Origin of the sequence: Citrobacter sp. Cpo071 (assembly GCF_030332765.1) — a bacterium.
In the GTDB taxonomy this organism is placed as follows: Bacteria; Pseudomonadota; Gammaproteobacteria; order Enterobacterales; family Enterobacteriaceae; genus Citrobacter; species Citrobacter portucalensis.
In genome coordinates this window covers 1-57,671 of record NZ_JAOWHE010000077.1, presented here as the reverse complement: position 1 = coordinate 57,671, position 57,671 = coordinate 1, and the positions used below count along the sequence as shown (strand labels likewise).

Sequence of the window (57,671 nt, the reverse complement as noted above, 5' to 3'; positions counted from 1 at the left end):
TTAAACGTGGTAAATAATACAGCCGCCAGTAACGCAATCCAGGCGATACTCAATACAGGGTGGCGACTAACAAATTGCATAATTTCTTGCATGGGGGGTAACAACTCCCGACTCAGTGATTAAAAAAACCAGGAAAGGAGTATACCTGCGCGTTGGCGCAAATACAGCCAGAGCGTGCATTGGATTGCATTTTTGCGGGGCGCTACGGAAAAAAAAACCTAAAACCGCGCCCTCTGTGGCGCGCTCTGGTCGATTATTTGATCTTCCGGGGCTACTTTATCGATTCAGCTGTAGTAAAATTACGCAATTATTTTTTATCTATTAAGTGTGAGGTTGTCGCAATGTCGGTTTCTAAAAAACCTATGGTACTGGTGATTCTGGATGGCTATGGCTATCGCGAAGACAGCCAGGATAACGCCATCTTTAATGCCAAAACCCCGGTAATGGATGCCCTGTGGGCAAAACGTCCGCATACCCTGATTGATGCGTCTGGCCTGGAAGTTGGCCTGCCCGATCGCCAGATGGGCAACTCCGAAGTCGGTCACGTCAACCTGGGCGCGGGCCGCATCGTGTATCAGGACCTGACCCGTCTGGATGTAGAAATTAAAGAGCGTACTTTCTTCGCTAACCCGGTACTGACCAATGCGGTCGACCAGGCAAAAAATAGCGGCAAAGCGGTTCACATCATGGGTCTGCTCTCTGCGGGCGGTGTTCACAGCCACGAAGATCACATCATGGCGATGGTAGAAATGGCTGCTGAACGCGGCGCGGAAAAAATCTATCTGCACGCTTTCCTTGATGGCCGCGATACCCCGCCGCGCAGCGCTGAACATTCACTGCAGAAATTCGAAGAGAAATTTGCCGCACTGGGCAAAGGCCGCGTAGCGTCCATCATCGGTCGTTACTACGCGATGGACCGTGACAACCGTTGGGATCGCGTTGAACAGGCTTATGACCTGATGACGTTGGCCAAAGGCGAGTTCCAGTTCGCTACGGCGGTTGAAGGCCTGCAGGCTGCTTATGCCCGCGACGAAAACGACGAATTCGTGAAAGCGACCGTGATCCGTGCTGAAGGCCAGGCTGAAGCCGCCATGGAAGACGGCGATACGCTGATTTTCATGAACTTCCGTGCTGACCGTGCGCGTGAAATCACTCGTGCGTTTGTTAACGCTGACTTCGACGGCTTCGCCCGTAAGAAAGTCGTTAACCTCAACTTTGTGATGCTGACCGAATACGCGGCCGACATCAAAACTGCGGTTGCTTACCCACCAGCATCTCTGGCTAACACCCTTGGCGAGTGGATGGCGAAGCACGACAAAACGCAGTTGCGTATTTCCGAAACCGAAAAATATGCGCACGTGACCTTCTTCTTCAACGGCGGCGTAGAAGAGCCGTTCAAAGGCGAAGACCGCATCCTGATCAACTCACCGAAAGTTGCGACCTACGATCTGCAGCCGGAGATGAGCTCTGCTGAGCTGACCGAAAAACTGGTTGCGGCGATTGAGAGCGGAAAATACGACACCATCATTTGTAACTACCCGAACGGCGACATGGTTGGTCATACCGGAGTGATGGAAGCAGCGGTTAAAGCGGTTGAAGCGCTGGATCACTGCGTTGAACAGGTCGCGAAAGCGGTTGAATCCGTTGGCGGCCAGTTGCTGATCACCGCGGACCACGGTAACGCAGAGCAGATGCGCGATCCGTCCACCGGTCAGGCGCACACTGCGCACACCAACCTGCCCGTTCCGCTGATTTATGTCGGTGGTAAGAACGTTAAAGCAGTCGAAGGCGGCAAACTTTCTGATATCGCCCCGACGATGCTGACGCTGATGGGTATGGAAATCCCGCAAGAGATGACTGGTAAGCCGCTGTTCATCGTGGAATAATCCCTCCCCATGAGGGGAAAGGCGATTAATACCATCACTCGGGCCGTGAAACCGCGTAAGTTTTCAGTCAGGCCCTTGTTCTACGCCAGCGCGCTTAGCGCTGGCGTATTGCTGTGCGCCTTTTCCGCCCACGCGGACGAACGCGACCAGCTCAAATCTATTCAGGCCGATATCGCGGCAAAAGAACGCGCGGTACGCCAACAGCAACAACAACGCGCCACCCTCCTCGCTCAGCTTAAAGCGCAGGAACAGGCCATCGCCGTTGCCGCAAGGCAGTTGCGCGAAACGCAAAACTCACTGGCGCAGCTGAATGCGCAAATCGCAGAGATGAACGCAGCACTCGCGAAGCTGGAAAAACAGCGGGCCGCGCAAGAACGCAGCCTGGCAGCCCAACTCGACGCAGCTTTTCGCCAGGGCGAACACACAGGCATTCAGCTCATTCTTAGCGGTGAAGAAAGCCAGCGTGGGCAACGCCTGCAGGCCTATTTCGGCTACCTGAACCAGGCGCGACAGGAAACCATCGCGCAGCTGAAACAAACCCGCGAAGAGGTCGACTCGCAAAAAGCCGAGCTGGAAGATAAGCAGAGCGAACAGCAGACGCTACTGTACGAACAGCGCGCTCAGCAGGCTAAGCTGGAACAGGCACGTAACGAACGCCAGAAAACACTTTCGAGTCTGGAATCATCGATTCAACAGGGTCAACAGCAACTGGGCGAAATGCGCGCCAACGAATCCCGTCTGCGCAACAGCATTGCCCGCGCCGAAGCCGCAGCCAAAGCGCGTGCGGAACGTGAAGCACGCGAGGCGCAGGCCGTACGTGATAAGCAGAAGGATGCGTCACGAAAAGGCTCAACCTATAAACCGACCGAAAGTGAAAAATCACTGATGTCGCGTACCGGCGGTTTGGGCTCGCCACGCGGTCAGGCATTCTGGCCCGTTCGTGGTCCAACGTTACATCGTTATGGCGAACAGCTGCAGGGTGAGCTACGTTGGAAAGGGATGGTTATTGGTGCATCCGAGGGCACCGAAGTTAAAGCCATTGCCGATGGTCGTGTCATTCTGGCGGACTGGCTGCAGGGCTATGGACTGGTGGTCGTCGTTGAACACGGTAAAGGCGATATGAGCCTGTACGGTTATAACCAGAGCGCACTGGTCAGCGTCGGTACGCAGGTTCGCGCCGGGCAGCCTATAGCACTTGTGGGTAGCAGCGGCGGTCAGGGCAGGCCGGCACTCTATTTCGAAATTCGTCGCCAGGGTCAGGCGGTCAATCCACAGCCGTGGTTGGGAAGATAAGTTTTGCCACAACAATTTCGTCGTCTACTACTCTCTCTCGTCAGTCTGCTGGCCTTCGCAACACCTGTATTTGCTGGCAAACTCGCCATCGTCATTGATGATTTCGGCTATCGCCCACACACTGAAAACCAGGTACTGGCGATGCCTTCTACCATCTCCGTTGCCGTTCTGCCTAACGCCCCACATGCGCGTGAAATGGCAATCAAAGCGCATAACAGCGGGCATGAAGTCTTGATCCATCTGCCAATGGCGCCGCTGAGCAAGCAGCCGTTAGAGAAAGACACGTTACGCCCTGAAATGAGCAGCGAAGAGATTGAGCGGATCATTCGCGACGCGGTAAGCAAAGTGCCGAATGCGGTCGGTCTGAACAACCATATGGGCAGCGCGATGACCTCCAGTCTTTTCGGCATGCAGAAGGTGATGCAGGCGCTGGAACGCTACGACCTCTACTTCCTGGACAGCATGACCATCGGTAACAGCCAGGCAATGCGCGCAGCGTCAGGCACCGGTGTGAAGGTCATCAAACGCAAAGTCTTCCTGGATGACACGCAAAATGAAGCCGATATTCGCCGTCAGTTTAATCGTGCCGTCGAGCTTGCACGCCGCAACGGTTCCGCAATCGCCATTGGCCACCCTCACCCGTCTACGGTTCGCGTCCTGCAGCAGATGCTGTATAGCCTGCCAGCCGACATCACGCTGGTTCGCCCAAGCAGCTTGCTCAATGAACCACAGGTGGATACCTCCAAGCCAAACCTCACGCCACCGAAGAACGGTACGCCTGATGCTCCGCGTAATCCTTTCCGCGGGGTGAAATTATGCAAACCGAAACAGCCGTTAGAGCCGGTGTACGCCAGCCGCTTCTTCAGCGTGCTCGGCGAAAGCATCACCCAAAGCACGCTGGTGCAGTATATGCGCCTGCAGTGGCAGGGCTGGCAATAATCAGTCTTTACTATCCAGCGTTAAATGGGCCAGGCGGCGCGGCGTCAATGATTTATCGCGCCACTGGCTAAAACGGATAGCCCACAACAGCACCTGATAACCCAGCTTAACGCTGCAGATATTACTCACCATACGCTTGAACATACCCGATACAAATACTTCAGCAATCATGCGCTGGCGGATCTGTGGATCGGGTTCTTTACGAATACAATGACATACTCGCAGTCCCTCATAAATCACTTGTTGCTTAAACTCAGGATGGATAGTGATGCGGTTAGCATAGCTATGATTAAGTTCGTCCAGCAGGCGAGTGATCTTTATATAGTGCCGTTGATAGTTTAAATTCGCTTCACCCTGCCGCTTCATGTGGCTAATTGAGCCATCGTGTTGGTAGTATTTATATAATGGTTTTTCCGTATATTTCACTCGAGTGGCATTAAACATAAACACCGTACTCCACATGACATCCTGATGATGTAACCCAGGGATAAATCTTATATTGTGTTCTTTAATGAGGTCATTTCTATATACCCCCATCCAGAGAACATGCGTCCAGCGGCGCGAAGCAAGCCCCATACGCAACCAGTCTGGGCCGGAGAGAATACCGGTAGAGCGCAGACGATCTGTTGGAATGGATACCCAGACTCGGGATGTTTCCCGCGAACTCCAGTCTGCGTTGCTTTGTACAACGTCAAGGTTGTCATGCAAGGCCATTCCCATCAATGTCTCATACATCTCCGGATAGACTTCATCATCGGCATCAACGAATGCGATGTAATCCCCCACAGCGACATCCAGGCCAAGGTTTCGCGCGACAGAGACACCCTGGTTGGCCTGATGCAGCAGCCGAACATGGGGATATTTTTCCGCATAGTATTGCGCAATATCGACTGAACAGTCCGTAGAACCATCATTTACAATAATGATTTCAAGATCTTTCCAGGTCTGCGCAATTAATGACTCCATACAGTCACGAAAGTAACTACCGGCATTATATAACGGGATAATAACGCTTAATTTATATTTACTTTTCATCGTAGGGTAATCATCTAATCTATGGGATTGTCGTTACTCTATCACCCGATTATTAAGATATTATTAAGGCTTAGCAAGAGGTACAATTTCCAGAGAAATAGGCCAGCATTCCTATAAATTTATATTAGCTAGATTGATAACCTATTTACTTACACGTCCGAGAAACAAAAAACAGCACAAATAGCTAACTTAGTTGTTACCTGTGTATGACAAAGGATTTTGTTATACTAACTTGATCTCTATCACAAAATGAACAGTGCAAATGTAATGATGACCAAAGCACTCTTACTACATTGATGCTTTAAGTCATGAAATTTTCATAACGTAAAGCAATTAATCAATTACTTTCAATTAGATAGAACATAACACTGTTTTTTGTGTGCCTTTTACATAAAAGCATGTATTAACTAACCACCGTCGATACAATTTTGTATAATACAGAGCATAACTATCCACAACAGATTAATATACGAAGGCGAATTTAATGAACATTAGTAAGGCTGAATTAAATGACTTTAATGTTTATTTCAAGAAAGAAAAAATTAATTTCCCTTTGTTGATGGAAAAAGTATCAAATAATGAAATAAAAGGGAAACAACTGAATGCTGAAAATGGCTTTCGCAGCGTCCATCTTGTCGAATATGAAAATAAAAAGTTTATTGTCAAGAACGACCGTGAAATAGACAATCGCTTTGAAAAAAAAGCGCTAAACTTTATTTCCGGGCCCTTTTATTCACATATGATTAAACGACTGGCACGCTTAACTCCAGAGCAACGCGCCTGTACTGCAGACCTGTACTACGTTGCCGAAAAATGTCACTTTCGTCAATGTGTTGAAGTGTCAACCGTGCATGAATACATTGATGGTAAACCCCTTGCCGATATCAATGAAAGTAATGCCGAAGAGGTGAAAGACTGTATTATTAAGCTTCACAATGCAGGTCTTGCATCGAATGATATTCACCCTGGGAATTTTATTAGAACGTCATCAGGTGAACTTAAAATTATCGATCTTTCATGCAAAGGCATTATGAAAATATGCCAGGCGAACGATATCCTCACGCTCCGGAATAAATACAATATCGATATTCAGGGTCATGGCTTCGTTTATAACCTGATTTTATTGAAAGAAAAGCTTCGCCGACTTTCACGAAAAATTCGCGGCAAGTAAAAAATAGCCAGATATTAATCATATCTGGCTATTCATTCTTACCGGCTTAATACTAACCCCAGCTCAGGATCACTTTCCCTGACTGGCCTGAACGCATCGCGTCAAAGCCCTGCTGGAATTCATCGATGGAGAATCGATGGGTGATGATCGGCGACAAATCCAGACCAGACTGGATCAGTGCAGCCATTTTGTACCAGGTTTCAAACATCTCACGACCGTAGATACCTTTAATAAACAGCCCCTTAAAGATAACTTTGGTCCAATCGATTGACATATCAGATGGCGGAATACCCAGCATAGCAATACGGCCACCGTGGTTCATGGTGTCCAGCATGGCGCGAAACGCTGGCGGCGCCCCGGACATCTCCAGGCCCACATCAAACCCTTCGGTCATACCCAGTTCAGCCATCACGTCGGTCAGATTCTCTTTCGACACGTTGACCGCGCGGGTGATACCCATTTTGCGCGCCAGCTCAAGGCGATACTCATTAACGTCGGTGATCACCACGTGGCGTGCGCCAACGTGCTTCGCGACCGCCGCCGCCATAATACCGATTGGACCCGCACCGGAAACCAGCACATCTTCCCCAACCAGATCGAACGACAGCGCCGTGTGCACTGCATTACCGAACGGATCGAAGATAGACGCCAGGTCGTCGGAGATATTGTCCGGGATTTTAAATGCGTTAAATGCCGGGATCACCAGGTACTCCGCAAAGCAGCCAGGGCGGTTTACACCGACACCGGTCGTATTGCGGCACAGGTGAGTACGTCCACCGCGGCAGTTACGGCAATGCCCGCAGGTGATATGACCTTCGCCTGAAACGCGATCGCCGATTTTAAAGCCTTTAACTTCCTGGCCGATGCCAACAACTTCGCCGACATATTCATGCCCAACGACCATCGGTACCGGGATGGTTTTTTGCGACCATTCATCCCAGTTATAAATGTGAACGTCAGTCCCGCAGATGGCTGTTTTACGGATTTTAATCAGCAAATCGTTATGACCGACTTCCGGTTCAGGAACGTCGGTCATCCAAATGCCCTCTTCCGCTTTCAGTTTGGATAACGCTTTCATTTCACATCCTCAGGCAATAACGCCCAGTTGTTTACCAATGCGTGTGAACGCCTCAACAGCACGCGTAATCTGCTCAGGGGTATGCGCCGCAGACATCTGGGTACGGATACGCGCCTGGCCTTTTGGAACCACCGGATAGAAGAATCCGGTAACGTAAATCCCCTCTTTTTGCAGCTCGCGGGCGAATGCCTGCGCCACTACTGCATCACCCAGCATAACCGGGATGATCGCGTGATCCGCACCAGCTAACGTAAAGCCTGCGGCAGACATTTGCTCGCGGAACTGACGTGCATTCGCCCACAGGCGATCGCGCAGGTCGCTGCCAGCTTCAACCATTTCCAGCACTTTAATGGAAGCCGCAACAATCGCCGGTGCCAGTGAGTTGGAGAACAAATAAGGGCGGGAACGCTGACGCAACCACTCAACAACTTCTTTGCGCGCTGCGGTGTAACCACCGGATGCGCCGCCGAGTGCTTTACCCAGCGTACCGGTGATGATGTCCACGCGACCCATCACGTCACAGTATTCATGGGAGCCACGACCATTTTCGCCGACAAAACCGACGGCATGGGAATCATCAACCATGACCAGCGCGTCGTATTTATCCGCCAGATCGCAAACGCCTTTCAGGTTAGCGATTACCCCATCCATAGAGAACACGCCATCAGTGGCGATCAGGATATGACGAGCGCCCGCTTCACGCGCTTCTTTCAGGCGAGCTTCCAGTTCCACCATATCGTTGTTGGCGTAACGGAAACGTTTTGCTTTACACAGACGCACACCATCAATGATAGAAGCGTGGTTCAGGGCATCGGAAATAATTGCGTCTTCTGCGCCCAACAGCGTTTCAAACAGGCCACCGTTGGCGTCGAAGCAAGAAGAGTAAAGGATGGCATCTTCCATACCGAGGAATGCCGCCAGTTTTTGCTCCAGTTGTTTATGGCTGTCCTGGGTACCGCAAATAAAGCGAACCGAAGCCATACCAAATCCGTGAGAATCCATACCCGCTTTTGCCGCTGCAATCAGTTCCGGATGGTTAGCCAGTCCCAGATAGTTGTTCGCACAAAAGTTAATAACGTGGCTTCCATCCGCCACGGTGATATCCGCCTGCTGGGCAGATGTAATAATGCGTTCTTCTTTAAACAATCCTTCCGCACGTGCGGTTTCGAGATCGTTCGTTAACTGTTTGTAAAAATCCCCACGCATTTCAATTCTCCAGACTGGGCAAATTTCAGCACATATTACCCAAAGCTATACGTTGATACGAGATGACGCATCATCACTTCTTCAAAATGAAGCATAAATCACGTGTACCCGCACGGCTTATCGGTGAATGGCTGAAGCCTAAGCCATGTAGTGATATGATAGAAGTATTCGTGTCTGAGATTGTCTCTGACTCCATAATTCAAAGGTTACATTTATGATCATCGTTACCGGCGGCGCGGGCTTTATCGGCAGCAACATCGTTAAAGCCCTGAATGATAAAGGTATCACCGACATCCTGGTGGTGGACAACCTGAAAGACGGCACCAAGTTTGTTAACCTGGTGGATCTGAATATTGCTGACTACATGGACAAGGAAGACTTCCTGATCCAGATTATGGCCGGGGAAGATTTCGGTGATATCGAAGCGATTTTCCACGAAGGCGCATGCTCTTCCACCACCGAGTGGGACGGCAAGTATATGATGGACAACAACTATCAATACTCCAAAGAGCTGCTGCACTACTGCCTGGAGCGTGAAATCCCGTTCCTGTACGCGTCCTCTGCCGCCACCTACGGCGGTCGCACTTCTGATTTCATCGAATCCCGTGAATATGAGAAACCGCTGAACGTCTACGGCTACTCAAAATTCCTGTTCGACGAGTACGTGCGTCAGATCCTGCCAGAAGCCAATTCTCAGATTGTTGGCTTCCGCTATTTCAACGTCTACGGACCGCGTGAAGGCCACAAAGGCAGCATGGCAAGCGTTGCTTTCCACCTCAACACCCAGCTTAACAATGGTGAAACACCAAAACTGTTCGAAGGCAGTGAAAACTTCAAACGTGATTTCGTTTACGTAGGCGACGTAGCTGCGGTAAACCTGTGGTTCCTGGAAAACGGGGTTTCCGGCATCTTTAACCTCGGTACAGGTCGTGCGGAATCTTTCCAGGCGGTTGCCGATGCTACGCTGGCGTACCACAAAAAAGGCAGCATTGAGTACATTCCATTCCCGGAAAAACTGAAAGGCCGCTACCAGGCATTTACCCAGGCAGATCTGACGAACCTGCGCGCAGCGGGCTATGACAAGCCGTTTAAAACCGTCGCCGAAGGCGTCACGGAATATATGGCCTGGCTGAACCGCGACGCGTAAGTATGAAAATTTTGGTGGTTGGCCCGTCTTGGGTGGGCGACATGATGATGTCGCAAAGTCTCTATCGCACGCTCAAGGCGCGCTATCCCCAGGCGATAATCGACGTGATGGCACCTGCCTGGTGCCGTCCGTTATTGTCGCGCATGCCAGAAGTCAACGAAGCTATCGCCATGCCGTTGGGGCACGGCGCGCTGGAGATCGGCGAGCGCCGTAAACTCGGCCACAGTCTGCGTGAGAAGCGCTATGACCGCGCTTATGTGCTGCCTAACTCGTTTAAATCCGCTCTGGTGCCGTTCTTTGCGGGTATTCCCCATCGTACCGGTTGGCGTGGCGAGATGCGCTACGGTCTGCTGAACGATGCGCGCGTACTGGATAAAGACGCATGGCCACTGATGGTCGAGCGCTATGTGGCTCTGGCTTATGATAAAGGCGTGATGCTGACGGCCAAAGATTTGCCGCAGCCTCTGCTATGGCCACAGTTGCAGGTCAGCGAAGGCGAGAAATCACTGACCTGTAGTCAGTTTTCCCTTTCAGCCGAACGCCCCATCATCGGTTTTTGCCCAGGTGCGGAATTTGGTCCAGCAAAACGCTGGCCACATTACCACTACGCAGAGTTGGCGAAGCAGTTGATCGATGAAGGCCATCAGATTGTGCTGTTTGGCTCAGCAAAAGACCATGAAGCTGGCAATGAGATCCTGGCAACGCTGAGCACTGAACAGCAAGCCTGGTGCCGTAATCTGGCGGGCGAAACACAGCTGGAACAGGCCGTCATTCTGCTCGCCGCCTGCAAAGCGGTCGTCACCAACGATTCTGGATTAATGCACGTGGCCGCAGCACTGAACCGTCCACTGGTCGCATTGTATGGTCCAAGCAGCCCGGATTTTACGCCCCCGCTTTCCCACAAGGCACGTGTCATTCGCCTGATTACGGGGTATCACAAAGTGCGTAAGGGCGATGCGGCAGAAGGCTATCACCAGAGTCTGATGGACATCACACCCCAGCGCGTACTGGAAGAACTCAACGACCTGTTGTTACAAGAGGAAGCCTGACGGATGCGGGTTCTGATCGTTAAAACGTCGTCTATGGGCGATGTACTGCATACGTTGCCCGCATTAACCGATGCGCAGCAGGCTATTCCGGGTATTCAATTTGATTGGGTGGTGGAAGAAGGGTTCGCTCAAATCCCCTCCTGGCATTCAGCCGTTGACCGGGTTATTCCAGTGGCGATCCGTCGCTGGCGTAAAGCCTGGTTTTCAGCGCCGATTAAAGCCGAGCGTAAAGCGTTTCACGATGCGGTGCGTTTACAGCATTATGACGCAATAATCGATGCTCAGGGTTTAGTTAAAAGCGCCGCGTTGGTGACACGTCTGGCACGTGGCATCAAGCATGGTATGGACTGGAGCACAGCCCGCGAACCGCTGGCAAGTCTGTTTTATAATCGCAAACATCACATAGCCAAACAGCAGCACGCGGTGGAACGTACCCGTGAATTGTTCGCCAAAAGCCTGGGGTATGCTAAACCGCAGTTGCAGGGTGATTACGCGATTGCGCAGCATTTTGTAAAACAGCAAACGTCTAATTCGCAGCCCTACGCTGTATTTTTACATGCGACCACGCGAGATGATAAGCATTGGACAGAAGCGCACTGGCGGGACCTTATTACGCTGATACCGAAGACAGGGATTCGCATTAAACTTCCCTGGGGAGCAGCGCATGAAGAGGAAAGAGCAAGAAGAATTGCGGAAGGATTTGATAATGTCGATGTATTGCCAAGGATGAGTCTTGAGGAAATTGCGCGTATCCTCGCCGGTGCTAAATTTGTAGTTTCGGTTGATACAGGCCTTAGTCATCTGACCGCCGCGCTCAATCGCCCAAACGTTACGCTGTATGGTCCCACCGACCCAGGGCTCATTGGTGGCTACGGTAAGAATCAGTTAACGTGCATTGCTCCGGAAGGAAAACTGTCGTTACTCACCGCTCAGCAAGTACTAACACACCTACCGTCCGACGTATAATCCCCCGACTCGGGACGGGTGCTCTGCACGCTTATCAGAACATGCAGAGCATCGGTAAGCTTACTGCAGGAATGGTTTTACATGCGCCATGATCTCTTCGCAACTCACCTTCTCTAGCGCTGAACGATACTTAATTTCATCCAGCGTCGTATAGGCTTTGTAAACCACCTTGTGCAATTGAGGGTCCTGATAGGGGCCATAAAGATAGGGTGAGGTGATCACATACATACTCACCGTCGGTACCCGCATTGCCACGGCAAGGTGCATAGGTCCTGTATCAGATGTTACCAGCAGGTCCATATTCTTCACTTCCTGAATCAACCCTTTAAGCGTCGTTTTACCGATAAGTGGCTTTACGCGGTCATGAAAGCGGCTATCCAGCTTTTGCAAAAATTCGTCCTGCAGAGGCACTTCATTCGGCGCGCCAATCAGGACGACACGCACATCATCATGGGCAAAAAGTTGGTTTGCGAAAGTGACAAATCGCTCAACAGGCCAGCATTTCTTAAAGGATGATGCTCCCATTTGAAAACCAATCCAGCGCAGCTTTGAATCTTCCTCGCTCATCGTACGTTCGACAGGAAACGGCAGGTGCATACTGTTGTCTGGCTTTTCATTCAGCAACGGCATGATAAGCTCCAGCTTTCGCTGAATAGTATGCCCAACGAATTTACTGATTCTGTTGGTTGCCCATTTACTTACGAGTGGGATGTCCTGCTTATCGTTATCCACAAAGACATACTTTGTGCCAGCAATAATGGCGCTAAGGAAATCGTAAGGTGTATGTGAGTGAAGAATTACCGTCAGGTCTGGCGTTCCACGTTTCTTGATCTCTTTAACCAATGCCGGGAGGGTGGTGAGCTTATTATCCCATGAGATAAGATCGTCCCAGTCACTCCCCCCTTTGAGGAAGTCATACATCTTTTTGTGGCAAATCAGGGTGATTGTCGCAGAAGGATATGTCTGGCGGAGCGCATGAATTGCTGGAGAGTTCATCATGAAATCACCCAGCGCCGTTGAAGAATAAATCAGGATATTCTTCAGCTGATTTTTATCCTGATTTTCAAATTCTTGCTGACTAAAAGAAAAATCTTTCTTACGGGTGTATATCATTAAAAAAAGATTAACCAGTAATAGCTGAATTTTTTTTCTCAATGCTCTAATCATTAAATAAAACCTATTTAATCTATCGCCAGATAGGGATCAATATATCAACTTATCTATAGCAATAAGTAAACTTATGCTTCATCCATTGCGGTATTTTTACGCACTTGCTCCTGCAGACTTACAAACCGCGTAAATACATCATCGACGCTAATATTGCGAGCATCATAATCTTTTCCTTGCAGCATTTCGTACGGCACACCCCATGGCGTCCATAGCCATGCAGCCTTGTTGCCGAACAGCGCCACCACTGGTTTGCGCACCCCAGCAGCAATATGCAAGGCACCGCCGTCACTGGTCACAATCTGATCGCATAGTGACATACCGGCCATCAGCTCACGAACGCTATTCGTTCTTACTGGAATAATCGGCAGATCGGCACATTGCGCGCTGATAAAATCAGCCTTATCATCATCACCGGGATGTAATTTATTATCTGATTTTCCTGGAGACCAGAATAACATAATATGGCACGCCTGTATGGCTGCAAGTCTATGCGAAAGCTCAACAAACTTTTCTTTTTGCCATTGTTGTTCTTCTCTTCGGGAACTTATCTGCAACCCATAAACAGGTAAATTATCCTGTGGAAATTCTATCTTTGCTTTTATATCAGCCAGTTCTTGGGGTGTGACATACAGCTCCAGCGGACCTGGTTTAGAAGTACAGCCTAGCGGTCCCGTTAATCTATTCAATAAATTGACCAGATGAAGCTGCTCCTGAGTTTCAGGAATGGCATCGGTGACAATGTCCGGGCAGTCATTACCAATAGCGATAATTCTTTTAGCACCCGCTAATTTTGCCCACTGTAAAGGTCGTTTATCCCAATGCTCTTTGGCAATAATCGCGACATCATATTTAGCACGACGCAGATCGATAATCGTCTTCAGGCGCTGAAACAATACCTTAAGGCTAGATGTACCTTTAGAACGGTGGTGCAGCTTGCTGTATAAGAAAACTTTACCTACATGAGGATTATTTTCGATAATCGATTGATTGTAGGTGTTAACCAACAAATCAACTTTACAATTCATGTCTTTTGCAATAGTCGAGATCAGCGGCGTTGTCAGTATCAAGTCGCCAATATTATCTCTACGAATAATTAAAACTTTCATTTTTTAGCCCGTGATATTTTATTACTCGTAAAGATCAGACCCAGCATTAAACCTGATAACGCAAGGTTTTGCTCAAGGTAGTGATCGCGCATCATGTTATCTACACCACTACGGAACAAGAAGCTCACCGTTAAAAGAGACAAGTACAGACCCGGAATTATTAAATCACGAGAGAATGCACGCCAGCCAATAAGGATCATCAACATGACGAATGCCAGCCAGTTGATAAGCCCAAGGACACCGTTCTGAAGCGCGACATCAATCAACCCGTAATGGCTGTTAGATTGCTGAATAATAGGGTCGTGATATTTTTCCTGCATAAGCACTAAGAATGCATCTTTTCGCGGACCCGCACCAAAAGGATATTCAGCGATCAGTTCGCTCCCCTGACGGAAGAACGATGCCCGGCAGCTATTCGAGTCATCCATGATGCGTCCAGTGCTGTCCTGCATCAACGGGCCATCAAAACCGTTATAGCAACGACTGTGCATACCCAGATCCCAACCAGCAACCATATCCATGCTTAGGCTTTTCCAGCGGGAGTCCTGATGCCAGGAAGTGTAGCCTATAATGCCTACTACTATCGTAACGACCAGTGCAGCCAGACAGAGCTTCGGCAAGTTCTTTCGGCTAATCGCTTTTAAGGCAATAAATACGCAGATAGAAATCGTACTACCAATCAGACCAATAGTGCCCCAGCGGGTCTTCGCTAATGCTGAACAGATGAAGCACAGCAAAATAAAGGCAGCCATCAATTTGTTGCTGAAAATAAGATACTTACGGCCAAGGAACAGTCGACAGGCAAGTTCTGCCAGTAAAATTCCCGTAACCATGTTTATCTGAAAGCTCATCTCGGTGCGAGTTGGCACAATCCACGTCTCACCCCAGAGTATCGTTCCCGTCTTGATATAAAAATAGATATTCTGCAGCAGGTGAATAAATATCACCCCTAGCGAACACAGAACAACTAAAGACAATACCTTATTGGCAGTTATATATTTAAAATGATACTTACAGATTGGATATAAAAAGAGTCCAACAAAGAATAATAGCCCCGCACGCAGGTATTGTCCCTGCCAACCGCGCAACATTTTCCCCACATCAATTGCAACAAATAACCCATTGACCAGTGTAAACACGAGAAAAATAAGAATTAAAGCGACAGCATATTTTGCCAGTCGACTAAGCTCAATAGATACATACTTTTTACGGACGTAAAAGTATAGCACTAATGCCGTACTTAAGTATATAAAGAGATTTCTATTAGTTGGTAAAATTGAGTTCTGGATAGGCCAGATAAAACATAGAACACAAAATGAAATTAACAACAAATAAACTGCAATACCTTTACATGAGGCTTGCGTTTGTGTATTTGAATTCATATAAACCCTATTGAAACAAAACCTGACACATATTTATAAATAAAAAATGCAAGAAGAGACATAGTATGAGTTCATTCCATGAAATACAAATTCCATTTACAACATATTTTTGCAGTTAAAATTACAATGATTTGCGAATTGTTCTTTCGCGAATAGATCTGGCTTTTCTTTCAACCTGTTCAATGAACACACCCTCATTCTTAATAATATCTTTCAGGCTACGATTGAAGTATATTTTTAAAAATCTATAATAATCTCTGTCCGTCAATCCAATATTGTCGGACGAAAAATAAAGCCCGATAAGATCCTTATTACGCCAACGTAAAGGCACTTTATTTCTAATTTGTGCCCGATGCAGATCGATCACCGAAATTTTTAGACTATCTTCATTTTTATCATCAAATGGAAGATGAAGTAAGAAATGGCAAATATAACAATCACGATGGTTAACACCACCAAGATGCATCGCGCGAACCATATCGGCTACACGTTGAATCAGCATTCTTTTTACGTGCGGATGCGGGGGTTCAACACACCAATTCGCACAATAATCTTCCAGGCTAATAGTTGGCGTTAAATCTTCGGTAATGATAAAAGAGGTTTTCTTTACCGGATTCCAACCCGTTTCGCCAAATGCAACGCCATGCATCGTATCAACGCCTAAGGAGGCTAAACGGTGTATGGCATTCCACTCACGGTCGGCACCCAGTACCGGCATACGAAGTGACAGTAGATTTTTAATGACTTCTTTATAAGTGGTACCTCGGTGCCACTTCAAAAAATAGCTCTTATTAGCAACGCTAAAACGAAGTGTGCGACGGGTTTCTAGTTCCCGAAAGACCTCACCCTGAAGCTTTCTAACCTCGATGAATGGGTCTTTTCCCTTCCACAATGTGGCAAAGGGTTCATTTAACTCAACCATGCAATTCACCTGTAATAATATCCGCTACATGTTCTGGCAAACTATAAAGATCCTGCGTATCCGCATAATACCGCGCATTTTTCGCCCACTTTTCACGAAGAGAACTATCCGCCAGGGCCTTATGCAATTCGTCATCAAGCGCATGTTGCTCAAAAGGTTCACTCAATACAACACCGCATCCTGCCGCCGCTACGTGAGGTGCGTACCCGCAGACCTCCGTCACGAGCACAGGCAAACCCGCCGCGATAGCTTCAACCAGTACAATTCCCGCAGCTTCCTGCTTCGCCGGATGTAATAACACGTCCGCAGCCGCCATCAGATGTGCAACATCATCACGCCCAGCAAAGAAATGGACGTTCTCTTTCACACCCATTCTTTCTGCCTGCGCAGCGAATGCGCGAGGTTTATCCTGACCAACAACAAAGAGCTGGGTTTGACGACGGAGAGCCTCAGGCAGTGCGGCGACAGCGGCAATTGAGCGGCCGACTCCTTTTCGTGAAAAATCAGAACCAACCTGCAACAATAAGAAGTGATCCGGAGTGATGCCGTTGGCTTCACGGTAGCGTTCACGGTTACCGGGGGCCTGGCTACTGTATTTTCTATCGGGATAGATGCCGGGCGGAAGAAGCTGAAAGCGCTCGTCTTCCGTATGGTAATACATTTTAAAATCAAGGATTTGTTTTGTAGTCAGCATCAGCAACTTTGTCTTCATCCCTGGTTTAAACACAGCTTGCTCAAAGGCTGAGTAGTGACGGTATCGCGCCGTTAAGCGATACAAGACCCCCTTTTCTTTCGCTACCTTCGCCGCATAACACACATCCGCTGCGTAGTAATAATCCAGCCCCGGCATTTTATTAAAACCCAGGACACGGTCTGCCGGGTACTGAGATAAATGCTGCTGAACCCACGTCTGATACTGTTTATCTCGTCCATGGTTGGAATGTGCGGTAACCGGGACATCAACGCACTCAAATTCCGCCGGGCGCTCCCCTTGCCAGGCTCGTGTATAGACTCGGACATGATGCCCGCGCGCCGCGATCGTTTTAGCGATACGCATAAAGTCACGCTGTAGCCCACCATAGGGAAAATATTTGTACAGACAGAGGGCAACAATCATTGTGCATTCACCTCAATTTCTGGCGCGTCGCCATTGAGCACTTGCCAGGCGGCGTTAATAACATCTTCCGCAGGGATCACTGACGGATATTTATAACTGCGGTCCAGCTGCTCTCTTGGCGGTACTGGCTGATAGTTTCCAGCCCATAGCAGCGTGACATTTTCCGCCCATGGCCGCCACGCGATATGATCCGTCGCGCCAAACAAACAAATGATAGGGGTCTTCACCGCTGCGGAAATATGCATAGGCGCGGAGTCAACACCGATAAACAACGCAGCATGATCAATGAGAGCAGCCAATTCAGGAAACGTCGTTTTACCCGCAAGCGCGGTGACGGGAGATAATTTGCATCCCTCAGCAATATCATGGATACATTCCTGGTCTTCCTTCCCTGGTCCAGAAGTCAGCACAACCGGATAACCTTGTTCCTGTAAGGCATCAATAACCTCGCAAAATTTCTCGTTATCCCAACATTTAAAGATCTGACGTGCGGTTGGCTGAATAACCACATAGCGCTCACCCACGTTGAGCTGTTTTAGCTGTTCATGGATATTTTTCCAATGGGAAGGAGCGTAGTGCATGGACAGTTCGTGATTGAGTGTTTTAAGCCCAAGTGGATTCAGAATCGACAGGTTACGCTCGACGATATGGTCGCCAGTAATCGGCACAAGATGCGTAAAGCTCTTCTGCCAGAAAGGCTTCTGACGGTGCGGGAAATCAGGGGAAAGTTTTGTATCCGCGGACAAAAAGCGGACCAATAGTGCAACCAGCCACTGATCGGTCAAGTTGATTACTAAATCATATTGGTTTTGGCGTAACTTTTTTATTAATGAAATGAAATTAGCGATTTTCTTTTTTGTCGTGGCGTTTTTCTTACTGATTCCATATAGCGCATTAATTTCCGGATTTTCAGATAAAATCGGCTTTGTGTCTTCGTAAAGGAGCACATCGATTTTGGCATCAGGATAGTTACGTTTTAATGTACTTATGACGGGGGTTGTCAGCAGCATATCGCCATGAAAACGCATTTTAATGACTAGGATATTTCTGAATAACTTTTCCACAAGCGGCTCTTTTGTTGAGAGTGTCCGATACCGTTAAGCAAAAAAAAGCACGCTACCGCCCCAAGCTCAACAGTTGCCTGATTACTGATATCGCACTAAAATTTTGCGCGCTAGTGTACCACTTCTTTAGTGGCAATCCGATACGAATAAAAGTTAAGCACATTTTTCTTTTCGTCTTTCCAATCAATTCATTAGCGCAGATTGATGCCAACTTTAAAACCAATTTTGTTACCTTCTCTAGCCCCTGACTTTAATTTCAAAGAGTTACACCAGAATGTAACTTAATGGTCTATCACACGTCAGATTGACCACTTTAGCGTCTAATTGGTCCCTGAATGGCAAAAGTAATAGCAAAGCACCGGGTAAATACATAGAATCCACAGCACATCCATTAGCCAGCTAACGCCCATGCTTGAGTTGCTTTACACCACATTGCTCTATCTTATTCAGCCTTTGATCTGGATACGGCTTTGGGTGCGCGGACGTAAGGCTCCGGCCTACCGTAAACGCTGGGGCGAACGCTACGGCTTTTATCGCCGCCCGCTAAAACCTGGCGGCATCATGCTTCATTCGGTTTCTGTGGGCGAAACGCTGGCTGCAATCCCATTAGTTCGCGCTCTGCGACATCGTTATCCCGACTTGCCGATCACGGTAACCACCATGACGCCAACCGGTTCCGAGCGCGTACAATCTGCTTTTGGTACTGACGTTCAGCACATTTATTTGCCATACGATTTACCGGATGCCCTGAACCGTTTTCTGAATAAAGTTGACCCCAAACTGGTGTTAATTATGGAAACCGAGCTGTGGCCAAATCTGATCGCGGCACTCCATAAGCGCCACATTCCTCTGGTCATTGCCAACGCACGTCTTTCTGCTCGTTCAGCCGCTGGTTATGCGAAATTAGGTAAATTTGTTGGCAGACTACTGCGTCGAATTACGTTGATTGCCGCACAAAACGAAGAAGATGGCGCACGTTTTATTACGCTTGGCGCCAGAAGCAATCAAGTCACCGTTACTGGCAGCCTGAAGTTTGATATATCCGTCACACCGCAACTGGCCGCAAAAGCGGTGACATTACGTCGTCAATGGGCGCCTCACCGCCCGGTATGGATTGCAACCAGCACCCACGACGGTGAAGAAAGCATCATCATTGCCGCTCATCAGGCGTTATTAAATCAGTTCCCGAATCTTTTATTGATTCTGGTTCCCAGACATCCAGAACGGTTCCCGGATGCCATTAACCTCGTACGCCAGGCTGGACTAAGCTATACCACTCGTTCTTCGGGTGAAGTTCCGTCATCAGGTACTCAGGTTGTGATCGGCGATACCATGGGTGAGCTGATGTTGCTGTATGGCATTGCCGACCTTGCTTTTGTCGGCGGTTCACTGGTTGAACGTGGTGGACACAACCCGCTGGAAGCAGCAGCGCATGCCATTCCGGTGTTGATGGGACCACATACGTTTAATTTTAAAGATATTTGCGCCCGTCTCGAACAGGCAAGCGGATTGATCACCGTCACCGACGCAACTACGCTGGTGAAAGAGGTCTCTTCCTTACTGACCGATGCAGATTATCGTAATTTTTATGGCCGTCACGCAGTTGAAGTTCTGTATCAAAATCAGGGCGCGCTACAGCGTCTTCTGCAACTGCTGGAACCTTACCTGCCACCCAAAACGCATTGAGGCAAGTCATGCAAAAACGGGCGATTTATCCAGGAACCTTTGATCCTATTACTAACGGCCACCTCGATATCGTGACGCGTGCGACAAGCATGTTTGATCACGTAATTCTGGCAATAGCCGCAAGTCCCAGTAAAAAGCCGATGTTTACTCTGGAAGAGCGTGTTGAGCTGGCACAACAGGCAACGGCGCATCTTGGCAATGTGGAAGTGCTGGGATTCAGCGATCTGATGGCAAACTTTGCCCGTGATAATCAGGCGAACATTCTGATCCGTGGCCTGCGCGCGGTAGCCGATTTTGAGTATGAAATGCAGCTGGCCCATATGAACCGCCACCTCATGCCACAGCTGGAAAGCGTTTTTCTGATGCCATCTAAAGAGTGGTCATTTATCTCATCGTCACTGGTGAAAGAAGTTGCCCGCCACCAGGGTGACGTGACGCACTTTTTGCCGGAAAACGTCCATCAGGCATTAATGAGTAAACTGAAGTAATGCACCAGGCCGGATGCAGCATCCGGCCAGCAATGAAACTATTTCTGACAGCGACGACAATAGAACGTTGTACGCTGGGCGTGTTTTGTCGCAACAATCGGTGCGCCACATGCGCGGCAAGGTTCACCTTCTCTCCCATAGACCTGCAGCTCCTGGGCAAAATAGCCAGGCTTACCATCACTTTGCAGAAAGTCCTTCAGCGTCGTCCCGCCCTGCTCGATAGAGCGCAGCAACACCGCCTTGATAACGCGTACCAGCAATTCACACTCATCTTTCAACAATGATGACGCAAGACGGTCAGGATGAATCCCAGCCGCAAATAGCGACTCGCTGGCGTAGATATTACCCACACCCACCACCAGCTTGTTATCCATCAGCCAGGGTTTAATCGCCGTTTTCTTCTTCGTACATTTCTGCTGTAGATAATTGGCGTTGAAATCGTCGCTCAGCGGCTCAGGGCCAAGATGAGCGAGGACATTATGTCCATCCAGTTCTTTAGTCCACAGCCAGGCGCCAAAGCGACGGGGATCGGTATAACGCAGAACTTTGCCGTTGCTCATCACTAAGTCAACGTGGTCGTGCTTGTCTGCCGGAAGCTCTTCAGGAAGGATACGCAAGCTACCCGACATCCCCAGATGAATGATTATCCAGCCATCCGCCAGTTCTAGCAGCAGGTATTTCGCGCGCCGCTGTACGCTGAGGACAGGTTGATCACTCAGACGATAGATTTCCTCAGATACTGGCCAACGCAAACGACCGTTACGCACCGTCGCGTGCATAATCGTTGCCCCCACCAGATGCGGCTCAATACCACGGCGGCTGGTTTCGACTTCAGGTAATTCAGGCATAGTATCTCCGGCGGTATGTCAGGTCTCATTAATATGGGGACGGCCAGAAAACAAAAAACCCCGCCGAGGCAGGGTTTTTCTTTACATCAAAACGAAAATTATTTGATTTTCGCTTCTTTGTATAAAACGTGCTGACGAACAACTGGATCGAACTTTTTCAGTTCCAGTTTTTCCGGCTTAGTACGTTTGTTCTTCGTAGTGGTATAGAAGTGACCAGTACCAGCAGAAGAAACCAGCTTGATTTTCTCACGAATACCTTTAGCCATGATTTATTTCCTCTTAGTACTTAGTACTTTTCGCCACGGGCACGCAGTTCAGACAGAACTGTTTCGATGCCTTTCTTATCAATAACACGCATACCTTTAGCAGATACACGCAGGGTGACAAAACGCTTCTCGCTCTCAACCCAAAAACGGTGAGAGTGCAGGTTAGGCAGGAAACGGCGTTTAGTCGCGTTCAGTGCGTGGGAACGGTTGTTACCGGTCACCGGACGCTTGCCAGTAACTTGGCAGACTCGGGACATGTCTATTCTCCAAAAATCAAATTAGCTCGAGCTTCGTATGGGGTATTGGCGCCTCGTCAGGCTTCTCAGCCCGGTTATCGCAGTTCAATACACTTAATCTTTCAATGTTGCCTCGTCATTGGACGCAACAAGAATGATTTTGCGTATTTGCGAACTCTCGATTGCCAGGCCCAAATGCCAAACCCGAGATTCTCAAAGGTGGCGTAGTATACGCTGAGTCAGCGATGTGCTCAAGTCCCGAACAGACAAAGATCCCGATGGATCGCGTAAAGTGCGTTAAATCCAACCGCGTTCCGCAAAAGAAACGTACTCTCCGCGCCCAATGACCAGATGATCAAGCACCCGGATATCCATGAACTGACAGCATTTCACAACACGCTCGGTGATGAGTTTATCTGCTTTACTCGGCTCTGCACACCCCGAAGGGTGATTATGCGCAAGGATCACCGCAGAAGCATTCATTTTTATCGCTTCACGGACAATTTCTCTCGGATGCACCTCGACATGGCTAAGCGTACCGGAAAAAAGTTTGCTGTGTTTAATCACGCGATGTTGAGAATCCATAAAGATCACCAGAAAGATCTCGCGTTCCTCTTGCGAAAGCTGACTTTGCAGAAATTCACGCGCCATTTCCGGACTAAGTAGAGCACGCTCCTCTATCACTCGCACGTTGTAGTAGCGTCTTGCCAGCTCCGCAATCCCCTTCAACTGTGCGTACTTCGCGATACCGATTCCCTGAACATAGCTAAAATCCATGTAATCAGCAGACAACAGGCCATACAGCGACTCAAAATGCTGAAGCATCTCTTTCGCCAGCGTAAGCACATCTTTACCCTGCATGCCGGTACGTAAAAAAAGAGCCAAAAGCTCAACATCGGTCAGAGAACTGGCCCCCTGCGCCAATAGCTTTTCCCGGGGCATCATACTTCCTGTATTTTCCATGCTTCTCCCTCCTCTCGCGTCCGCATAGTGGCATAACACCGACGGTGAATCGACGTACTGTTTTCACTTCTTCGTAGCGCCTCGCAAAGTGGAGCACGGTCAAAAGCACGACAAATTGCGGATTGTGATAAAATATCCGCCTTCTGGTGAAATCCAACAGGAAAGATCATGATGAGCCTGGCCGGTAAAAAAATCGTACTTGGCGTCAGTGGCGGTATTGCTGCGTACAAGACCCCTGAGTTGGTGCGTCGTTTACGGGAACGCGGCGCTGACGTCCGCGTGGCGATGACCGAAGCGGCAAAAGCATTTATTACTCCCCTGAGTTTACAGGCGGTTTCAGGTTATCCCGTTTCCGACAGCCTGCTTGACCCCGCAGCCGAAGCCGCGATGGGCCACATTGAGCTGGGGAAATGGGCCGATTTGGTCATCCTGGCGCCCGCTACAGCAGACCTGATTGCTCGTGTCGCCGCAGGTATGGCCAACGACCTGGTGTCAACGATTTGTCTGGCAACGCCTGCTCCTGTTGCTGTACTGCCAGCCATGAACCAGCAGATGTACCGCGCTGCCGCGACCCAGCACAATCTGGGTATTCTTGCCTCACGCGGTTTGCTCATTTGGGGTCCTGACAGCGGTAGTCAGGCATGTGGTGATATCGGCCCTGGACGTATGCTGGATCCGTTAACGATTGTGGATATGGCGGCAGAACATTTTTCACCTGTCAACGATCTGCAACATCTCAACATCATGATTACGGCGGGTCCGACGCGTGAACCGCTTGATCCCGTGCGTTATATTTCCAACCACAGTTCCGGGAAGATGGGGTTTGCGATCGCGGCCGCTGCCGCAAAGCGCGGGGCAAACGTCACACTGGTATCGGGTCCGGTTTCGTTATCCACACCACCATTTGTTCAACGGGTTGATGTGATGACCGCGCTGGAAATGGAAGCCGCTGTGCAGTCTACGGTGCAACAACAGCATATTTTTATCGGCTGCGCTGCAGTCGCTGATTATCGCGCTGAAACTGTCGCCCACGAAAAAATAAAAAAACAAGCGACGCAGGGCGATGAATTAACAGTAAAAATGGTCAAAAATCCGGACATTATCGCCGGTGTTGCCGCACTGGATGTTAACCGTCCTTTTGTCGTTGGGTTTGCCGCCGAAACAAATAATGTGGAAGAATATGCCCGGCAAAAACGCATCCGCAAAAACCTTGATGTGATCTGTGCGAACGACGTTTCGCTGTCAACTCAAGGGTTTAACAGCGATAGCAACGCATTACACCTTTTTTGGCAGGATGGAGACAAAGTCTTACCGCTTGAGCGTAAAGAACTCCTGGGCCAATTATTACTCGACGAGATCGTGACCCGTTATGATGAAAAAAATCGACGTTAAGATTCTGGACCCGCGCGTAGGGCAACAATTTCCGCTCCCGACGTACGCCACTTCTGGTTCTGCCGGACTTGACCTGCGTGCTTGTCTTGATGACGCCGTAGAGCTGGCGCCGGGCGCAACAACGCTGGTGCCAACCGGGTTAGCTATCCACATTGCCGATCCTTCTCTGGCAGCGGTAATGCTCCCGCGCTCCGGGCTGGGCCATAAGCACGGTATCGTGCTGGGCAATCTGGTTGGTTTGATTGATTCCGACTACCAGGGCCAACTGATGGTGTCCGTCTGGAACCGTGGTCAGGACAGCTTCACTATTGAGCCGGGCGAACGTATCGCGCAGATGGTATTTGTACCGGTCGTGCAGGCTGAATTTAATCTGGTGGAAGAGTTTGAAGCCACCGATCGTGGCGAAGGTGGCTTCGGCCATTCCGGGCGCAAGTAACCCGCAGAAAAGCATCCCATAGCGTAATAACGCAATAACACACCGCAAACAACAGTTTGCGGTCGCTGTGTGGATGCCTGCCTGGCAAGAGCTTATTTTCAGGGGTATTTTGTAACATGGTAGAAAAGCAAACTGCGAAAAGGAATCGTCGCGAAGAAATACTTCAGTCTCTGGCACTGATGCTTGAGTCCAGCGATGGTAGCCAACGCATCACCACAGCAAAGCTGGCAGCCTCAGTTGGCGTATCCGAAGCGGCATTGTATCGCCATTTCCCCAGCAAGACCCGTATGTTCGATAGCCTGATTGAGTTTATCGAAGATAGTCTGATTACGCGTATCAATCTGATTTTGAAAGATGAAAAAGACACCAACGCGCGTCTGCGTCTGATCGTTCTGCTGATTTTAGGGTTTGGTGAGCGTAATCCAGGCCTGACACGAATTCTGACCGGACACGCGTTGATGTTCGAGCAAGACCGTCTGCAAGGTCGCATTAACCAACTTTTTGAGCGCATTGAAGCGCAGTTGCGCCAGGTTCTGCGAGAAAAAAGAATGCGTGAAGGTGAAGGCTACACCGTGGATGAAACGCTGCTGGCCAGCCAGTTACTGGCTTTCTGCGAAGGTATGCTATCCCGGTTTGTGCGTAGCGAATTTAAATACCGCCCAACGGATGATTTTGACACCCGCTGGCCGTTGGTTGCCGCTCAATTGCAGTAGCGATTTCGTCTTGTCCGGCCTACGGGGTTACGTAGGCCGGACAAGCGCAGCGCCATCCGGCAGTTCTTAAACGCCGTACGCTTCGCGATAGGCCCGTACTGCCACCAGATGCTCCGCCATCTCTGGTTTCTCTTCCAGATACGCAATCAGATCTTTCAGGGTAATGATAGAAATCACCTTGCAGCCATAATCGCGTTCCACTTCCTGAATCGCGGAAATCTCGCCGCGACCACGTTCCTGACGATCGAGAGAAATCAGTACCCCCGCCAGAGTGGCGCCATTCGCCTGGATAATTTCCATCGACTCACGAATCGCCGTACCTGCGGTGATAACATCATCCACCAGCATCACACGTCCCTCTAGTGCGCTACCGACCAGATTGCCGCCTTCACCGTGGGTCTTCGCCTCTTTACGGTTAAAGCAGTACGGCAAATCTTTATCGTGGTGTTCCGCCAGCGCAACGGCCGTTGTGGTCGCAATCGGAATACCTTTGTAGGCAGGGCCAAACAGCAAATCGAACTCAATACCGGAATCCACCAGCGCTTCGGCATAAAAACGGCCTAACAGTGCCAGGTCGCGCCCGGTATTAAACAGCCCGGCGTTGAAGAAATAGGGGCTTTTGCGCCCGGATTTCAGCGTAAATTCGCCAAACTTTAGTACCTGCTTGCTAAGCGCAAACTCAATAAACTGGCGCTGATACGGTTTCATGGATTCGCTCCTCATCTCACTTTATTACAGACAAAAAAAAGGCGACTCATCAGTCGCCTTTAAAATCAATTTTCTAACGCCGCCTTCTGCGTCGCTACAATGGATTCGATTCCCCCTCGGGCCAATGCCAGTAGGGTGAGAAGTTCTTCATGGCTGAACGGTTCGCCTTCCGCCGTGCCCTGAACCTCTATAATGCGACCGTCCTCAGTCATCACTACGTTCATGTCGGTTTCAGCGGCAGAGTCTTCAACGTACTCAAGGTCACAGAGTGCTTCACCGTTCACAATGCCCACGGAAACCGCGGCGACCATCCCTTTCATCGGGTTAGTTTTCAGCTTACCGCTCGCCACCAGCTTGTTCAGCGCATCAGCCAACGCAACGCATGCGCCGGTAATTGATGCGGTGCGCGTACCGCCATCGGCCTGAATAACATCGCAGTCCAGCGTAATTGTGAATTCGCCGAGCGTTTTCAGATCAACAGCTGCGCGCAGCGCGCGGGCGATCAGACGCTGGATTTCCATGGTACGACCGCCCTGCTTACCTTTTGCCGCTTCACGGGCGTTACGGGTGTGCGTAGCGCGTGGCAGCATGCCATATTCTGCGGTGATCCAGCCCTGGCCCTGACCTTTCAGAAAACGCGGTACGCCTTCATCAATAGAGGCGGTACACAGCACTTTGGTATCACCAAATTCGACCAGCACGGAGCCTTCAGCGTGTTTTGTATAATTACGGGTCAGGGTGACGGGACGCACCTGATTGGCACTACGACCTGCTGGACGCATGATAAAATCTCCGGCTTGAAACGAATGTGGCTGCGCATTATACGGACTTCCGACTGTTATTCCTATCCTGACAAGACGCGGATGGCTATAATCCTCCCATCTCATCTTTAAAAACAGGAACGTCTATGATCCGCAGCATGACCGCCTACGCCCGGCGTGAAATCAAGGGTGAATGGGGTAGCGCCACCTGGGAAATGCGCTCTGTAAACCAGCGTTATCTGGAAACTTATTTTCGCCTGCCGGAGCAGTTCCGTAGTCTCGAACCCGTTGTTCGCGAACGTATTCGCACGCGTCTGACGCGCGGTAAAGTCGAATGTACGCTGCGTTTTGAGCCTGATGCCAGCGCGCAAGGCGAGCTGATTCTGAATGAAAAACTCGCTAAACAGCTCGTTAGCGCTGCTAACTGGGTCAAAATGCAGAGCGATGAAGGTGAAATCAACCCGGTTGATATCCTGCGCTGGCCAGGCGTAATGGCTGCCCAGGAGCAGGATCTGGACGCCATTGCCGCCGAAATCCTCGCCGCGCTTGACGGTACGCTGGATGACTTCATCGTTGCGCGTGAAACCGAAGGTCAGGCGCTGAAAGCGCTGATCGAGCAGCGTCTGGAAGGCGTCAGTGCTGAAGTCACAAAAGTGCGTGCTCATATGCCGGAAATCCTGCAATGGCAGCGCGAGCGTCTGGTAGCCAAACTGGAAGACGCCCAGGTGCAGTTGGAAAATAACCGCCTTGAGCAAGAGTTGGTGCTGATGGCGCAACGTATCGATGTGGCGGAAGAATTAGATCGCCTGGAAGCCCACGTCAAAGAAACCTACAACATTCTGAAGAAAAAAGAGGCGGTTGGCCGTCGTCTGGACTTCATGATGCAGGAATTCAACCGTGAGTCGAACACTCTGGCATCGAAGTCTATCAATGCCGAAGTGACGAATTCCGCGATTGAACTGAAGGTACTGATCGAGCAAATGCGCGAGCAGATTCAGAACATCGAGTAAGCAACCATTCTACGTAGCCCGCCAATAAATGGCGAGGCTACGTGTTTTTCCCGACGCTTTGGTACTTCCCTGTTCAATTCGAATTATATTTTCTCATCATTCTTTATTGAAGCTCATAACACAAAGCGCATATCACCACGCATTTTCACCAAACCAGCATTAGCTGTAGTTATTAAAATCACTTCACCTTAGAAAATCTCAATCGTGACAAGGCGCACAAATCGTTAACCTTAGCCCCCAGCAAATCAGGGGGAATACATGCTGTTACACGTTTTATATTTAATTGGTATTACTGCCGAAGCCATGACCGGTGCGCTTGCTGCTGGGCGTCGTCGTATGGATACATTTGGCGTCATCATCATTGCCACCGCGACGGCCATTGGCGGCGGATCGGTACGCGATATTCTTCTCGGCCACTATCCGCTTGGCTGGGTAAAGCACCCTGAATACGTCATTATCGTAGCGACCGCTGCGGTACTCACCACCATTATTGCTCCCGTCATGCCCTATCTGCGCAAAATATTCCTCGTACTGGATGCGCTGGGCCTGGTGGTCTTTTCTATTATCGGTGCTCAGGTGGCACTGGATATGGGTCATGGACCGATTATCGCCGTGGTCGCTGCGGTCACGACCGGCGTCTTCGGTGGCGTATTACGCGACATGTTCTGCAAACGCATCCCGTTAGTGTTCCAGAAAGAGTTGTATGCTGGCGTATCATTCGCCGCTGCTGTGTTGTACATCGTGCTACAGCATTATGTCTCCAGTCATGATGTAGTGGTTATCTCTACTCTGCTCTTCGGCTTTACCGCCCGATTACTGGCGCTGCGCCTGAAGTTAGGTCTGCCGGTATTTTACTATCGCCACGAAGGCCATTAAGGCATAAAGCCCGCGATCCGCTGAGCAGCTAACCAGTTGCTCAGCGCTGTGACCTCTCGATCCTCCAGCCATTGAATAACCTGCCGTGCCCGCCGTTCTCCCATGAAAGGGAGCTGCCGCCAGCTTTGTTCATCGCGTTCTTTTAATTGCTGCCACGAACCATCCCGGCTGGCATTTAGCGTTGCCTGTGTTAACGGTATTCCCATGGCAATCACCCAGCGCGTGAACGGGAGATCGCGCGACAGGTTGAACTGATGCCACAGCTTCTCCCCTTTGATTACACCAAGTGCAGACTCTAACTGTTCCTGAGTTAACCCAAGCCAGGAAAAGATATGTTCAAAGCGATACACCTGGTTGAGCTCTCGCCATCCAGCCTCGCCGATCCCCTCCAGCCCCAGCACCTCTTTGCCGCCCAGCCAGACCAGTCTGGCAACAAACTGTTCCTGGCACTCCGCTGTAGCATAAAAACAGGTTAATGAATTGAAGCGCCTCTCGGGGGGTATTGGCTTAGTACGCTGAGTGCTGCGCCAGACCACCTCGTCTATACGGGGTATCCCTTGTCCGGCCAGGCTCACCAGAATCTGATCGCCAGGCGCGATATCCCATTCATTCCAGCGTCGGACGGAGCCAATATTGACGCGCTGTACGCGTTTATCATCCAGCATGACGGGAGTCAGCAATGCAACCACCGCAATTTTCCCGCTTTTACCAACGGAGAACTGAATACCAGTAACCTCAGATACCCTCGTCACGGGAGGATATTTCCACGCCGCCAGCCAGTCACCCTGTCCGGGTAGCCAATACTGCGCCCGTGGTTCTTTTGCCGTTCGCACCACGACACCATCTGTCACAAAAGGTAATGCTGAACTCCACCACCTGGCGCGCGACTTTTCGACGTCATCCGCATTCTTCACGGCCTGAGTATAACGTTGCGTGTAACTAAACCCGGCAACCGTGAGCTGTTCCAGTCTTTCAGGCATGACCGCCGGACCATCAGGCCAGGCCCAGATAAAAATTGCCAGCGAGCGTAACATTTCCGGATTGCCCTGGCGCATCATTAATCCAGCAACCTTCGAGCGGGCGTTCATTCCCCCTCTCTGCTTCTGAATATGCCCCTCTTGCTGCAAAAATATCTCACCCTGCAACGTACTGTTAGCGAGTTTCCCCTTGGTGGAATGTGGTACGGAAGGGATCTGCAGAACCTTTTGCGTCCAGTCTTCGCCTTTCAGGCCATTACCACGGCTAATCGCCCGTACCAGATTGCCATTGCGATAGACTAACGTCACCGCCACGCCATCCACCTTCGGTTGCACCCAGAGATCGCTGCGAGCGAGCATCCATTGCTGTAGCGCTTGCTTATCAGCTAGTTTTCGAACGCCCGTATGGGGAACTGGATGCGAGACGGTGCCACTTATTGGGGGCACAGACAGATCTGGTGGGACTTCATCGCCAAAACAGCGCTGCCACTGGATGAGTTGCGCATTGAGCTGGTCATAAACGCCGTCGTCTACGGCACTTTCCCCTTGTTTCCAGTAACTGTCATTCCACTGTGTAATCTGCTGCTGTAGTCGTGAAATTTCCTCGTTTGCCCTGGCAGGCGACCAGACGGGGCATACCGCCCACGCAGGTAAATGCCACACCAGTAAAACCAGCCCTATGCATTTCCATAATCCCATGCTATCTCCGCTGAACGATACGTTTCCCGGCAGGTATAGCGCGAAGTGAAATAGAAACAGAGCGGCAAAAATTCATCCTGCGAACAGCTTTCCGGACATTTGCATGTATTGCTGCAAATCATCGATAAAACAGGAAACTGGTACGCAAAACGCAATAAACATGCGCAAAAAGTGTGACAAGGGCTACGTCACATAGCGGCTACGTGTATAATAAGCCCGTATGTAGGCTCTCTTTCGACAATCACATACATTAAGATACTCATGGCTCAAGGCACGCTTTATATTGTTTCTGCCCCCAGTGGCGCGGGTAAATCCAGCCTGATTCAGGCTTTATTAAAGACCCAACCGTTGTATGACACCCAGGTTTCTGTTTCGCACACCACGCGCGCACCGCGCCCGGGGGAAGTGCACGGTGAACACTATTTCTTTGTGAACCATGATGAATTCAGAACCATGATTGGCAGAGACGCGTTCCTGGAACACGCGGAGGTTTTCGGTAATTACTACGGCACCTCGCGTGAAACCATTGAGCAAGTATTAGCATCCGGCGTAGACGTCTTTTTAGATATCGACTGGCAAGGTGCGCAGCAAATTCGTGAAAAAATGCCGCATGCGCGCAGTATTTTTATTTTGCCACCGTCTAAGATTGAGCTGGACCGCCGCCTGCGTGGCCGCGGTCAGGATAGCGAAGACGTGATCGCGAAACGTATGGCGCAAGCTGTTGCAGAAATGAGCCATTACGCCGAATATGATTATCTTATTGTGAATGATGATTTCGACACCGCCCTTGGCGATTTGAAAACCATCATTCGCGCCGAACGTCTGCGCATGAGCCGCCAAAAGCAGCGTCATGACGCTTTAATCAGCAAACTGTTGGCAGACTGAACCCACATTCAGTATCATGCCCAGTCATTTCTTCACCTGTGGAGCATTTTAAGTATGGCACGCGTAACTGTTCAGGACGCTGTAGAGAAAATTGGTAACCGTTTTGACCTGGTACTGGTCGCCGCGCGTCGCGCTCGTCAGATGCAGGTAGGCGGAAAGGATCCGCTCGTACCAGAAGAAAACGATAAAACTACCGTTATCGCGCTGCGCGAAATCGAAGAAGGTCTGATCAACAACCAGATCCTCGACGTGCGTGAGCGCCAGGAACAGCAAGAGCAGGAAGCCGCTGAATTACAAGCCGTTACCGCTATTGCTGAAGGTCGTCGTTAATCACAAAGCGGGTCGCCCTTGTATCTGTTTGAAAGCCTGAATCAACTGATTCAAAACTACCTGCCGGAAGACCAGATTAAGCGTCTTCGGCAGGCGTATCTCGTTGCACGTGACGCTCACGAGGGCCAGACACGTTCAAGCGGTGAACCCTATATCACGCACCCGGTAGCGGTAGCCTGCATTCTGGCCGAGATGAAACTCGACTACGAAACGCTGATGGCTGCGCTGCTGCATGACGTGATTGAAGATACCCCAGCCACCTATCAGGACATGGAACAGCTTTTTGGTAAAAGCGTTGCAGAGCTGGTAGAAGGGGTATCGAAACTTGATAAGCTTAAGTTTCGCGATAAGAAAGAGGCGCAAGCTGAAAACTTTCGCAAGATGATTATGGCGATGGTGCAGGATATCCGCGTCATTCTCATCAAACTTGCCGACCGCACCCACAACATGCGCACGCTGGGCTCATTACGCCCGGACAAACGTCGCCGCATCGCCCGTGAAACCCTCGAAATCTATAGTCCGCTGGCACACCGTTTAGGTATTCATCACATTAAAACCGAGCTGGAAGAGCTGGGTTTTGAAGCGCTGTACCCAAACCGCTATCGCGTGATTAAAGAAGTGGTTAAAGCCGCTCGCGGCAACCGCAAAGAGATGATCCAAAAAATCCTCTCGGAAATCGAAGGGCGTTTGCAGGAGGCAGGTATTCCGTGTCGCGTAAGCGGGCGTGAGAAGCACCTGTACTCTATTTACTGCAAAATGGTGCTCAAAGAGCAGCGTTTTCACTCCATCATGGATATCTACGCATTTCGCGTCATCGTTCATGATTCCGATACCTGCTATCGCGTACTCGGCCAGATGCACAGCCTGTACAAACCACGCCCTGGTCGCGTGAAAGACTATATCGCCATTCCGAAAGCGAACGGATATCAGTCTTTGCACACCTCAATGATCGGCCCTCATGGCGTCCCGGTTGAAGTACAGATTCGTACTGAAGACATGGACCAGATGGCAGAGATGGGTGTCGCAGCGCACTGGGCTTACAAGGAGCACGGCGGCGAAAGCAGCACCACTGCGCAAATCCGCGCTCAGCGCTGGATGCAAAGCTTGCTGGAACTGCAGCAGAGCGCCGGTAGCTCGTTTGAATTTATTGAAAGCGTCAAATCTGATCTCTTCCCGGATGAGATTTATGTTTTCACACCGGAAGGGCGCATTGTCGAACTGCCCGCTGGTGCAACGCCTGTCGACTTCGCCTACGCTGTGCATACCGATATCGGTCACGCCTGCGTCGGCGCGCGCGTCGACAGACAGCCTTACCCGCTTTCACAACCGCTCTTTAGCGGCCAGACCGTTGAGATTATCACCGCGCCGGGCGCACGTCCGAACGCAGCGTGGCTAAACTTCGTCGTCAGTTCGAAAGCGCGCGCCAAGATTCGCCAACTGTTGAAAAACCTCAAGCGCGATGATTCCGTCAGTCTGGGTCGTCGACTGCTCAACCATGCCCTGGGCGGTAGCCGTAAACTGGCTGAGATCCCCCCAGAGAGCATCCAGCGTGAGCTTGAGCGTATGAAGCTCGCCACGCTTGACGATCTGCTCGCAGAAATCGGTCTGGGTAACGCCATGAGCGTGGTGGTAGCGAAAAACCTCCAGCAGGGCGAAGCAACAGCGAACGTACCAGCACAATCTGGCCATGGTCATCTGCCAATCAAAGGCGCAGACGGCGTGCTGATCACCTTCGCGAAATGCTGTCGTCCAATTCCAGGCGATCCAATCATTGCCCACGTCAGTCCAGGTAAAGGTCTGGTGATCCACCATGAGTCCTGCCGTAATATTCGTGGCTACCAGAAAGAGCCAGAGAAGTTTATGGCGGTGGAATGGGATAAAGAGACGGAGCAGGAATTCATCACCGAGATTAAGGTGGATATGTTTAACCACCAGGGTGCTCTGGCGAACCTGACGGCGGCAATCAACACGACCACCTCCAATATTCAAAGTTTGAATACGGAAGAGAAAGATGGCCGCGTTTATAGCGCCTTTATTCGCCTGACCGCTCGCGATCGCGTGCACCTGGCGAATATCATGCGCAAAATCCGCGTCATGCCGGACGTGATAAAAGTCACCCGTAACCGAAACTAGTCTTATGAATGAACAGCGCTATGCACGTATCCGCGAGATGCTCGCACGTCGTCAGCCCGATCTGACCGTCTGCATGGAGCAGGTTCACAAACCTCATAACGTTTCTGCGATTATTCGTACTGCAGATGCGGTCGGCGTGCATGAAGTCCACGCCGTCTGGCCGGGTAGCCGTATGCGCACCATGGCCTCTTCTGCTGCAGGCAGCAACAGTTGGGTGCAGGTGAAAACTCACCTTACCATTGGCGATGCGGTCACACATTTAAAAAGCCGGGGCATGCAGGTCCTGGCAACCCATCTGTCAGATAAAGCCGTGGATTTTCGCGAGATTGATTACACGCGCCCCACCTGCATCCTGATGGGCCAGGAGAAAACCGGCATCACTCAGGAAGCGTTGGATCTGGCTGATCAGGACATCATCATTCCCATGACTGGCATGGTGCAGTCACTGAACGTTTCTGTCGCCTCCGCGCTGATTCTGTACGAAGCACAGCGCCAGCGGCAAAACGCGGGGATGTACCGACGAGAAAACAGCATGCTGCCACAAGAAGAGCAGCAGCGCTTACTGTTTGAAGGCGGTTATCCGGTGCTGGCGAATGTCGCTAAGCGCAAAGGTCTTCCCTACCCTCACGTAAACACGCAGGGCGAAATTGAAGCCGATGCAACGTGGTGGGCCACTATGCAATCTGCGAGATAAACGCGATGAAAGGCCGTTTACTGGATGCCATCCCACTCAACTCTCTGACCGGCGTTGGCGCAGCGCAAAGCAGTAAACTGGCTAAAATTGGCCTGCACACCGTGCAGGACCTCCTGCTCCACCTCCCTTTGCGTTACGAAGACCGTACCCATCTGTACCCAATTGGCGAACTGCTGCCGGGTGTCTATGCCACCGTTGAAGGCGAAGTGCTGAACTGCAATATCACCTTCGGCGGCCGCCGGATGATGACCTGTCAAATCAGCGATGGCTCGGGGATTCTCACCATGCGCTTTTTCAACTTCAGCGCAGCGATGAAAAACAGCCTTGCTACCGGGCGTAGGGTACTGGCCTACGGCGAAGCCAAACGCGGGAAATACGGCGCAGAGATGATTCACCCGGAATACCGCGTACAAGGCGATCTCAGCACGCCAGAATTGCAGGAAACACTCACACCAGTATATCCAACCACCGAAGGTGTGAAGCAGGCCACGCTGCGCAAGCTGACCGATCAGGCACTGGATCTACTCGATACCTGCGCCATTGCCGAACTGCTGCCGCCAGAGCTGTCACAGGGCATGATGAGCCTACCCGAAGCACTGCGCACGTTGCACCGCCCCCCACCGTCGCTGCAACTCAGCGATCTGGAAACCGGACAACATCCGGCGCAGCGACGTCTGATTCTCGAAGAACTACTGGCGCATAATCTCAGCATGCTGGCACTACGCGCCGGGGCACAGCGTTTTCACGCCCAGCCGTTAAGTGCTAACAACGCGCTAAAAGATAAGCTGCTGGCAGCATTGCCGTTCAAACCTACTGGCGCACAGGCCCGCGTTACCGCTGAGATTGAACGCGATATGGCACTGGATGTGCCGATGATGCGCCTGGTGCAGGGTGATGTCGGCTCCGGTAAAACGCTGGTTGCCGCGCTGGCCGCGCTGCGGGCTATCGCACATGGTAAGCAGGTTGCGCTAATGGCTCCTACCGAACTATTGGCTGAACAACATGCAAATAACTTCCGCAACTGGTTCGCGCCACTGGGCGTTGAAGTGGGCTGGCTGGCTGGCAAGCAGAAAGGTAAAGCGCGTCTGGCGCAACAGGAAGCCATCGCCAGCGGTCAGGTGCAGATGATTGTCGGCACGCACGCGATTTTCCAGGAACAGGTGCAGTTCAGCGGGCTGGCGCTGGTTATCATCGACGAACAGCACCGCTTCGGCGTTCATCAGCGTCTGGCACTGTGGGAGAAAGGTCAGCAGCAGGGTTTCCACCCACACCAGCTAATCATGACCGCCACGCCGATTCCACGTACCCTGGCGATGACGGCCTATGCTGACCTCGACACGTCGGTCATTGACGAACTCCCTCCGGGGCGTACGCCGGTCACTACGGTCGCCATTCCGGATACCCGCCGCAGCGATATCATTGATCGCGTGCGCAACGCCTGTACCCACGAAGGACGTCAGGCATACTGGGTCTGTACGCTGATTGAAGAGTCTGACTTGTTGGAAGCTCAGGCGGCAGAAGCGACGTGGGAAGAGCTTAAACTGGCGCTGCCAGAACTCAATATTGGCCTGGTACATGGGCGCATGAAGCCCGCCGAGAAGCAGTCAGTAATGGCGGCCTTTAAGCAGGGTGAACTGCATCTGCTGGTTGCCACCACGGTGATTGAAGTGGGCGTGGACGTGCCAAACGCCAGCCTGATGATTATTGAAAACCCGGAACGCTTAGGTCTGGCCCAGTTGCACCAGTTGCGTGGTCGCGTAGGCCGTGGCGCGGTGGCTTCCCACTGCGTTCTGCTCTACAAATCACCGCTGTCTAAAACCGCGCAGAAACGCCTGCAGGTTCTGCGAGACAGCAACGACGGGTTTGTAATTGCGCAAAAAGATTTAGAGATTCGCGGCCCCGGCGAGCTGTTAGGTACTCGCCAGACCGGAACGGCAGAATTCAAGGTCGCAGATTTACTGCGCGATCAGGCGATTATCCCGGAAGTTCAGCGCATTGCCCGCCATATTCACGAACGTTATCCGCAACAGGCCGTGGCACTGATAGAGCGCTGGATGCCGGAAACCGAACGCTACTCCAACGCGTAGTTAATTCATAGCGGCGGCGGACGTTACCCCGCCGCACAGCCGTTATTGCGCGAAAATCGGTAACAGCAGATACAGCTTAATCACCAACGCGTTGACGATATCGATAAAGAACGCCCCCACCATCGGCACCACCAGAAACGCCATATGGGATGGTCCAAAACGTTCGGTAATCGCCTGCATGTTGGCAATCGCCGTCGGCGTCGCGCCGAGGCCAAAACCGCAGTGTCCGGCAGCCAGCACGGCGGCATCGTAGTTCTTACCCATCATGCGCCAGGTGACGAATATCGCGTACAGCGCCATGAAAATAGTCTGCACAACCAGGATTGCCAGCATCGGCAAGGCCAGTGAAGCCAGTTCCCACAGCTTCAGGCTCATCAGCGCCATCGCCAGAAACAGCGACAGACTAACGTTACCCAGTACAGAAACCGCACGTTCGAACACCCGATAAAAGCCCAGTAGCGCCAGACCGTTACTGAGGATCACCCCAACAAACAGGACGCAGACGAAGGTCGGCAATTCCAGCACTGTTCCAACCAGCATTTGCGCAACGATTTTACCCACCGTCAGACAGATAGCGATCAGAGCAATGGTTTCAATCAGCACCAGCGAGGTGATCATGCGCCCAACGTCCGGCTTTTCAAATGCGGTCGGCACGGCCTGATCGTCCGGCATACCGTCTGGCGTGGTGGAGTGTTTGACCAGATAGCGTGCCACCGGGCCGCCAATCAGCCCGCCCAACACCAGACCAAACGTTGCGCAAGCCATCGCCACTTCAGTCGCATTGGTGAAGCCATAACGTTCAATAAACAGCTTGCTCCATGCGGCCCCGGTTCCGTGTCCGCCAGAGAGGGTGATCGAGCCAGCAATCAGACCCATCAGCGGGTCCAGACCCAGCAGGGTCGCCATACCAATACCGATGGCGTTTTGCATCAGCAACAAGCCAACAACCACAATCAGAAAAATACCCACCACGCGGCCACCAGCACGCAGACTGGCGATATTGGCGTTCAGACCGATAGTGGCGAAAAAGGCCAGCATCAGCGGATCGCGCAGGGTCATATCGAAGTTCACTTCCCAACCCATGCTTTTTTTCAGCACCAGCAGCGCAATCGCCACCAGCAATCCGCCTGCAACGGGTTCGGGAATGGTGTATTTTTTCAGGAAGGAAACAGACTGGACGAGCTTACGTCCCAGCAGCAACACAAGGGTTGCCGCAACCAGCGTTGATAACGTATCGAGATAAAACATTTACAGCTCCATTAGTGCGTTTAGCACAATCACGCACGATGCATTCCAGACCGATTTTTAGCTCTTATTGAGTTTTCGGAGTGGATTTTAAGCAGAAAATGATGAAAAGTTATATAAAAATGTTTGTTTATCCGTTTTAAATATTAAGAATACCTGCTAGCAAACGTTTGCTTTTCTGCCCTGGTCAGATAAAATCACCGCTTTTCCACCATGGGATTGCCTCTGATGTCCGTTAACGCCGTAGAGTCAACAAATGCGCAACCGGTTGCGCAGACTCACAACAGTGAACTGATTTACCGTCTTGAAGATCGCCCCCCGTTAGCCCAGGCCCTGTTTGCCGCCTGCCAGCATCTGCTGGCCATGTTCGTCGCGGTGATCACCCCTGCTCTGTTAATTTGCCAGGCGCTTGGTTTACCGGCTCAGGATACTCAACACATTATCAGTATGTCGCTGTTCGCCTCCGGCGTGGCTTCTATCATCCAGATCAAAGCCTGGGGGCCGGTCGGCTCAGGGCTGCTATCCATTCAGGGCACCAGCTTTAACTTTGTTGCGCCACTGATTATGGGCGGTACGGCGCTAAAAACCGGTGGCGCAGATGTCCCAACCATGATGGCGGCGCTGTTCGGTACGCTGATGCTGGCAAGCTGCACCGAGATGGTTATCTCGCGTGTCCTGCACCTGGCGCGTCGTATTATTACTCCGCTGGTCTCAGGGGTGGTGGTGATGATTATCGGCCTGTCGCTGATTCAGGTAGGTCTGACATCGATTGGCGGTGGCTATGCCGCAATGAGCGACAACACCTTTGGTGCGCCGAAGAATTTACTGTTGGCAGGCGTGGTGCTGGCGCTAATCATCCTGCTTAACCGTCAACGCAACCCGTACCTGCGCGTTGCGTCATTGGTGATTGCGATGGCGGCAGGCTATCTGTTGGCCTGGTTTATGGACATGCTGCCGCAAAATACCGCACCGGTAAGTCAGGACCTGCTGATGGTGCCAACGCCGCTGTATTATGGCCTGGGCATCGACTGGAGTTTACTGCTGCCGCTGATGCTGGTCTTTATGATTACTTCACTGGAAACCATCGGCGATATTACGGCTACCTCCGATGTCTCCGAGCAGCCGGTTTCTGGTCCGCTGTATATGAAGCGCCTGAAAGGCGGCGTGCTGGCGAACGGTCTGAACTCGTTTGTTTCCGCCGTGTTCAACACCTTCCCGAACTCCTGTTTTGGCCAGAACAATGGGGTTATTCAGTTAACAGGCGTTGCCAGCCGCTACGTTGGTTTTGTGGTGGCGCTGATGTTGATCGCGCTGGGCCTGTTCCCGGCAGTCAGCGGTTTTGTACAGCATATTCCTGAGCCGGTACTGGGCGGCGCAACGCTGGTGATGTTCGGTACTATCGCTGCATCCGGTGTGCGTATCGTGTCCCGCGAGCCGTTGAACCGCCGCGCGATTCTGATTATCGCGCTGTCGCTGGCCGTTGGTCTGGGTGTTTCCCAGCAGCCGCTGATTCTCCAGTTCGCCCCGGACTGGGTGAAAAACCTGCTCTCTTCTGGTATCGCCGCTGGCGGTATTACCGCAATCGTTCTGAATCTGGTATTCCCGCCAGAAAAGCAATAAGCAAAATGCGGCGTTGGTTCTGAATCAACGCCGCTGTAACGCTCTTTCACCATTCCCGCCTTGAGCATTGCGCCTAAATCGTGCATAACTTGACTATGTGCACTTCGCGGGATGGAAGACCATGAAATTTATTGGAAAGCTGCTTCTTTACGTGCTGATCGCCCTTGCAGTGGCGATTCTCGGCCTTTATTTTCTACTGCAAACCCGCTGGGGGGCAGAGCACGTCAGCGCCTGGGTTTCGGAGAACAGCAGCTACCATCTGGCGTTTGATGCCATCGATCACCGGTTTTCCTCCCCTTCCCATATTCTGCTGGAAAACGTCACCTTTGGCCGGGATGGTCAGCCCGCAACGCTGGTCGCTAAAACGGTCGATATTGGGCTGAGCAGCCGCCAAATCACCGACCCTCTGCACGTAGACACCATTTTGTTGCAAAACGGCACGCTGAATCTTTCCCAGCAAACCGCACCGCTGCCGTTCCAGGCCGATCGCCTGCAATTGCAGGATATGGCGCTTAACAGCCCCGGCAGCGAGTGGAACCTCAGCGCCCAGCGCGTTAACGGCGGCGTCATTCCCTGGAGCCCTGAGGCAGGTAAAATTCTCGGGAGCAAAGCGCAAATTCAGCTCAGCGCCAGTTCGTTGACGCTCAACGATGTTCCAACTACCAACGTCTTGATTGAAGGCAGCATCGACCATGACCGGGTGACGCTAAGCAATATTGGCGCTGACGTGGCGCGAGGGGCATTAACCGGCGTAGCGCAACGCAATGCCGACGGGAGCTGGGTTGTGGAGAATCTGCGCCTGAACGATATCCGGCTGCAAAGCGACAAATCGCTGGCCGACTTTTTTGCCCCATTAAGCACTATTCCTTCCCTGCAAATTGGTCGTCTGGAAGTGACGGATGCCCGTCTGCAAGGCCCCGACTGGGCGGTGACGGATCTCGATCTGAGCTTGCGCAACATGACCTTCAGCAAGGACGACTGGCAAACTCAGGAAGGCAAACTGTCGATGAATACCAGCGAGTTTATTTACGGCTCTCTGCACTTCTTCGATCCGATTCTGAACGCCGAGTTCTCACCGCAGGGCATTGCGCTGCGCCAGTTCACCACCCGCTGGGAAGGCGGTATGGTCAGAACATCCGGAAACTGGATGCGCAGCAACAAAGCGCTGGTCCTTGACGATGCCGCGATTGCTGGTCTGGAATACACGCTGCCGGAAAACTGGAAGCAGCTGTGGATGAAACCCCTGCCAGCGTGGCTAAACAGCCTGACGCTGAAGAAATTCAGCGCCAGCCGCAATCTGGTGATAGATATCGACCCGAATTTCCCGTGGCAGCTCACCGCGCTGGACGGCTACGGCGCTAACCTCGGGCTGGTACAGAACAATCAGTGGGGGATCTGGAGCGGTAGCGCCACCCTCAACGCCGCTGCCGCTACCTTTAACCGTACGGATGTGCGTCGTCCTTCTCTGGCGCTAACGGCAAACAGCAGCACCATCAATATCAGCGAACTGAGCGCCTATACGGAAAAAGGACTGCTGGAGGCCACCGCCAGCATTTCGCAGCTACCTCAGCGCCAGACGCAGGTCAGCCTGAACGGGCGCGGCGTGCCAATGACGATCCTGCAGCAGTGGGGCTGGCCCGCACTGCCGCTTTCCGGGGATGGCAACATCCAGCTTACTGCCAGCGGCAATATTCAGGCCGATGCGCCTCTCAAGCCAACGGTCAACGGTCAGTTACATGCGGTGAACGTGGAGAAACAGCAGGTAACGCAAACTATGCAGGCGGGCGTGGTTTCGGGGAGTGAAGTCACTGCACCACCACCTGCACAATGATTTATTGCCCGGTGACGCTTCGCTTACCGGGCCTACTCACGCTCATAAACGAATATATTCACTGCACAGCAGCCACTTCACCGGCTCGTCTTCTTCAATCACCGGGAAGCGACCGCCAGGTTCCAGAAAGTAATTGTCATGCTGGTCGTCATTGACCATCGAGATTTCCCAGCCCAGCACGAACGCCTTCTCCGCCCAAAAGCGATGATACAAGCGCGGTGGCAGGCACACTCCTTGTCCCGGTTTCAATACCAGCGTCTCGCCAGCGTTAACTGTACGCCGCTGACCATCCACGCTAACCTCAACAACGCGTCGGGCGTCATACTCATCATCAGGCGTGACCCACGCCAGCTGCATACACAAATCACCGCCGCCGCGATTAACGATATCTTCCATTTTATGGCGATGAAAATGCCACGGTGTTTGTTGATCCTGCTGAATTTGCAGCATCTTTTCGGCATACGGTTTGGGGTAATCCGCTGACCCCATCAGACCATTGCGCAACGTTAGTAACGTCAGCCCCGTTTGCGCAAAATCTCCGTGCCCGAAGTCGGTAATATCCCAGCCCAACTGGAGATCACGCACTTCACGCCACAGATTTTGATCCTGTTGCCGCCAGGCATCGACCGTAAAATACGCAAAATCAGGCAGACAGACCCGAAAAGTCTCAGCTATGGCATGCGCTTTATCGACGGCATAATTAATGTGTGAACGCTTCATTGCACTTTTCCTTGTTGCGAAAGAGGCGGGTCGCCCCGCCTGCATGCCGTTAGTAAAGTGATGCTTTGCCGGTTGAACCGAACAGTTTCATTTTGTGGCGGATCACGTCCCGCGCGGCGCTAATGGCTTCCGGGTAGATTACGTTCGGGTCCCACCAGGTTTCTTTCGCCAGGATTTCGCGGACTTTCTGGAAGTAGGCGTATTTCATATCGCTGGAAATGTTGATTTTGCCAACGCCCAGCGTCACGGATTCGGCAATTTCCGCATCCGGGTTCGCGGAACCACCGTGCAGCACCAGCGGAATATCCACACGCCCGGCGATGTCGCGCAGGATGTTCATTTGCAGCTCAGGCTGCATCCCTTTCGGGTAGATCCCGTGCGCGGTTCCAATCGCCACCGCCAGCGTGTCTGCACCCGTTCGGGTGATAAAATCCTCTGCCTGAGCAGGATCGGTATAAGTAACCTTCGACACGCCGCCTTCCACTGACGTCCCGGTCTGGCCAATCGTTCCCAACTCCCCTTCCACCGAAACACCTACCGCATGCGCCAGTTTGACAACTTCGCGGGTCAGCGCCACGTTCTCTTCATATGGCAGCAACGAGCCATCAATCATCACCGAGGTAAACCCACACTGAATCGCCCGCAGGACATGCTCAACCGAAGCGCCGTGGTCCAGATGCAGAGTAAAGGGAACCGGGCTGCGCAGGGTGATATCACGGACGTAGCTAAAAAACGCATCGCCGACAAAATCATGTTCGCTGGGGTGAATGGAGATAATCGCCGGGGTATTGGTCGCTTCCGCTTCTTCCACTACTGCGCGTACAAAGCAGCTGTCCGCCACGTTGAATGCGCCGATGGCAAAACCGTGCTGACGGGTAGGTTGCAGTAATTCTTTCATCGAAACTAACATGTTAATTCTCCAGTTTCAGGGTGTAGAAAGCCCTGCCAGTGCGTCATCGCAGAGGCATAGAAGGCGTTACAGAAAATGAATCAGGCTTTGCCGATAGCGCCGCTGGCCTGCAGGTACGGAATAATGGCTTCCTCGCAGGCCTGCTCCATCAGGGCCAGGGCATCAACGAGTTCACCGGATGTGTCGCGACACAGGGTATGCAGTAGCGCAGCCTTTCCGGCTTCGAAAACCGCCGCACCAACGTTTATCTTGGCGACACCAAACGTCGGACAGCGCTGTAGCTGGTCAAACGGCGTCCCGCTGCCGCCATGCAGCGCCAGCGGCACCGTTGATAACCGGGCTATTTCCTCCAGCCGCTGGAAATCAATAGCAGGAGTGATACCCGGCGCGTACATGCCGTGTGCCGTACCCACCGACACCGCCAGCAAATCGATCCCGGTCTGTTGGATAAAGGGTTCCACGTCGGCGGCCTGGGTCATCAAATCAGCGTTAGCGGCGTGGTCATAGCACGGAGCATCGGCCAGATGGCCCAGCTCGCCTTCCACGCACAGAGAAACGCTGGCGGCAAGCTCAACCACCGCCCGGGTCTGGCGAATGTTCTCCTCCAGCGCAAAGGCGGAGGCGTCGATCATTAAGCCGCTGAATCCGGCGCGAAAAGCCTGGCGAATGCGTACAGGATCCTTTCCATGATCCAGCGCCAGCGCGACCGGAACCGAGGCTTCCTCTGCCAGCGTTTTGACCACCGCTGCCGCTATCGGGGCCGGAAAATGCTCCAGATGCCCCTGATACAAATTCAGAATGATGGGCGCACGGTGTTTCTCCGCCACTCGCACTGCTGCGCGGGCGCTTTCCAGGTTCATACAGTTGATGGCCAGCAGCGCGTACTGCTCGCGCCAGGCTTTGGTCACCATGCTTTTCATATCGGCAAACATACGGCCTCCGGTTATTCCAGGGTGAAGGTGATTTCTTCGTCTTTCAGCTTTTGATCGCTGAGTTCGTCAAACTCTTCATCACGCTCGGTTACCGGTTTCTTCCACAGCGACAGCATGACGCCACAAATCACCGTACCGATCCCCAGCGCCAGGCAAAACAGCAGCGGATGCGTAAAGAGCGGAACCACAAACATGCCGCCGTGCGGTACCGGGCTTTCAACACCCCACACCATAATCAGGCCACCCGCAATCGCCGAGGCCACCACGCAGGAGCCCACCACGCGCAGCAGGTCGCGCGCCGCAATCGGAATAACCCCTTCGGTAATCATGCAGATCCCCATCGGGAATGCAGCCTTCAGCGCCTCACGTTCCGCACGGGTGTACTTGTGACGCGTCAGCAGGAAAGAGAGCGTAATGCCAAATGGAGGGATCATCGAACCAACAAACTTCACCGCTTCCGGACCGTACACGCCGCTGACCAGCATGCCGTCAGCAAACAGCGACATGGTTTTATTCACCGGCCCACCGAAGTCGAATGTCGCCATCGCACCGAGGATAGCGCCCATCAGAAAGCGGGATCCGCCCTGCATGGACTCCAGCAGATGAATCAACGCGTCCTGCAGCCAGGCAATCGGCTTGCCAATCAGCGTCATCATCAACAGACCGCCAATGACGGTACTCAGTACCGGCAGCACCATAATGGGCATCAACCCCTGCATCGACTGCGGCAAACGGATATAGCGCTTGAGCAGCAGGACGGTATAACCGACCAGAAATCCGCCCAGCATCCCACCGATAAAACCGGTATGAATTTCTCCGCAGACGAAGCCGACAATCAGGCCCGGCGCGAATCCCGGACGGTCAGCAATGGAGTACGCAATCGCCGCACTAATCAGCGGTACGATTAACCCCATCCCCCAGCCGCCAATCTGGTTGAGCATCCAGGGAATGGTTCCTGTTTTTTCACCGACGTTAGTGCCGCCAAGTATTTGCCCGAGAGCAATACAGATCCCGGCGGCGACAATTAACGGGATCATCCACGAAATTCCCGTTAATAAATGTTTTTTTATTTCCTGAGATAGCGGAATTTTATTTTCACTCATGTGAAACCCCTCCAGAATGAGGAACGCTACTGGTTATTATTAACTAATGATTTTTCGACCTTTTCAAGAAACTGAATGGGCGATTTTATGACGATTTCAGTTTTTACTCGCACAATGCGTTTGTCTGAAAATCGCTCCTCCCCTTTTATTTTTACATCGACAGCAAGGATCACGACATCAGCCGCAGAAATATCTTCTGTTAGCAGTTCATTTTCTGTGCCAATGGTGCCCTGGGTTTCAACTCTTATATTATGACCAAGGGCTTTGGCACCTTTAATTAACTTCTCACGGGCAATATAGGTGTGCGCAATACCCGCCGTACAGGCGGCAACACAAACAATATTCATAACATGCTCCACATTTTATTTAGCAGACATTGGATTCAGCATATTGGCTAAAAAGCTCAATAATTTTTTGTGGACTACTTTCAACTAATAGTTGTTCAATAATGTCGTCATCTGCCAACGCGCCAGCAACCTGCGAAAGCAGACGAATATGGGTGGTGTTTTGATCTTCAAGACGTACGGCAAACAGAATAATGCACCGTACATTGCTGCCGTCCAGGGTTTCCCAGGGAATATCCTGGCGGGTACGCCCAATCGCCAGCGTGGTATTGACCACCGCCGAGGATTTCCCGTGCGGGATCGCAATATGGTTTTCGAAGCCGGTCGAGCCTTCTGACTCACGTTGCCAGACATCCTGAATAAACGTTTCGCGACAGCTAATTGCTCCATCTTTTTGCAGAATATCCGTCAGTTCCTCAATAGCCTCCGTTTTGCTTGTAGCCTTCATGTCCAAAATAACGCGATTTGTATTGAGTATTTTCGTGATGTCCATCAATCATACCTCATGGAGTTCAGACATTAATTTTCAACGACCAGCGACGTCGCCCGATGTAATTTTTCCGTAATAACCGTTTCTGTTACCCGCTTAATATCCGCATCATTGAAGAAGGCAGTGACATACACGACCGGCATGGCAACCGCGGGTAAATTAATCGTCGATACCACCAGTTCAATATCGTCCGTCAGTACAGTGGGCAGGCTGCCTGCCGACACCACGCCGACGATAGTCCAGTCCGGAAAGGCGCGCAGAATACGGCTTTTGAGTAAGTGAGAAGTGCCGATACCCGTTGAACAGACCAGCAGCACGCGTTTACGCGCTATCTGACGCTCCATTGCGGCCTGAAAATGCACGGTTAAATATCCCACTTCATCTTCCGACACGGCCCGCTCGCCCCAACCGCTAAACACCCTATTCACCGCACACTGGGTCAGACGCCACACGTCCTGCAACTCGCCTTTGATATCCTCCAGCAACGGATTACGAATGCGGATCTGGTAGTTCAGTCGGTTAATCAGCGGCTTAATGTGGATCAGCAATCCGTCATACAGCGCCGTGTCCTGGCTAAGATCGCTGTCGACCATCTCGGCGAAGGTGGCAATCAACCGATGGGTAATCAAACGCGCTTCGTCGCTGGAGTGCATATGACCAATCACGCTCACGTCATTATGCTCTTCAATCACCACACCCGAGGAGATAATGTATTGATATATAAACCAGACTTCGTCTTCCGGCAGCGGGTGGGCAATGCGTTTTTCGATATGCTGAATCATGCGACTGGCAATGGAAAATATGTTCTCATCACAGGTAGAGATGCTTTCTTCTTTTCTCGGAAGCGCATTGCCCCGCGTGATGCGGTACATCATGATCAGAATATGGGTAAAGATATTGACGTAATAAGGCTCGCCGAGCGACCAGCACAGGTCGTTCTCCATTTCCTGCAATAACGTCTGGACAAATAAAACGTCTTCTTCGCCAAAGTAATGCACTAAGGCTTTATAACTGCCCGGATCCAGGCGTGAATAAATCACGCTGCCGGGTTCATTATGGTTAATCACACCGTTAATCAACGATGCCATCGCCTGGCGCACACCGCTCTCGCTGCCTTCGATGTGCGTGCCGCTCTGACTGCGAATCAACGACAGGCCCAGTGGGGTAATCCAGGATTCAATTACTTTCAGATCGTTAACAATCGATGCGCTACTAATAAAATAACGTTCGGATAATTTACTGATCGACGTTTCATGCGGCGTTTCGCTTAATAATTGTGAAGCTATCTTGACTCGCCGTGAATTATTCATCATGCCGTCAGCATCATCACCCTCCGTTCCTAATAACTGGTCCATATATAAAAGGTCTGTAATATTATCAGCACTTAATATCACCCCAGCACCAGCACGTTTATCGATGGCTATTTTCCATTCTGATAACCATGGTTCCAGTAAGCGCAGATCGCGCTGCACAGTTTTCTCTGAAACAGATAAATATTCGGCAATTTTCAGCAGCGTGACATATTCCTTCTTAGACAGAAGAAATTTTAATAATCTGTTTTGTCGCGAGGTAATCATTTGCATTATTTACCCTTATTACATACCAGATTAAATATCTATACCCGTCATACTTCAAGCTGCATGTGCGTTGGCTTTCCTCGCTCACCCCAGTCACGTACTTATGTACGTTCAGGGGATTCGCTGCGTCGCCGCCTTCCTGCAACTCGAATTATTTAGGTTATAAAGAAGCATTTATGCTCCACGTGTAATCCGTGATGATAAATATAAGAGGACTACGATGCGCCAACAATACTAAATCGTGTCCTGTATTCCGGACAGAAATAAGACAAAAACGAGAAATAGTGAGATATTTACGGCGCAGATCACATTTTTCGCGGGATTCAGAGTGATATCGCTCGCAAATATGGGGAGATAAAAATTTAATTCAGGATGTTTTGGATTTTCAGATCTGGAATGCTGCTCGCAGCGTGGGCCGGATAAAACGCATTGCGTCGCCATCCAGCCCACGTTGAGATTTACTTACAGGGTAATCGTCAGCACATCCGCATCCGGCGTGACAACCGTTCCCCACTCACTGCCCACAGATGAGCCGCCCTTCACGCCGCTAACCTGCGTAATATTACGCAGACACAGCGTCCAGTTGCGCGCTTCGCCACTTCCTTGCACGGTGATGGTATTACCCGTGCGCGTCGCCTTCAGCGTGAAGATAACCGAACCGTCAGCCGCCGGGACTTCACAAATCGCCTCCCGACCCTCCTGCAGATGGAACAGCTGGAACGCCGTCCCTTCGTGCCAGGCGTAGTCCGGCTTCTGGTTATTGCAGCCCAGCGCCAGCAGTGTATTGTCGCGCACATAAACCGGCAGACTCAGGAAGTCATGCTGCTGCTTATGCCAGCGGCTGCCCGCCACCTCGTCGTTACGCCACAGATGCGTCCAGCGTCCTTCCGGAAGATAGAACTGCACATCACCCGCCTCGCTAAACACCGGCGCAACCATCACGCTATCGCCCAGCATGTACTGGCGGTCGAGATAATCACATGCCGGATCGTCCGGGAACTCCAGCATCATTGCGCGCATCATCGGTGTTCCGAGTTCATTGGCGCGCGCCGCTTCGCGATACAGGTACGGCATCATGCGGCATTTCTGCTCAGTGAAGTAGCGCACCACGTCGCAGGATTCATCATCGTACGCCCATGGCACACGGTAGGATTTACTACCGTGCAGGCGGCTGTGGCTGGAGAGCAACCCGAACGCACACCAGCGCTTGTAGACGTGCGCCGGGGCGGTATTCTCAAAGCCGCCAATATCGTGACTCCAGAAGCCAAAGCCGGACAGGCCGATGGACAACCCACCACGCAGGCTTTCGGCCATCGATTCATAGTTGGCGTAGCAGTCGCCGCCCCAGTGCACCGGAAACTGCTGCGCGCCGACCGAGGCCGAACGGGCGAACAGCACGGCCTCTTCTTCACCGACGGTCTCTTTCAGCACGTTCCATACCAGTTCGTTGTAGATGTACGCATAATGGTTGTGCATTTTCTGCGGATCGGCACCGTCAAACCACTGAACGTCAGTAGGAATGCGTTCACCAAAGTCAGTTTTGAAGCAATCAACGCCGATATCCACCAGACCTTTCAACTTGTTGGCATACCACTCGCAGGCTTCAGGATTGGTAAAGTCATAAATCGCCAGGCCCGGCTGCCATTTATCCCATTGCCACAGGGAGCCGTCCGGGCGCTTGAGCAGATAACCTTTCTCTTTCAGTTCATTGAACAGCGGGGATTTCTGGCCGATATAGGGGTTTATCCATACGCAGACCTTCAGCCCTTTCTCTTTCAGGCGGCGGATCATGCCTTCCGGGTCAGGGAAGGTCACCGGATCCCACTCAAAGTCGCACCACTGGAAGGCTTTCATCCAGAAGCAGTCGAAATGGAAGACGTGCAGCGGCAGATTGCGCTCGGCCATCCCATCGATAAAACTGTTCACCGTCGCTTCATCGTAATTAGTGGTGAACGATGTAGTCAGCCACAAACCGAATGACCAGGCTGGCGGCAGCGCCGGACGACCGGTAAAGCGGGTATAGCGATCCAGCACCGCTTTCGGCGTAGGGCCGTCGATGACGAAATATTCCAGATACTCGCTTTCAACGCTGAACTGCACTTTTGACACTTTCTCAGAGCCGATTTCGAACGACACGCACTGCGGGTGGTTTACCAGCACGCCGTAACCACGGTTGGTGAGATAAAACGGGATGTTCTTGTAAGACTGCTCGGTACTGGTGCCACCATCGCGGTTCCATGTTTCCACCGTCTGGCCGTTACGTACCAGCGCAGTAAAGCGCTCACCCAGACCGTACACCGTTTCGCCAACGCCCAGATCCAGGCGTTCAAACATATAGTTCTTCCCGCTGTTGGTGTCCTGCACGTAGCCGTTATTTTTCAGCTGGCTGCCGGTAATACGTTCGCCGCTACGCAGGAAATCCAGCGACCAGAACTCGCCTTTAGTGACCCGCACGCTCAAATTACCGCTTTTCAGTTCGGCAAATTCAGCGGTGTTTTGTATCTCTACGTTGACGTCCTGCAGCACGTTCAGCGGATAGTGCGGACCGTTATCCAACGCGCCCTGGAAGTGTTCCATACGCACCCCAACCACGCCTTCCTGCGGCGAGAAAAAGCGCAGGGTGAAGAGTGGAGTATCCAGTTGCCAGGTACGTTCACGCACATCGCGCGGTGCAACGTAGACAATCATCTCGTTACCCTGCTGTTCGACCTCGAATACCTGAATCGGGTGAGTTAAATTCAGGCCAGGCTGCGTCAGCCAGTTTCCGTCGCTAATTTTCATCGTTGGTTCCTTAGTTCTGTAATTCTTTCGTCGAAAAATCCTGCTGATTGCGGTGCGCACCCTGAGCCAGCTGACTCATGATTTCCGTCAGATACGGCGTTTTCAGGGTATAGAAGTGTTTGGCAATCACGGCACTCAACAGGTAACAAATAGCCGGGACAATCGTGAACAATGCGATAATGATGCTAATGGTGGCGCTATTCTGGGTTTTCGCTGCGGCATCGTAACCGCCGCCCGCCAGCATCCAGCCGATCATCGCCCCGCCGAGCGCCAGACCCAGCTTGAGCACGAACAGCGTGCCCGCGAAGCTGATCCCCGTCAGACGTTTTCCGTTACACCACTCGCCGTAATCAACGGTGTCGGACATCATCACCCACTGGATTGGCGTCACGAGCTGATGCAGTACGCCAATCACGAAGATGAAGGCGAACATGGTGAGATTTGCGTGCATCGGCACAAAGAACATTGCCAGACTGACGACCGCCAGCAGGGCGTTCGTCCACCAAAAGACGCTGACTTTGCATTTCCAGTCAGTCAGCGGTTTTGCCAGCGCAGAGCCGATAAGATTGCCGACGCAATAGGTGGTGAGGAAGGCGACAAACACTTCCGGGGTACCCAGAATCCAGGTGACGTAATACATCATCGCCCCGCCGCGTACGCAGACGGCCAGTATGTTGAGGATGGTCAGTAGGCCGACGATGCGCCATTGGTCGTTCTGCCAGATGTCGCGCAGGTCTTCACGCATTGAGTTGCTACTCGGCGGCGCTTCCACACGTTCTTTGGTAGTGAAGAAGCAAAACGCCAGCATCAGGAACGCCACAACCGAGAGCACGGCAATCCCGCCCTGGAAGCCCAACGCTTTATCTTCGCCGCCAATCAGATTCACCAGCGGCATCATCAGCACGGTGGAGAGCATGCCGCCCGCCGTCGCCAGCACAAAGCGCCATGACTGCAGGGAGATACGCTGCGTTGGGTCATTGGTTATCACACCGCCCAGCGCGCAGTAGGGAATATTCACCACGGTATAAAGCAGGGTCAGCAGCGTGTAGGTGATTGCGGCATAAATCATTTTGCCGTGCAGGCTGAGATCCGGCGTGCTGTAGGCGAGCACACAGACCAGACCAAATGGCAGAGCGCCAAACAGCACCCACGGGCGGAATTTCCCCCAGCGCGAACGGGTGCGGTCGGCGAGCAGTCCCATGCAAGGGTCTGAGATAGCATCCAGCGCGCGAGCCAGTAAGAACATCGTGCCGACAAAACCGGCCGGGATACCAAAAATATCGGTATAGAAGAACATCATATATAACATAACGTTATCAAAGATGATGTGGCTGGCGGCATCGCCCATGCCGTAGCCAATCTTCTCTTTAACGGACAAAATCTCACTTTTCATTACGCATCCTTGTTAGCACTTTCACACGCACTGATACCGGTTACAGTTCTTGTAAACCATCCCTGTGAGCGCGGGTATTCCGATATCTCGTTATCAAATTACGATTCTTGTTTTCTGTGATCAGAGTAGCGTCAAAAAATGTGTCTAAGTGTAAGTAATGGATTTTGCGAGGATTTATTTGAAACTGGTCATGGTATGGAGAAACGGAAGTTAAAAAAGTGAGGGAGGGGGTGTGGAAACGTTTGGAAGTAGCTATAATGCGCCCCGCCTCCATGTAGCAATCGAGGCGCGGAAGATCGTCATCTCCGGTGAGGTGGCTGGACTTCAAATCCAGTTGGGGCCGCCAGCGGTCCCGGGCAGGTTCGACTCCTGTGATCTTCCGCCAAAGTTCCTCCTCACCCATCCGAGAAAGTCTTAAAAACCCTTTATTTTCAATCACCATTGTAGATTAATCATCCGTAGCAGTCCGACAAGATCTCCCTGAATCCATGAAAAATATGTATAGTGATGTGTATAGATTTTTTATACACATTTTTGGCTTATACACATGGCACTTACAGATATACAAATCAAACGAGCAAAGCCCCAAGACAAGCCATACACATTGAACGACGGGCAAGGCCTGTCATTGCTTATCAATCCCGATGGCTCGAAGGGCTGGCGTTTCCGTTTCCGCTTTGCCGGAAAAGCGCGGTTAATGTCATTTGGTAGCTACGACCTTGTGAGCCTAGCTGAAGCACGTGAGAAGCGTGAGACCGCTCGTAAGCAAGTTGCCAATGGCATTGACCCGGTTGAGGAACGCAAAGCCCAGAAACTGGTTCAGCAGCTCTCCACTGAAAACTCATTCGAAGCTATATGCCGAGAATGGCACGCCAACAAAGCTGACCGCTGGACAGTGGCCTATCGCGAAGAAATCATTAAGACATTTGAACAAGATGTGTTCCCGTTCATTGGTAAACGCCCTATCAGTGAAATCAAACCGTTAGAACTGCTTGAAGTATTGCGACGAATAGAGAAGCGTGGGGCACTTGAGAAAACACGTAAGGTTCGTCAGAGGTGCGGTGAGGTTTATCGCTATGCAATCATAACTGGCCGCGCTGAATACAATCCTGCGCCTGATTTAGCCATCGCTCTGGCTGTTCCCAAGCAGAAACACCACCCTTTTTTATCTGCCGAAGAATTGCCTCATTTTATTCAGGATCTCGAAGCGTATACCGGTAGCATCATCACCAAAAATGCTACGAAGATAGTCATGCTGACTGGTGTAAGAACGCAGGAAATGCGCTTTGCTACGTGGGATGAGGTTGATCTTGAGAAAGGCATATGGCAAATACCAGCAGAAAGAATGAAAATGCGCAGACCACACATTGTTCCTTTGTCTACTCAGGTAGTTGCCCTCTTCGAACAGCTCAAGCCTATTACCGGCCATTACCCCTACATTTTTATTGGCAGGAACAATCGTAGCAAACCAATTTCAAAAGAAAGTGTGTCACAAGTGATTGAGTTACTTGGTTACAAAGGACGTGCTACAGGTCACGGTTTTAGGCATACAATGTCGACAGTTTTGCATGAACAAGGTTTTGATAGCGCATGGATTGAGATACAGTTAGCCCATGCAGATAAAAATGCAATTCGAGGGACATATAATCATGCTATATACTTGAAAAATAGGAGGGTAATGCTACAGTGGTATTCTGATAAATTAATAAGCTGAGGGCTATACATGACATGGCTACATAGTAATGCTGAATGGGTATTCTCTGGTATTGGCGTTTATGTCATATCACTTATAGTATTAGCCATTACAGCATTAATATTTAGAAAAAAAATAAAAGCTAGCACTCAAAAGATCGCTAAAGTTTTTACTTTCGGATGGGGTAACACAACTAATATCAAACAAAATGATGGAAAAGAATAACCCTCAAAATGTTGACCAGAAAATAAAATCTACTGTCGTGGGGACGGGCAACACGACAATTATCGCACAAGTCATTGTTAATACTAATAGTCCTGACATTGATACAAATGCAATACAAAACACACTGATTAATGAGATAAGAAGCTCTCTAAAAGAAGAGTTTGTATCCACGGAATATAACATATTGCTTTGTTACCCTAACAAATTAATTCGTGATGAACCAACTCTAAAGATCATAAATGAAATCAAACAAAAATTAGATAAGATGGGTGCAAAAGTTTATGAAGGCGGGGGAAAAACGGCCCTACCTAAAACCCAAATAACATATCCACACCTTGCGGAATTGGAATTTATAAAAACTGTCAAATGTGATACGGTGATAATTTTTGCATTGGATGAAGTCACACTATCACAACTAACATTAATAAGTTACTTTAAAGTTTCTAAAAAAATTGACAGTACAGATATGATAATAATATCTAGCGACACATTAAAAAATAGCGATATATTTTTATCCAATGGCACATTCCAATACTGTGATGATAATAACTGCAAATTATATTCTTTGAATTCACTAGATGATGCTGGATTAAAATCTGTAATCGCTAGGATAGAAAATAAAAAAATAATTCAACGAAAAGGCGGCTTGTTAGGAGATTAATATGGAAGAGTCTACTAATTATAAACTAATTATCTGGGGGTTATCCGTTATTCAGCCTGCGACGCCTAATGAGGTTTTGAATTATCTTACAACCACTTTAAATGATAATGGCTTATTGCCTGAAGTTGAAAAAATGGTTCATTACTTTGCATTGCTTGGTCAACATGGGTATATACATCAAGTATCAAAGCGCAACAATCTTTATTCGTTGACGCCTCGAGGAAATGAACGACTAACTCCAGCACTGAAAAAACTTCGCGATAAAATTAGACTATTTATGCTTGACAACTGTCACTCTACTAGTAAATTAGGAGTGCTGGCCTCAACTGATACAGAGAATATGGGCGGTGATTCGCCGTCTTTACTGTTAAGGCACAATTCAAAAGAGGTTCCGCACCCAAGCCTGTCTTGGGCTGCAGGGACCCTGCCCAGCAGCCCAAGACAGGCTTGGGTGCGGATCTACGAGCAATTAAATATTGGTTCGATGTCCAGTAATGAGGCCAGCACTCCACCCACAACGAAAGGCTCACCACACCATTCTATTGGCCGATTAGGTTTTTCTTTAAATTATTATTCATTTAATAAAATTGATGAGATTTTTTTTAATAATGATGGCGTGACTGCTATTGCCTCATGTATTGGCATATCTCCAGGGTTGATAACTGCAATGATAAAATCACCTAAAAGATACTATCGCACATTTAATTTACAAAAAAAATCCGGCGGTTTTAGACCAATCCTTGCGCCTCGTAAATTCATTAAAACCATACAGTATTGGTTAAAGGATCATCTTTTAAACCGTTTAAAAATACATTCATCCTGTTATTCATATAGAAGTGGTGTAAGTATAAAAGATAACGCAATTAATCATATAAGAAAAAAATTCGTCGCAAATATTGATATTTCAGATTACTTTGGTTCAATCAATAAAAAAATGATCAAGGATTGTTTTTATAAAAACAACATACCAGAACATGTTATTAATACTATCTCTGGCATAGTGACATATAATGACGTGCTGCCACAAGGTGCGCCTACCAGCCCTATAATATCGAATGCAGTACTTTTCGAATTTGACGAAGAAATGAGTTTTCAAGCCTTAACTCTTGACAGCATATATACTCGTTACTCTGACGATATATCCATCAGCAGTGATAAGAAAGAAAACTTAGAGATACTTATAAGTATTGCTGAAGAAAAATTACTATCGATTGGGTTTACATTAAACAAAGAAAAAAAACGAATTTCTTCATATAATAGCCGTCAAATTGTCACTGGTATTCTCGTTAATGAATCGATAAGACCAACCAGAACTTACAGAAAGAAAATTCGCTCTGCATTTGATCACGCTCTTAAAGAACAGGATAACAGCCAATTAACGATTAACAAATTAAGAGGATATTTAAATTATCTAAAATCTTTTGAGCCCTATGGTTTCAATTTTAATGAAAAAAAATACAAAGATATTCTCAATTTTTTGCAAGCATTTAAGCAAGGGTAGCGCGCAATGCTCTCCCCGCCACGCCTGCCCGCTTCCTGGGGCGCTTTTAATGCAGATGCATGAAGTGGCTCAGGCCGCGCCAGTACTGGTGCGGCGGGGTGTGGAAAATTCAGGTTTTTGCATGCAAAGCCATGCAGCGTAGGCATGCATGGCTATTTTTATTAAAAAGACGGGTATTTTCGGGGCGTTTTATGCGGATTTTTTGCGGGTCTGCGCGGCCTGTCGGCGCATGAAAATCTGACTCTGTTCAGGCGTATATTTTGCCCGGTTGTCGTCTCTCGATGCTCTGTCAGGCCGGAAACCGATGGTTGTCAGAATGTCGCGATCTTCCTCTGCGTAATCAATATTTCCTCCGCGGGTTACATGAACGGACAGCGCTTCGCGAACACTGGCGGCCGCCCGGTCGAGAGCCCGTTCTCTGACGATGTCAGGTTGTTCGCTGAGGTGCATTAATTCCGGTGCCAGTGCGGCGGCCAGCGCGTCGCCGCTTACCTGCATAAAGGCGTGGAGCTGACGCCGGATACTGATACGCTGCACGGCCTCATGTGACCGGATGTACTGCCCGGCCGACTGATTTACCGCCCATTTTTTCAGGTCAATATCATCCCGCAGCGCCTGTGCGGCCTCCGGTTCATAACAGGTACAGGTCAGCTCCAGCTCCTTCAGCGCCATTTCAGCCCGCGCCAGTGCTGACTTGCTGCTCATCCAGTCCGATTTATTCTTCTGACAGGTTTCAAAGGCCTGTTCCAGTAGTGCTCGTGCCATTGTCTTTTCTCCTGAATCAGTGGCGCAGCGATGAGCGGGCACAGTCCAGAATTCGGGGCGGTGTTTCTGGAACTGTTTGTGGTGGTTCGGGCTTGTCTTCTGCCGGTGGCCGTATCACCTCGTCGATAGACTCGGTGGTGCGAAAGGTTGCGGAGCAAAAGACATTCACGCACTGGAGGTAACTCTGTTTGACGTTATCCGACAGGTAACGGCTGGTACGGACATGGGCAGCCTGTTTGCAGTACGGGCAGCGCATCATGGCTTAGCCCCCTGCGTTTTTTTCTTCTGTGCCAGCTCTTTAGCCCGCGCCATTCTGAGAACAGGGCTTTTAAAGAGCTTCATATCCACGCCGGTGAGTGCCGGACGGTGAAGCCCAATTTTTGAAATTACCGGCTCCTGCGCCATGTTGAATGTGTAGTATCTGCTTTGCGCCAGTACATTCTCCCCCAGCTCCTGAATGAGAACGTTGTGAGGGTGTTCTTCTCCTTTCATTTCGAGTTCACGCAGACGTAACGCAAATGCGCGCACCAGTGAGGGAGGGATGTCTTTCATCACGGTCGCCCACTCATTCCGGGAGTAGACAGAGAACACCGTAAAATGCGTGCCGACGTACTTATCTCCTGATGTACAGGCGGACAGCATGGTACTGGCTTTATCATCGTTGAGTTCATCAATCAGGGCGGTGAATTCCTCCGCCAGCTCCCGACCGGCCACTTGCTGACTGTGCTCGGCTTTCAGTTCCGGGGTCATCATGCCGCGCAGTTCGCGAAAACGGGTACGCCAGTTCTGTTCGGCTTCGGCACTTTCATTCAGGGCGTTCTGACGCTCTTTCTCACTGCGGGCAATGGCCGCATCAATATCATTCAGTTTCAGCATATTTTCCGTGTGCGCGGATTTGGCCCTGCTGAACGCATCAAGCGCATTATTTATCGTGGCTTCTGCGTTCTGGTTTGCTTTCTCGTTAAGGCTGTCCAGTGCGCTGTCAATGGCCGTACGGATGTTCTCATCCTGCGTGCTGCCGATGGTTTTCATTACTGCGGTAAACAAATCTGGTTTCATCGTCGGGTTCTCTCTGTGTTTTCAACCTGACGCCATTCTGCCGTCCCTCAGACAACAACTCGATTCATTGCCGTTGTAGCAGACATGGCACAAACAGGACTT

55 protein-coding genes and 1 tRNA gene (1 of these 56 running past the window's edge) are annotated in these 57,671 nt (G+C 50.8%); 26 read left to right on the top strand and 30 right to left on the bottom strand.

Going from position 1 to position 57,671, the window contains the following annotated elements; translation table 11 throughout:
- Positions 1-92, bottom strand: partial view of a rhodanese-like domain-containing protein gene (locus tag OGY09_RS09130; protein ID WP_003024148.1) — the beginning only. Its footprint begins 340 nt before the window's first position; the window shows 92 of its 432 coding nt (coding positions 1-92); its start codon is at positions 90-92; its stop codon lies beyond the left edge, outside the window.
- A 249-nt stretch (positions 93-341) separates the two neighbouring features.
- Here OGY09_RS09130 and gpmM point away from each other — a divergent pair, with 249 nt between their 5' ends.
- From gpmM to OGY09_RS09115, 3 genes are read left to right on the top strand one after another with little or no spacing between them, the layout of a single operon-like run.
- Positions 342-1,886: a 2,3-bisphosphoglycerate-independent phosphoglycerate mutase gene (gene gpmM, locus OGY09_RS09125; RefSeq protein WP_003827325.1), complete on the top strand. Its 1,545-nt coding sequence runs from the start codon at positions 342-344 to the stop codon at positions 1,884-1,886.
- 33 nt (positions 1,887-1,919) lie between these two features.
- The gene (envC, locus tag OGY09_RS09120) at positions 1,920-3,179 is read left to right on the top strand and encodes a murein hydrolase activator EnvC (RefSeq protein ID WP_231587333.1); all 1,260 of its coding nucleotides are present in this window, start codon (positions 1,920-1,922) and stop codon (positions 3,177-3,179) included.
- 3 nt (positions 3,180-3,182) lie between these two features.
- A complete protein-coding gene (locus tag OGY09_RS09115; protein WP_032945360.1) occupies positions 3,183-4,118 on the top strand; it encodes a divergent polysaccharide deacetylase family protein in 936 nt (311 codons plus the stop codon).
- Here the strand turns inward: OGY09_RS09115 and OGY09_RS09110 are convergent, their stop codons facing one another.
- Positions 4,119-5,153, bottom strand: coding sequence for a glycosyltransferase (locus OGY09_RS09110; protein WP_032945363.1), 1,035 nt, complete (start codon positions 5,151-5,153; stop codon positions 4,119-4,121). It abuts the gene before it with no gap.
- Between the two features lie 484 nt (positions 5,154-5,637).
- Between OGY09_RS09110 and OGY09_RS09105 the strand changes: the two genes are divergently transcribed.
- Positions 5,638-6,324, top strand: coding sequence for a lipopolysaccharide core heptose(II) kinase RfaY (locus OGY09_RS09105; RefSeq protein ID WP_008786466.1), 687 nt, complete (start codon positions 5,638-5,640; stop codon positions 6,322-6,324).
- 52 nt (positions 6,325-6,376) lie between these two features.
- Here the strand turns inward: OGY09_RS09105 and tdh are convergent, their stop codons facing one another.
- Positions 6,377-7,402 carry an L-threonine 3-dehydrogenase gene (gene tdh, locus OGY09_RS09100; protein WP_032945365.1) on the bottom strand — a complete coding sequence of 342 codons (1,026 nt, stop codon included), beginning with the start codon at positions 7,400-7,402 and terminating at the stop codon, positions 6,377-6,379.
- Positions 7,403-7,411: 9 nt separating this feature from the next.
- On the bottom strand, positions 7,412-8,608 hold the full coding sequence (gene kbl / locus OGY09_RS09095; protein WP_003827313.1) for a glycine C-acetyltransferase: 1,197 nt from the start codon (positions 8,606-8,608) through the stop codon (positions 7,412-7,414).
- Positions 8,609-8,822: 214 nt separating this feature from the next.
- On the opposite strand from kbl, the gene rfaD reads away from it, so the two are divergent.
- Genes rfaD through rfaC form a run of 3 tightly spaced genes read left to right on the top strand, consistent with a single transcriptional unit; the run spans position 8,823 to position 11,770 of the window.
- Positions 8,823-9,755, top strand: coding sequence for an ADP-glyceromanno-heptose 6-epimerase (gene rfaD, locus OGY09_RS09090; protein WP_032945367.1), 933 nt, complete (start codon positions 8,823-8,825; stop codon positions 9,753-9,755).
- Positions 9,756-9,757: 2 nt separating this feature from the next.
- Positions 9,758-10,804 (top strand): ADP-heptose--LPS heptosyltransferase RfaF, encoded by a 1,047-nt coding sequence (gene rfaF / locus OGY09_RS09085; protein ID WP_032945368.1) that lies wholly within the window; start codon positions 9,758-9,760, stop codon positions 10,802-10,804.
- A 3-nt stretch (positions 10,805-10,807) separates the two neighbouring features.
- Complete coding sequence (rfaC, locus tag OGY09_RS09080; RefSeq protein ID WP_008786470.1) at positions 10,808-11,770, top strand: lipopolysaccharide heptosyltransferase RfaC; 963 nt, start codon at positions 10,808-10,810, stop codon at positions 11,768-11,770.
- Between the two features lie 60 nt (positions 11,771-11,830).
- Here the strand turns inward: rfaC and OGY09_RS09075 are convergent, their stop codons facing one another.
- The 6 genes from OGY09_RS09075 to rfaQ form a co-directional block, all read right to left on the bottom strand.
- A complete protein-coding gene (locus OGY09_RS09075; protein ID WP_020996055.1) occupies positions 11,831-12,937 on the bottom strand; it encodes a glycosyltransferase family 9 protein in 1,107 nt (368 codons plus the stop codon).
- A 71-nt stretch (positions 12,938-13,008) separates the two neighbouring features.
- On the bottom strand, positions 13,009-14,046 hold the full coding sequence (locus tag OGY09_RS09070; protein WP_032945369.1) for a glycosyltransferase family 9 protein: 1,038 nt from the start codon (positions 14,044-14,046) through the stop codon (positions 13,009-13,011).
- Positions 14,043-15,428 carry an O-antigen ligase family protein gene (locus OGY09_RS09065; protein ID WP_008786472.1) on the bottom strand — a complete coding sequence of 462 codons (1,386 nt, stop codon included), beginning with the start codon at positions 15,426-15,428 and terminating at the stop codon, positions 14,043-14,045. The genes OGY09_RS09070 and OGY09_RS09065 overlap by 4 nt, the downstream gene beginning before the upstream one ends.
- 121 nt (positions 15,429-15,549) lie before the next feature.
- Complete coding sequence (rfaP, locus tag OGY09_RS09060; RefSeq protein WP_275399098.1) at positions 15,550-16,350, bottom strand: lipopolysaccharide core heptose(I) kinase RfaP; 801 nt, start codon at positions 16,348-16,350, stop codon at positions 15,550-15,552.
- A complete protein-coding gene (locus tag OGY09_RS09055; protein ID WP_150388397.1) occupies positions 16,343-17,467 on the bottom strand; it encodes a glycosyltransferase family 4 protein in 1,125 nt (374 codons plus the stop codon). Before OGY09_RS09055 ends, rfaP begins: the two co-directional genes overlap by 8 nt.
- On the bottom strand, positions 17,464-18,531 hold the full coding sequence (rfaQ, locus tag OGY09_RS09050; protein WP_020996054.1) for a lipopolysaccharide core heptosyltransferase RfaQ: 1,068 nt from the start codon (positions 18,529-18,531) through the stop codon (positions 17,464-17,466). Before rfaQ ends, OGY09_RS09055 begins: the two co-directional genes overlap by 4 nt.
- A gap of 408 nt (positions 18,532-18,939) precedes the next feature.
- Between rfaQ and waaA the strand changes: the two genes are divergently transcribed.
- Both waaA and coaD read left to right on the top strand, forming a co-directional pair.
- Positions 18,940-20,217 carry a lipid IV(A) 3-deoxy-D-manno-octulosonic acid transferase gene (gene waaA, locus OGY09_RS09045; protein WP_003827291.1) on the top strand — a complete coding sequence of 426 codons (1,278 nt, stop codon included), beginning with the start codon at positions 18,940-18,942 and terminating at the stop codon, positions 20,215-20,217.
- 8 nt (positions 20,218-20,225) lie between these two features.
- Positions 20,226-20,705: a pantetheine-phosphate adenylyltransferase gene (gene coaD / locus OGY09_RS09040; protein ID WP_003024099.1), complete on the top strand. Its 480-nt coding sequence runs from the start codon at positions 20,226-20,228 to the stop codon at positions 20,703-20,705.
- A gap of 38 nt (positions 20,706-20,743) precedes the next feature.
- On the opposite strand, the gene mutM is transcribed toward coaD, so the two are convergent.
- The 4 genes from mutM to radC form a co-directional block, all read right to left on the bottom strand.
- Positions 20,744-21,553, bottom strand: a complete 810-nt coding sequence (gene mutM / locus OGY09_RS09035; RefSeq protein WP_032945374.1) for a bifunctional DNA-formamidopyrimidine glycosylase/DNA-(apurinic or apyrimidinic site) lyase — start codon at positions 21,551-21,553, stop codon at positions 20,744-20,746.
- 98 nt (positions 21,554-21,651) lie between these two features.
- Positions 21,652-21,819, bottom strand: a complete 168-nt coding sequence (gene rpmG / locus OGY09_RS09030) for a 50S ribosomal protein L33 (RefSeq protein WP_003024094.1) — start codon at positions 21,817-21,819, stop codon at positions 21,652-21,654.
- 20 nt (positions 21,820-21,839) lie between these two features.
- Positions 21,840-22,076, bottom strand: coding sequence for a 50S ribosomal protein L28 (rpmB, locus tag OGY09_RS09025; RefSeq protein WP_003024071.1), 237 nt, complete (start codon positions 22,074-22,076; stop codon positions 21,840-21,842).
- Between the two features lie 276 nt (positions 22,077-22,352).
- Positions 22,353-23,018, bottom strand: coding sequence for a RadC family protein (gene radC, locus OGY09_RS09020; RefSeq protein WP_032945377.1), 666 nt, complete (start codon positions 23,016-23,018; stop codon positions 22,353-22,355).
- Positions 23,019-23,189: 171 nt separating this feature from the next.
- Here radC and coaBC point away from each other — a divergent pair, with 171 nt between their 5' ends.
- The 3 genes from coaBC to slmA all read left to right on the top strand — a co-directional run bounded on the left by coaBC (position 23,190) and on the right by slmA (position 25,559).
- Positions 23,190-24,410, top strand: a complete 1,221-nt coding sequence (gene coaBC / locus OGY09_RS09015) for a bifunctional phosphopantothenoylcysteine decarboxylase/phosphopantothenate--cysteine ligase CoaBC (RefSeq protein ID WP_108912454.1) — start codon at positions 23,190-23,192, stop codon at positions 24,408-24,410.
- On the top strand, positions 24,388-24,846 hold the full coding sequence (gene dut, locus OGY09_RS09010; protein WP_003827259.1) for a dUTP diphosphatase: 459 nt from the start codon (positions 24,388-24,390) through the stop codon (positions 24,844-24,846). Before coaBC ends, dut begins: the two co-directional genes overlap by 23 nt.
- A gap of 116 nt (positions 24,847-24,962) precedes the next feature.
- Positions 24,963-25,559, top strand: a complete 597-nt coding sequence (gene slmA, locus OGY09_RS09005) for a nucleoid occlusion factor SlmA (RefSeq protein WP_003827257.1) — start codon at positions 24,963-24,965, stop codon at positions 25,557-25,559.
- A 66-nt stretch (positions 25,560-25,625) separates the two neighbouring features.
- Here slmA and pyrE read toward each other — a convergent pair whose 3' ends face one another.
- Both pyrE and rph read right to left on the bottom strand, forming a co-directional pair.
- Complete coding sequence (gene pyrE / locus OGY09_RS09000) at positions 25,626-26,267, bottom strand: orotate phosphoribosyltransferase (protein WP_003837602.1); 642 nt, start codon at positions 26,265-26,267, stop codon at positions 25,626-25,628.
- A 65-nt stretch (positions 26,268-26,332) separates the two neighbouring features.
- Entirely contained in the window at positions 26,333-27,049 is a 717-nt protein-coding gene (gene rph / locus OGY09_RS08995) for a ribonuclease PH (RefSeq protein WP_003024054.1), read from the bottom strand.
- Positions 27,050-27,174: 125 nt separating this feature from the next.
- On the opposite strand from rph, the gene OGY09_RS08990 reads away from it, so the two are divergent.
- Together OGY09_RS08990 and OGY09_RS08985 are read left to right on the top strand one after the other, a co-directional pair.
- Positions 27,175-28,038, top strand: a complete 864-nt coding sequence (locus OGY09_RS08990) for a YicC/YloC family endoribonuclease (RefSeq protein WP_003024052.1) — start codon at positions 27,175-27,177, stop codon at positions 28,036-28,038.
- 258 nt (positions 28,039-28,296) lie between these two features.
- The gene (locus tag OGY09_RS08985) at positions 28,297-28,914 is read left to right on the top strand and encodes a trimeric intracellular cation channel family protein (RefSeq protein WP_003024049.1); all 618 of its coding nucleotides are present in this window, start codon (positions 28,297-28,299) and stop codon (positions 28,912-28,914) included.
- Here the strand turns inward: OGY09_RS08985 and ligB are convergent.
- Positions 28,911-30,590, bottom strand: coding sequence for an NAD-dependent DNA ligase LigB (gene ligB, locus OGY09_RS08980; protein ID WP_032945380.1), 1,680 nt, complete (start codon positions 30,588-30,590; stop codon positions 28,911-28,913). The two genes, OGY09_RS08985 and ligB, sit on opposite strands and share 4 nt — an antisense overlap.
- Before the next feature lie 261 nt (positions 30,591-30,851).
- On the opposite strand from ligB, the gene gmk reads away from it, so the two are divergent.
- The 5 genes from gmk to recG are packed head-to-tail and all read left to right on the top strand — an operon-like array spanning position 30,852 to position 36,719.
- Positions 30,852-31,475 (top strand): guanylate kinase, encoded by a 624-nt coding sequence (gene gmk, locus OGY09_RS08975; RefSeq protein ID WP_003024042.1) that lies wholly within the window; start codon positions 30,852-30,854, stop codon positions 31,473-31,475.
- Positions 31,476-31,529: 54 nt separating this feature from the next.
- A complete protein-coding gene (rpoZ, locus tag OGY09_RS08970) occupies positions 31,530-31,805 on the top strand; it encodes a DNA-directed RNA polymerase subunit omega (RefSeq protein WP_000135058.1) in 276 nt (91 codons plus the stop codon).
- Positions 31,806-31,823: 18 nt separating this feature from the next.
- The gene (spoT, locus tag OGY09_RS08965) at positions 31,824-33,938 is read left to right on the top strand and encodes a bifunctional GTP diphosphokinase/guanosine-3',5'-bis pyrophosphate 3'-pyrophosphohydrolase (RefSeq protein WP_003024038.1); all 2,115 of its coding nucleotides are present in this window, start codon (positions 31,824-31,826) and stop codon (positions 33,936-33,938) included.
- 4 nt (positions 33,939-33,942) lie between these two features.
- A complete protein-coding gene (gene trmH / locus OGY09_RS08960; protein WP_032945382.1) occupies positions 33,943-34,632 on the top strand; it encodes a tRNA (guanosine(18)-2'-O)-methyltransferase TrmH in 690 nt (229 codons plus the stop codon).
- A 5-nt stretch (positions 34,633-34,637) separates the two neighbouring features.
- Complete coding sequence (gene recG, locus OGY09_RS08955) at positions 34,638-36,719, top strand: ATP-dependent DNA helicase RecG (protein ID WP_032945383.1); 2,082 nt, start codon at positions 34,638-34,640, stop codon at positions 36,717-36,719.
- A gap of 42 nt (positions 36,720-36,761) precedes the next feature.
- Here recG and gltS read toward each other — a convergent pair whose 3' ends face one another.
- Entirely contained in the window at positions 36,762-37,967 is a 1,206-nt protein-coding gene (gltS, locus tag OGY09_RS08950; RefSeq protein WP_003024029.1) for a sodium/glutamate symporter, read from the bottom strand.
- A 225-nt stretch (positions 37,968-38,192) separates the two neighbouring features.
- On the opposite strand from gltS, the gene xanP reads away from it, so the two are divergent.
- Entirely contained in the window at positions 38,193-39,584 is a 1,392-nt protein-coding gene (gene xanP / locus OGY09_RS08945) for a xanthine/proton symporter XanP (RefSeq protein WP_032945387.1), read from the top strand.
- Between the two features lie 121 nt (positions 39,585-39,705).
- Positions 39,706-41,415 carry an AsmA family protein gene (locus OGY09_RS08940; protein ID WP_032945389.1) on the top strand — a complete coding sequence of 570 codons (1,710 nt, stop codon included), beginning with the start codon at positions 39,706-39,708 and terminating at the stop codon, positions 41,413-41,415.
- A gap of 42 nt (positions 41,416-41,457) precedes the next feature.
- Here the strand turns inward: OGY09_RS08940 and OGY09_RS08935 are convergent, their stop codons facing one another.
- From OGY09_RS08935 to OGY09_RS08895, 9 genes are all read right to left on the bottom strand, one after another.
- Entirely contained in the window at positions 41,458-42,135 is a 678-nt protein-coding gene (locus OGY09_RS08935; protein WP_032945391.1) for a D-lyxose/D-mannose family sugar isomerase, read from the bottom strand.
- A 49-nt stretch (positions 42,136-42,184) separates the two neighbouring features.
- Positions 42,185-43,045: a ketose-bisphosphate aldolase gene (locus OGY09_RS08930; RefSeq protein WP_032945393.1), complete on the bottom strand. Its 861-nt coding sequence runs from the start codon at positions 43,043-43,045 to the stop codon at positions 42,185-42,187.
- 80 nt (positions 43,046-43,125) lie between these two features.
- A complete protein-coding gene (locus tag OGY09_RS08925; protein ID WP_032945395.1) occupies positions 43,126-43,977 on the bottom strand; it encodes a class II fructose-bisphosphate aldolase in 852 nt (283 codons plus the stop codon).
- A gap of 11 nt (positions 43,978-43,988) precedes the next feature.
- Positions 43,989-45,080, bottom strand: a complete 1,092-nt coding sequence (locus tag OGY09_RS08920; RefSeq protein WP_003827232.1) for a PTS fructose transporter subunit IIC — start codon at positions 45,078-45,080, stop codon at positions 43,989-43,991.
- Between the two features lie 26 nt (positions 45,081-45,106).
- The gene (locus OGY09_RS08915) at positions 45,107-45,427 is read right to left on the bottom strand and encodes a PTS fructose transporter subunit IIB (protein ID WP_032945397.1); all 321 of its coding nucleotides are present in this window, start codon (positions 45,425-45,427) and stop codon (positions 45,107-45,109) included.
- Between the two features lie 19 nt (positions 45,428-45,446).
- A complete protein-coding gene (locus tag OGY09_RS08910) occupies positions 45,447-45,917 on the bottom strand; it encodes a PTS sugar transporter subunit IIA (RefSeq protein ID WP_008786490.1) in 471 nt (156 codons plus the stop codon).
- Between the two features lie 26 nt (positions 45,918-45,943).
- Positions 45,944-47,497: a BglG family transcription antiterminator gene (locus OGY09_RS08905; protein WP_032945399.1), complete on the bottom strand. Its 1,554-nt coding sequence runs from the start codon at positions 47,495-47,497 to the stop codon at positions 45,944-45,946.
- A 456-nt stretch (positions 47,498-47,953) separates the two neighbouring features.
- A complete protein-coding gene (gene yicI / locus OGY09_RS08900; RefSeq protein ID WP_032945401.1) occupies positions 47,954-50,272 on the bottom strand; it encodes an alpha-xylosidase in 2,319 nt (772 codons plus the stop codon).
- 10 nt (positions 50,273-50,282) lie between these two features.
- Positions 50,283-51,665, bottom strand: a complete 1,383-nt coding sequence (locus OGY09_RS08895; protein ID WP_032945403.1) for a glycoside-pentoside-hexuronide family transporter — start codon at positions 51,663-51,665, stop codon at positions 50,283-50,285.
- A gap of 290 nt (positions 51,666-51,955) precedes the next feature.
- Here OGY09_RS08895 and OGY09_RS08890 point away from each other — a divergent pair.
- The 5 genes from OGY09_RS08890 to OGY09_RS08870 all read left to right on the top strand — a co-directional run bounded on the left by OGY09_RS08890 (position 51,956) and on the right by OGY09_RS08870 (position 55,745).
- Positions 51,956-52,050, top strand: a tRNA-Sec gene (locus OGY09_RS08890).
- Positions 52,051-52,212: 162 nt separating this feature from the next.
- Positions 52,213-53,379 carry a tyrosine-type recombinase/integrase gene (locus OGY09_RS08885; protein ID WP_286590338.1) on the top strand — a complete coding sequence of 389 codons (1,167 nt, stop codon included), beginning with the start codon at positions 52,213-52,215 and terminating at the stop codon, positions 53,377-53,379.
- A 9-nt stretch (positions 53,380-53,388) separates the two neighbouring features.
- A complete protein-coding gene (locus OGY09_RS08880) occupies positions 53,389-53,583 on the top strand; it encodes a hypothetical protein (protein WP_016151184.1) in 195 nt (64 codons plus the stop codon).
- Positions 53,567-54,244 carry a hypothetical protein gene (locus tag OGY09_RS08875; protein WP_286590335.1) on the top strand — a complete coding sequence of 226 codons (678 nt, stop codon included), beginning with the start codon at positions 53,567-53,569 and terminating at the stop codon, positions 54,242-54,244. Before OGY09_RS08880 ends, OGY09_RS08875 begins: the two co-directional genes overlap by 17 nt.
- Position 54,245: 1 nt before the next feature.
- The gene (locus OGY09_RS08870) at positions 54,246-55,745 is read left to right on the top strand and encodes a retron St85 family RNA-directed DNA polymerase (RefSeq protein WP_286590333.1); all 1,500 of its coding nucleotides are present in this window, start codon (positions 54,246-54,248) and stop codon (positions 55,743-55,745) included.
- 189 nt (positions 55,746-55,934) lie between these two features.
- Here the strand turns inward: OGY09_RS08870 and OGY09_RS08860 are convergent, their stop codons facing one another.
- Genes OGY09_RS08860 through sid form a run of 3 tightly spaced genes read right to left on the bottom strand, consistent with a single transcriptional unit; the run spans position 55,935 to position 57,569 of the window.
- Complete coding sequence (locus tag OGY09_RS08860) at positions 55,935-56,510, bottom strand: phage polarity suppression protein (RefSeq protein ID WP_286590092.1); 576 nt, start codon at positions 56,508-56,510, stop codon at positions 55,935-55,937.
- Positions 56,511-56,526: 16 nt separating this feature from the next.
- Entirely contained in the window at positions 56,527-56,769 is a 243-nt protein-coding gene (locus OGY09_RS08855; RefSeq protein WP_048591398.1) for an ogr/Delta-like zinc finger family protein, read from the bottom strand.
- Complete coding sequence (gene sid / locus OGY09_RS08850; RefSeq protein WP_286590096.1) at positions 56,766-57,569, bottom strand: capsid size-determining scaffold Sid; 804 nt, start codon at positions 57,567-57,569, stop codon at positions 56,766-56,768. Before sid ends, OGY09_RS08855 begins: the two co-directional genes overlap by 4 nt.
- Positions 57,570-57,671: the final 102 nt, after the last annotated feature.

Excerpts from the sequence above, each read along its gene's own strand:
- ligB (WP_032945380.1), bottom strand. The coding sequence starts at position 30,590 with ATGGGATTATGGAAATGCATAGGGCTGGTTTTACTGGTGTGGCATTTA.
- recG (WP_032945383.1), top strand. The coding sequence starts at position 34,638 with ATGAAAGGCCGTTTACTGGATGCCATCCCACTCAACTCTCTGACCGGC.
- OGY09_RS08870 (WP_286590333.1), top strand. The coding sequence starts at position 54,246 with ATGGAAGAGTCTACTAATTATAAACTAATTATCTGGGGGTTATCCGTT.
- dut (WP_003827259.1), top strand. The coding sequence starts at position 24,388 with ATGATGAAAAAAATCGACGTTAAGATTCTGGACCCGCGCGTAGGGCAA.
- rph (WP_003024054.1), bottom strand. The coding sequence starts at position 27,049 with ATGCGTCCAGCAGGTCGTAGTGCCAATCAGGTGCGTCCCGTCACCCTG.
- trmH (WP_032945382.1), top strand. The coding sequence starts at position 33,943 with ATGAATGAACAGCGCTATGCACGTATCCGCGAGATGCTCGCACGTCGT.
- OGY09_RS09105 (WP_008786466.1), top strand. The coding sequence starts at position 5,638 with ATGAACATTAGTAAGGCTGAATTAAATGACTTTAATGTTTATTTCAAG.
- OGY09_RS08920 (WP_003827232.1), bottom strand. The coding sequence starts at position 45,080 with ATGAGTGAAAATAAAATTCCGCTATCTCAGGAAATAAAAAAACATTTA.
- rpmB (WP_003024071.1), bottom strand. The coding sequence starts at position 22,076 with ATGTCCCGAGTCTGCCAAGTTACTGGCAAGCGTCCGGTGACCGGTAAC.
- OGY09_RS08925 (WP_032945395.1), bottom strand. The coding sequence starts at position 43,977 with ATGTTTGCCGATATGAAAAGCATGGTGACCAAAGCCTGGCGCGAGCAG.
- waaA (WP_003827291.1), top strand. The coding sequence starts at position 18,940 with ATGCTTGAGTTGCTTTACACCACATTGCTCTATCTTATTCAGCCTTTG.
- rpoZ (WP_000135058.1), top strand. The coding sequence starts at position 31,530 with ATGGCACGCGTAACTGTTCAGGACGCTGTAGAGAAAATTGGTAACCGT.
- yicI (WP_032945401.1), bottom strand. The coding sequence starts at position 50,272 with ATGAAAATTAGCGACGGAAACTGGCTGACGCAGCCTGGCCTGAATTTA.
- OGY09_RS09055 (WP_150388397.1), bottom strand. The coding sequence starts at position 17,467 with ATGATTGTTGCCCTCTGTCTGTACAAATATTTTCCCTATGGTGGGCTA.
- OGY09_RS08875 (WP_286590335.1), top strand. The coding sequence starts at position 53,567 with ATGATGGAAAAGAATAACCCTCAAAATGTTGACCAGAAAATAAAATCT.
- xanP (WP_032945387.1), top strand. The coding sequence starts at position 38,193 with ATGTCCGTTAACGCCGTAGAGTCAACAAATGCGCAACCGGTTGCGCAG.
- rfaD (WP_032945367.1), top strand. The coding sequence starts at position 8,823 with ATGATCATCGTTACCGGCGGCGCGGGCTTTATCGGCAGCAACATCGTT.
- gpmM (WP_003827325.1), top strand. The coding sequence starts at position 342 with ATGTCGGTTTCTAAAAAACCTATGGTACTGGTGATTCTGGATGGCTAT.
- OGY09_RS09075 (WP_020996055.1), bottom strand. The coding sequence starts at position 12,937 with ATGATTAGAGCATTGAGAAAAAAAATTCAGCTATTACTGGTTAATCTT.
- rfaF (WP_032945368.1), top strand. The coding sequence starts at position 9,758 with ATGAAAATTTTGGTGGTTGGCCCGTCTTGGGTGGGCGACATGATGATG.
- slmA (WP_003827257.1), top strand. The coding sequence starts at position 24,963 with ATGGTAGAAAAGCAAACTGCGAAAAGGAATCGTCGCGAAGAAATACTT.
- OGY09_RS08895 (WP_032945403.1), bottom strand. The coding sequence starts at position 51,665 with ATGAAAAGTGAGATTTTGTCCGTTAAAGAGAAGATTGGCTACGGCATG.
- OGY09_RS08990 (WP_003024052.1), top strand. The coding sequence starts at position 27,175 with ATGATCCGCAGCATGACCGCCTACGCCCGGCGTGAAATCAAGGGTGAA.
- rpmG (WP_003024094.1), bottom strand. The coding sequence starts at position 21,819 with ATGGCTAAAGGTATTCGTGAGAAAATCAAGCTGGTTTCTTCTGCTGGT.
- radC (WP_032945377.1), bottom strand. The coding sequence starts at position 23,018 with ATGGAAAATACAGGAAGTATGATGCCCCGGGAAAAGCTATTGGCGCAG.
- coaD (WP_003024099.1), top strand. The coding sequence starts at position 20,226 with ATGCAAAAACGGGCGATTTATCCAGGAACCTTTGATCCTATTACTAAC.
- OGY09_RS08935 (WP_032945391.1), bottom strand. The coding sequence starts at position 42,135 with ATGAAGCGTTCACACATTAATTATGCCGTCGATAAAGCGCATGCCATA.
- OGY09_RS08905 (WP_032945399.1), bottom strand. The coding sequence starts at position 47,497 with ATGCAAATGATTACCTCGCGACAAAACAGATTATTAAAATTTCTTCTG.
- OGY09_RS08880 (WP_016151184.1), top strand. The coding sequence starts at position 53,389 with ATGACATGGCTACATAGTAATGCTGAATGGGTATTCTCTGGTATTGGC.
- pyrE (WP_003837602.1), bottom strand. The coding sequence starts at position 26,267 with ATGAAACCGTATCAGCGCCAGTTTATTGAGTTTGCGCTTAGCAAGCAG.
- tdh (WP_032945365.1), bottom strand. The coding sequence starts at position 7,402 with ATGAAAGCGTTATCCAAACTGAAAGCGGAAGAGGGCATTTGGATGACC.
- OGY09_RS08940 (WP_032945389.1), top strand. The coding sequence starts at position 39,706 with ATGAAATTTATTGGAAAGCTGCTTCTTTACGTGCTGATCGCCCTTGCA.
- OGY09_RS09110 (WP_032945363.1), bottom strand. The coding sequence starts at position 5,153 with ATGAAAAGTAAATATAAATTAAGCGTTATTATCCCGTTATATAATGCC.
- mutM (WP_032945374.1), bottom strand. The coding sequence starts at position 21,553 with ATGCCTGAATTACCTGAAGTCGAAACCAGCCGCCGTGGTATTGAGCCG.
- OGY09_RS08930 (WP_032945393.1), bottom strand. The coding sequence starts at position 43,045 with ATGTTAGTTTCGATGAAAGAATTACTGCAACCTACCCGTCAGCACGGT.
- coaBC (WP_108912454.1), top strand. The coding sequence starts at position 23,190 with ATGAGCCTGGCCGGTAAAAAAATCGTACTTGGCGTCAGTGGCGGTATT.
- OGY09_RS09070 (WP_032945369.1), bottom strand. The coding sequence starts at position 14,046 with ATGAAAGTTTTAATTATTCGTAGAGATAATATTGGCGACTTGATACTG.
- OGY09_RS08860 (WP_286590092.1), bottom strand. The coding sequence starts at position 56,510 with ATGGCACGAGCACTACTGGAACAGGCCTTTGAAACCTGTCAGAAGAAT.
- rfaC (WP_008786470.1), top strand. The coding sequence starts at position 10,808 with ATGCGGGTTCTGATCGTTAAAACGTCGTCTATGGGCGATGTACTGCAT.
- OGY09_RS08915 (WP_032945397.1), bottom strand. The coding sequence starts at position 45,427 with ATGAATATTGTTTGTGTTGCCGCCTGTACGGCGGGTATTGCGCACACC.
- OGY09_RS08910 (WP_008786490.1), bottom strand. The coding sequence starts at position 45,917 with ATGGACATCACGAAAATACTCAATACAAATCGCGTTATTTTGGACATG.
- gltS (WP_003024029.1), bottom strand. The coding sequence starts at position 37,967 with ATGTTTTATCTCGATACGTTATCAACGCTGGTTGCGGCAACCCTTGTG.
- OGY09_RS09065 (WP_008786472.1), bottom strand. The coding sequence starts at position 15,428 with ATGAATTCAAATACACAAACGCAAGCCTCATGTAAAGGTATTGCAGTT.
- OGY09_RS08885 (WP_286590338.1), top strand. The coding sequence starts at position 52,213 with ATGGCACTTACAGATATACAAATCAAACGAGCAAAGCCCCAAGACAAG.
- sid (WP_286590096.1), bottom strand. The coding sequence starts at position 57,569 with ATGAAACCAGATTTGTTTACCGCAGTAATGAAAACCATCGGCAGCACG.
- OGY09_RS08855 (WP_048591398.1), bottom strand. The coding sequence starts at position 56,769 with ATGATGCGCTGCCCGTACTGCAAACAGGCTGCCCATGTCCGTACCAGC.
- rfaP (WP_275399098.1), bottom strand. The coding sequence starts at position 16,350 with ATGGTTGAGTTAAATGAACCCTTTGCCACATTGTGGAAGGGAAAAGAC.
- kbl (WP_003827313.1), bottom strand. The coding sequence starts at position 8,608 with ATGCGTGGGGATTTTTACAAACAGTTAACGAACGATCTCGAAACCGCA.
- OGY09_RS08985 (WP_003024049.1), top strand. The coding sequence starts at position 28,297 with ATGCTGTTACACGTTTTATATTTAATTGGTATTACTGCCGAAGCCATG.
- gmk (WP_003024042.1), top strand. The coding sequence starts at position 30,852 with ATGGCTCAAGGCACGCTTTATATTGTTTCTGCCCCCAGTGGCGCGGGT.